The sequence below is a fragment of the Anabaena catenula FACHB-362 genome, from assembly GCF_014698735.1.
Classification (GTDB): domain Bacteria; phylum Cyanobacteriota; class Cyanobacteriia; order Cyanobacteriales; family Nostocaceae; genus Anabaena; species Anabaena variabilis_A.
Map to the genome: position 1 here is coordinate 1 of NZ_JACJTQ010000036.1, position 57,671 is coordinate 57,671.

The 57,671-nt window shown below is 40.0% G+C and carries 44 protein-coding genes, 1 tRNA gene and 2 pseudogenes (1 of these 47 running past the window's edge); 17 read left to right on the top strand and 30 right to left on the bottom strand.

What is annotated here, in order from left to right:
• From H6G68_RS27305 to H6G68_RS19780, 3 genes and pseudogenes are all read right to left on the bottom strand, one after another.
• Positions 1-211, bottom strand: a pseudogene (locus tag H6G68_RS27305) (hypothetical protein); the annotation flags it as partial.
• Between the two features lie 145 nt (positions 212-356).
• Positions 357-1,142 carry an FHA domain-containing protein gene (locus H6G68_RS19775; RefSeq protein ID WP_190908173.1) on the bottom strand — a complete coding sequence of 262 codons (786 nt, stop codon included), beginning with the start codon at positions 1,140-1,142 and terminating at the stop codon, positions 357-359.
• A gap of 95 nt (positions 1,143-1,237) precedes the next feature.
• Complete coding sequence (locus tag H6G68_RS19780) at positions 1,238-2,413, bottom strand: DNA double-strand break repair nuclease NurA (RefSeq protein ID WP_190908174.1); 1,176 nt, start codon at positions 2,411-2,413, stop codon at positions 1,238-1,240.
• A 515-nt stretch (positions 2,414-2,928) separates the two neighbouring features.
• On the opposite strand from H6G68_RS19780, the gene H6G68_RS19785 reads away from it, so the two are divergent.
• Positions 2,929-3,537, top strand: coding sequence for a tetratricopeptide repeat protein (locus tag H6G68_RS19785; RefSeq protein ID WP_190908175.1), 609 nt, complete (start codon positions 2,929-2,931; stop codon positions 3,535-3,537).
• A 611-nt stretch (positions 3,538-4,148) separates the two neighbouring features.
• Here H6G68_RS19785 and H6G68_RS19790 read toward each other — a convergent pair.
• The gene (locus H6G68_RS19790; RefSeq protein ID WP_190908176.1) at positions 4,149-4,934 is read right to left on the bottom strand and encodes an HAD family hydrolase; all 786 of its coding nucleotides are present in this window, start codon (positions 4,932-4,934) and stop codon (positions 4,149-4,151) included.
• 273 nt (positions 4,935-5,207) lie between these two features.
• Between H6G68_RS19790 and H6G68_RS19795 the strand changes: the two genes are divergently transcribed.
• Positions 5,208-5,510: a hypothetical protein gene (locus H6G68_RS19795; RefSeq protein WP_242045330.1), complete on the top strand. Its 303-nt coding sequence runs from the start codon at positions 5,208-5,210 to the stop codon at positions 5,508-5,510.
• A 109-nt stretch (positions 5,511-5,619) separates the two neighbouring features.
• On the opposite strand, the gene pruA is transcribed toward H6G68_RS19795, so the two are convergent.
• Entirely contained in the window at positions 5,620-8,598 is a 2,979-nt protein-coding gene (pruA, locus tag H6G68_RS19800; RefSeq protein WP_190908178.1) for an L-glutamate gamma-semialdehyde dehydrogenase, read from the bottom strand.
• A gap of 178 nt (positions 8,599-8,776) precedes the next feature.
• Between pruA and H6G68_RS19805 the strand changes: the two genes are divergently transcribed.
• The 3 genes from H6G68_RS19805 to H6G68_RS19815 all read left to right on the top strand — a co-directional run bounded on the left by H6G68_RS19805 (position 8,777) and on the right by H6G68_RS19815 (position 12,209).
• Entirely contained in the window at positions 8,777-9,799 is a 1,023-nt protein-coding gene (locus tag H6G68_RS19805) for a molybdopterin-dependent oxidoreductase (protein WP_190908205.1), read from the top strand.
• Entirely contained in the window at positions 9,796-11,274 is a 1,479-nt protein-coding gene (locus H6G68_RS19810; protein WP_190908179.1) for an adenylate/guanylate cyclase domain-containing protein, read from the top strand. The genes H6G68_RS19805 and H6G68_RS19810 overlap by 4 nt, the downstream gene beginning before the upstream one ends.
• Positions 11,275-11,540: 266 nt before the next feature.
• The gene (locus H6G68_RS19815) at positions 11,541-12,209 is read left to right on the top strand and encodes an HD domain-containing protein (RefSeq protein ID WP_190908180.1); all 669 of its coding nucleotides are present in this window, start codon (positions 11,541-11,543) and stop codon (positions 12,207-12,209) included.
• A gap of 87 nt (positions 12,210-12,296) precedes the next feature.
• Here H6G68_RS19815 and H6G68_RS19820 read toward each other — a convergent pair whose 3' ends face one another.
• The 10 genes from H6G68_RS19820 to H6G68_RS19865 all read right to left on the bottom strand — a co-directional run bounded on the left by H6G68_RS19820 (position 12,297) and on the right by H6G68_RS19865 (position 20,569).
• Positions 12,297-13,058 carry a phycobilisome rod-core linker polypeptide gene (locus H6G68_RS19820; protein ID WP_190908181.1) on the bottom strand — a complete coding sequence of 254 codons (762 nt, stop codon included), beginning with the start codon at positions 13,056-13,058 and terminating at the stop codon, positions 12,297-12,299.
• Positions 13,059-13,180: 122 nt separating this feature from the next.
• Complete coding sequence (locus H6G68_RS19825; protein ID WP_190908182.1) at positions 13,181-13,924, bottom strand: phycobilisome rod-core linker polypeptide; 744 nt, start codon at positions 13,922-13,924, stop codon at positions 13,181-13,183.
• A gap of 72 nt (positions 13,925-13,996) precedes the next feature.
• Positions 13,997-14,836, bottom strand: a complete 840-nt coding sequence (locus H6G68_RS19830) for a phycobilisome rod-core linker polypeptide (RefSeq protein WP_190908183.1) — start codon at positions 14,834-14,836, stop codon at positions 13,997-13,999.
• Positions 14,837-14,946: 110 nt separating this feature from the next.
• Positions 14,947-15,555 carry a HEAT repeat domain-containing protein gene (locus H6G68_RS19835; protein ID WP_190908184.1) on the bottom strand — a complete coding sequence of 203 codons (609 nt, stop codon included), beginning with the start codon at positions 15,553-15,555 and terminating at the stop codon, positions 14,947-14,949.
• A gap of 76 nt (positions 15,556-15,631) precedes the next feature.
• A complete protein-coding gene (locus tag H6G68_RS19840) occupies positions 15,632-16,462 on the bottom strand; it encodes a HEAT repeat domain-containing protein (protein ID WP_190908185.1) in 831 nt (276 codons plus the stop codon).
• Between the two features lie 10 nt (positions 16,463-16,472).
• Positions 16,473-16,718, bottom strand: a complete 246-nt coding sequence (locus H6G68_RS19845; RefSeq protein WP_127055132.1) for a phycobilisome linker polypeptide — start codon at positions 16,716-16,718, stop codon at positions 16,473-16,475.
• 168 nt (positions 16,719-16,886) lie between these two features.
• Positions 16,887-17,747 (bottom strand): phycobilisome linker polypeptide, encoded by an 861-nt coding sequence (locus H6G68_RS19850; RefSeq protein WP_190908186.1) that lies wholly within the window; start codon positions 17,745-17,747, stop codon positions 16,887-16,889.
• Between the two features lie 214 nt (positions 17,748-17,961).
• Complete coding sequence (gene cpcA / locus H6G68_RS19855; protein WP_127055130.1) at positions 17,962-18,450, bottom strand: phycocyanin subunit alpha; 489 nt, start codon at positions 18,448-18,450, stop codon at positions 17,962-17,964.
• Positions 18,451-18,534: 84 nt separating this feature from the next.
• Positions 18,535-19,056: a phycocyanin subunit beta gene (locus H6G68_RS19860; protein ID WP_127055129.1), complete on the bottom strand. Its 522-nt coding sequence runs from the start codon at positions 19,054-19,056 to the stop codon at positions 18,535-18,537.
• Between the two features lie 592 nt (positions 19,057-19,648).
• Positions 19,649-20,569 carry an RluA family pseudouridine synthase gene (locus tag H6G68_RS19865; RefSeq protein ID WP_190908187.1) on the bottom strand — a complete coding sequence of 307 codons (921 nt, stop codon included), beginning with the start codon at positions 20,567-20,569 and terminating at the stop codon, positions 19,649-19,651.
• Between the two features lie 1,566 nt (positions 20,570-22,135).
• Between H6G68_RS19865 and H6G68_RS19870 the strand changes: the two genes are divergently transcribed.
• Complete coding sequence (locus H6G68_RS19870; RefSeq protein ID WP_127055126.1) at positions 22,136-23,161, top strand: response regulator; 1,026 nt, start codon at positions 22,136-22,138, stop codon at positions 23,159-23,161.
• 11 nt (positions 23,162-23,172) lie between these two features.
• On the opposite strand, the gene cobA is transcribed toward H6G68_RS19870, so the two are convergent.
• The 3 genes from cobA to H6G68_RS19885 form a co-directional block, all read right to left on the bottom strand.
• Positions 23,173-23,925 (bottom strand): uroporphyrinogen-III C-methyltransferase, encoded by a 753-nt coding sequence (gene cobA, locus H6G68_RS19875; RefSeq protein ID WP_190908188.1) that lies wholly within the window; start codon positions 23,923-23,925, stop codon positions 23,173-23,175.
• Positions 23,918-24,649 carry a sirohydrochlorin chelatase gene (locus H6G68_RS19880; RefSeq protein ID WP_190908189.1) on the bottom strand — a complete coding sequence of 244 codons (732 nt, stop codon included), beginning with the start codon at positions 24,647-24,649 and terminating at the stop codon, positions 23,918-23,920. Before H6G68_RS19880 ends, cobA begins: the two co-directional genes overlap by 8 nt.
• 89 nt (positions 24,650-24,738) lie before the next feature.
• Entirely contained in the window at positions 24,739-25,350 is a 612-nt protein-coding gene (locus tag H6G68_RS19885; RefSeq protein WP_190908190.1) for a TetR/AcrR family transcriptional regulator, read from the bottom strand.
• A gap of 78 nt (positions 25,351-25,428) precedes the next feature.
• Here H6G68_RS19885 and H6G68_RS19890 point away from each other — a divergent pair, with 78 nt between their 5' ends.
• From H6G68_RS19890 to H6G68_RS19900, 3 genes are read left to right on the top strand one after another with little or no spacing between them, the layout of a single operon-like run.
• Positions 25,429-25,881, top strand: coding sequence for an acyl-CoA thioesterase (locus tag H6G68_RS19890; RefSeq protein ID WP_190908191.1), 453 nt, complete (start codon positions 25,429-25,431; stop codon positions 25,879-25,881).
• Between the two features lie 4 nt (positions 25,882-25,885).
• Complete coding sequence (locus tag H6G68_RS19895) at positions 25,886-26,314, top strand: DUF6010 family protein (protein ID WP_190908192.1); 429 nt, start codon at positions 25,886-25,888, stop codon at positions 26,312-26,314.
• Positions 26,304-26,735: a hypothetical protein gene (locus H6G68_RS19900; RefSeq protein WP_190908193.1), complete on the top strand. Its 432-nt coding sequence runs from the start codon at positions 26,304-26,306 to the stop codon at positions 26,733-26,735. The genes H6G68_RS19895 and H6G68_RS19900 overlap by 11 nt, the downstream gene beginning before the upstream one ends.
• Before the next feature lie 94 nt (positions 26,736-26,829).
• Here the strand turns inward: H6G68_RS19900 and H6G68_RS19905 are convergent.
• A pseudogene (locus tag H6G68_RS19905) lies at positions 26,830-26,994 on the bottom strand (4-Cys prefix domain-containing protein); the annotation flags it as partial.
• A gap of 192 nt (positions 26,995-27,186) precedes the next feature.
• Positions 27,187-27,567: a DUF4359 domain-containing protein gene (locus tag H6G68_RS19910; protein WP_127055119.1), complete on the bottom strand. Its 381-nt coding sequence runs from the start codon at positions 27,565-27,567 to the stop codon at positions 27,187-27,189.
• Between the two features lie 113 nt (positions 27,568-27,680).
• Here H6G68_RS19910 and H6G68_RS19915 point away from each other — a divergent pair.
• Positions 27,681-27,753: transfer RNA gene (locus H6G68_RS19915), tRNA-His, on the top strand.
• A 165-nt stretch (positions 27,754-27,918) separates the two neighbouring features.
• Here H6G68_RS19915 and H6G68_RS19920 read toward each other — a convergent pair.
• Both H6G68_RS19920 and cax read right to left on the bottom strand, forming a co-directional pair.
• Positions 27,919-28,476 carry a peptidoglycan-binding domain-containing protein gene (locus tag H6G68_RS19920; protein WP_190908194.1) on the bottom strand — a complete coding sequence of 186 codons (558 nt, stop codon included), beginning with the start codon at positions 28,474-28,476 and terminating at the stop codon, positions 27,919-27,921.
• 985 nt (positions 28,477-29,461) lie between these two features.
• Positions 29,462-30,550: a calcium/proton exchanger gene (gene cax, locus H6G68_RS19925; RefSeq protein ID WP_190908195.1), complete on the bottom strand. Its 1,089-nt coding sequence runs from the start codon at positions 30,548-30,550 to the stop codon at positions 29,462-29,464.
• Between the two features lie 607 nt (positions 30,551-31,157).
• Here cax and H6G68_RS19930 point away from each other — a divergent pair.
• Positions 31,158-33,857 (top strand): DUF3536 domain-containing protein, encoded by a 2,700-nt coding sequence (locus H6G68_RS19930; protein WP_190908196.1) that lies wholly within the window; start codon positions 31,158-31,160, stop codon positions 33,855-33,857.
• 197 nt (positions 33,858-34,054) lie between these two features.
• Here H6G68_RS19930 and H6G68_RS19935 read toward each other — a convergent pair whose 3' ends face one another.
• The 5 genes from H6G68_RS19935 to H6G68_RS19955 all read right to left on the bottom strand — a co-directional run bounded on the left by H6G68_RS19935 (position 34,055) and on the right by H6G68_RS19955 (position 38,962).
• Positions 34,055-34,297, bottom strand: coding sequence for a hypothetical protein (locus H6G68_RS19935; protein WP_190908197.1), 243 nt, complete (start codon positions 34,295-34,297; stop codon positions 34,055-34,057).
• 45 nt (positions 34,298-34,342) lie between these two features.
• Positions 34,343-34,480 (bottom strand): HNH endonuclease, encoded by a 138-nt coding sequence (locus H6G68_RS27685; protein WP_190908206.1) that lies wholly within the window; start codon positions 34,478-34,480, stop codon positions 34,343-34,345.
• A gap of 192 nt (positions 34,481-34,672) precedes the next feature.
• Entirely contained in the window at positions 34,673-35,860 is a 1,188-nt protein-coding gene (locus H6G68_RS19945) for a DUF2252 domain-containing protein (protein WP_190908198.1), read from the bottom strand.
• Between the two features lie 191 nt (positions 35,861-36,051).
• Entirely contained in the window at positions 36,052-36,450 is a 399-nt protein-coding gene (locus H6G68_RS19950) for a KGK domain-containing protein (RefSeq protein ID WP_242045331.1), read from the bottom strand.
• A gap of 91 nt (positions 36,451-36,541) precedes the next feature.
• Positions 36,542-38,962: a dynamin-like GTPase family protein gene (locus H6G68_RS19955; RefSeq protein ID WP_190908199.1), complete on the bottom strand. Its 2,421-nt coding sequence runs from the start codon at positions 38,960-38,962 to the stop codon at positions 36,542-36,544.
• A 426-nt stretch (positions 38,963-39,388) separates the two neighbouring features.
• Between H6G68_RS19955 and H6G68_RS19960 the strand changes: the two genes are divergently transcribed.
• The 3 genes from H6G68_RS19960 (at position 39,389) to pip (ending at position 46,370) form a co-directional block, all read left to right on the top strand.
• Positions 39,389-40,972 (top strand): diguanylate cyclase domain-containing protein, encoded by a 1,584-nt coding sequence (locus H6G68_RS19960; protein ID WP_190908200.1) that lies wholly within the window; start codon positions 39,389-39,391, stop codon positions 40,970-40,972.
• Between the two features lie 324 nt (positions 40,973-41,296).
• Entirely contained in the window at positions 41,297-45,163 is a 3,867-nt protein-coding gene (locus H6G68_RS19965) for a PAS domain S-box protein (protein WP_190908201.1), read from the top strand.
• 259 nt (positions 45,164-45,422) lie between these two features.
• A complete protein-coding gene (pip, locus tag H6G68_RS19970) occupies positions 45,423-46,370 on the top strand; it encodes a prolyl aminopeptidase (RefSeq protein ID WP_190908208.1) in 948 nt (315 codons plus the stop codon).
• Positions 46,371-46,665: 295 nt separating this feature from the next.
• Here pip and H6G68_RS19975 read toward each other — a convergent pair whose 3' ends face one another.
• Positions 46,666-47,619, bottom strand: a complete 954-nt coding sequence (locus H6G68_RS19975) for an RsmB/NOP family class I SAM-dependent RNA methyltransferase (RefSeq protein ID WP_190908202.1) — start codon at positions 47,617-47,619, stop codon at positions 46,666-46,668.
• A gap of 212 nt (positions 47,620-47,831) precedes the next feature.
• On the opposite strand from H6G68_RS19975, the gene H6G68_RS19980 reads away from it, so the two are divergent.
• Both H6G68_RS19980 and H6G68_RS19985 read left to right on the top strand, forming a co-directional pair.
• Positions 47,832-49,265, top strand: a complete 1,434-nt coding sequence (locus H6G68_RS19980) for a DUF2157 domain-containing protein (RefSeq protein WP_190908209.1) — start codon at positions 47,832-47,834, stop codon at positions 49,263-49,265.
• A gap of 221 nt (positions 49,266-49,486) precedes the next feature.
• Positions 49,487-50,218: a GDYXXLXY domain-containing protein gene (locus H6G68_RS19985; protein WP_190908203.1), complete on the top strand. Its 732-nt coding sequence runs from the start codon at positions 49,487-49,489 to the stop codon at positions 50,216-50,218.
• Between the two features lie 333 nt (positions 50,219-50,551).
• On the opposite strand, the gene sppA is transcribed toward H6G68_RS19985, so the two are convergent.
• Positions 50,552-52,387 carry a signal peptide peptidase SppA gene (gene sppA / locus H6G68_RS19990; RefSeq protein WP_190908204.1) on the bottom strand — a complete coding sequence of 612 codons (1,836 nt, stop codon included), beginning with the start codon at positions 52,385-52,387 and terminating at the stop codon, positions 50,552-50,554.
• 86 nt (positions 52,388-52,473) lie between these two features.
• A complete protein-coding gene (fni, locus tag H6G68_RS19995; protein WP_190908210.1) occupies positions 52,474-53,523 on the bottom strand; it encodes a type 2 isopentenyl-diphosphate Delta-isomerase in 1,050 nt (349 codons plus the stop codon).
• Positions 53,524-53,798: 275 nt separating this feature from the next.
• On the opposite strand from fni, the gene H6G68_RS20000 reads away from it, so the two are divergent.
• Positions 53,799-57,671 carry part of the coding region annotated (locus tag H6G68_RS20000) for a beta strand repeat-containing protein (RefSeq protein WP_277925545.1) on the top strand (this coding region is incomplete at its 3' end). Its footprint extends 147 nt past the window's final position, so 3,873 of the 4,020 annotated nt are shown.

Consider the following 57,671-nt stretch of genomic DNA (forward strand, 5'->3'; position numbering starts at 1 on the left):
TTTTCATGGCGACATCAAATGCCATTTTGTATACTTCTAGGTCTTCATGACTTTTGATTGGTTCTTTTTCCATTCCCCCTGCTCCCTGCTCCCTGCTCCCTGCTCCCCTGCTATCTTTGATGATGATCTCACAAAATCGCGTTGCTCCCCAGGAGGCAGGAGGCAGAGGGCAGGAGGCAGGAGGGAAAGCCTTATTATATCTAAGTTTCAAGGATTAATAATGTCCTAATTATCCTGGCTACAGCTATACTTAGATTTATTCAAGAATCAAATCGGATTCCTATATCTGACGCTCTGACGCGGAGAGATTTTTGATAAGCAATGATCCGGACTGCAATCTGCTGGATTATTCTGAGCTATTTCTTAATTAAATTCTGAATTGAGCGTAAATCGTAATCTAGGATTTTTCCAGTAGTTAAAAGTTGATATCCAGCGATAAATAAAGCAAATGAACCGATAACTACTAATAGGTTTACAGACGCGAATACATTACTAGTAAAAAATATCACACCAATTCCCAAGGCAAGTAACAGCCAGCCTAAAGAATGATTTATCCGCTTTTGAAAAAGAATATAAACTCCTGCCATACAAACTATAATCCCAGGAAGACGAACAAAAATACCAACATGGATATTAGCAGTTAGAATTACAATTCCTGCAACCATTAAAGCTATACCAATTAGCTTATTGGTTTTATCGGAGGTAGTTGGTATACTTCTGTGAGGAATTTGTGGCTGAACTGATGTGGGATTGGAGTTTGTAATCACACCTGATTGCTGATTTTGTTGATATTGGAATACAAATGTGATGGCGTTTCCTTGTCCAAGACTGATTTGATCTCCTATATTTAATTGATAGGGAGTTTTGGCTTCTAGCTTAGTATTATTTAAAAATGTACCGTTGGAACTTCCTAAATCTTCAAGAAAGTAAATACCACCTGTTACTTGGATTTGTGCATGAATGCGAGAAGCTATATCCCCATTTGGCAACTGAGAAACATCAATATCTGGTAAACTTTTTTCATTGGGCTTGCCAATAAGAATTACAGTTAGATTGGGTGGTAACTCAAAAGATGTGTTGGTTTGAAGATGAAATAGTTCTAAATTAAATCCTATATTGTTGACGATATTTATATTTTGCATGGCTGATTTTTTAGGATATTTATAAATGATTGAACATTGCTAAATATATCAAGCATTAGGTATGGAATTTAGCCAAATTATGAAACTGATTACTGTTAAGCGATACTTCCCCGTTTTCTAGCTTCTTTGTAGGAAATTCCCACATTTTTTATCCCGGCTTTAATCATTTGTTGTTCCAAAAGGGCAAAGAAACGGGCTTTATCACCACCTCTGACAACGGCTTGATTATGTGCCTCCGCAATTGCCACAGGATAACCGTATCCTTTTTGGACTTGTGCCAGCATTAATCCTAGGGCTTGGTCAAACATGATCGTATTTTCTGCTACCCAAGCCGGAATTTCAATGCGGGCAATTTCTGTACCTACATGAACGTAACAAAAGTAAATAGTTTGGTCTTCATATAATTCTAAAATTCGGTTATTACTGCGCCATAGGGGGCCACGTTGTCCAGGTAGGAGTTGGGTTGTCCATAGAGTTGTATCTCGCAAAGAATCAAAGATTTTACATGGTACATATTCTAATTGGTTGGGGCAATGGCTGACACAATCGGGTACTGGGTGGGGACAAGCCAACAACCGTAAAAAGTTCATGGCTTCGATATTGCGAGAGGCGCTCAGATAACCCATGATGGGAATTTGGGCAGCCCGCATCTGTTGCCAAGCCTCTAAAATGGGGGGTAAGATGCGATCGCGTGCATCCATCGGTAACTGTTCTAAAAACCAGTATATTAATGAACCATCCACCATTGCTAAGGCCGGGGCTTCTGTTTTCGCAGCGCAAGCCAGTTCTGCTAATACTGTAGTTTCCGAAGCTGTGCGACGATGACTCATCCATTCCTCAGTTCTAATTCCCCACTGACGCGACACATATAAATCTTCGGGGCGGTAAAATACCTCCGGTAAACTATCTAGTAAAGGGTGACGGTTTTGACCATAATGTAAAACGACTCTACCAATATTTAGCAAGTAACAATAAGCAATTTCATGATGGTTAGGTGCAATTTGCGAACCATCAGTAGCGATGACAGTATGAACTTTAGGCGGGACAGGGATAGTAATACAGGTTTCTAGGGGTTCAATTGGGGTAGCATTAGCAAAGAGAATGCGATCGCGCCATTTCTCTTGACGTGCAATTAACTCCTCTTGGCACTCAACAGCTTTTTGTAAATGTTGCTGTGCTAACTCCAAACGCTGACGACTCGCAGCCACTTCTGAAGTTAAATGTTGGCTAAAACCTTGCATTTGTCCCGATACTTTTGTTAAATCAAGCATAGTGGCTAAGTGTAATTGTGCTGACGGGGGGACAAAGTACGTTGAAACCAAGACTCTGTAACCCTTTCAATCTTATTAGACATAAAAAGATACAGATCAATTTCCACCCTTATTGATTCCATTGTCAATAATTTCGTTCGGAAAATCCTATTTAACGTTGGTGTTAATCCTAAAATTGGTTTGATATTTTGAATGGACTTCTCTTTCAAATCCTTGCAGGATAAGCTTTTCAGCCATGATTGTCCCCCGGTCAGGTAATTGTGTGAATAAATGTAATATCGTTTTCGGTTAAAGACTTATCATTAGGGAACCACGCGGGGACGGGTCGAGTTTTTTGATAAGTAGTTAAGGGACATGATATATAGCGTTTCCTAGTCTGATGAAGTACAAAATCATCTGCGTTTATCTGCGTTCATCTGCGTTTAATTATTACAGCTTGTACCTCATTTGAATGGTAATTGCTATATATGATATATAATTAATAACTGTATTCTAAAAATTGGCCAAATAGTGTCATGAAAAAATGGAAATTAACAATTACAACTCTCATCTTAGGAACTATATTATATAGCCCGAAAGTGAGTGCTAAAAATTTGCCAAATATTTCCGAATTTAGAATAAAATCATCATTCTTAGCACAAAATAATCTTAAAGAGGCAGTAGTCTATTTCCATCGCGGACTTAACCGACATACATCGGGAGATTTAAAAGGGGCAATTGAAGAATATACTCAAGCGTTACGGTTGCATCCTAATTTTGCTGAAGTCTATTATAAACGTGGTTTTACCCGCCATAAATTGGGAGATTTAAAAGGAGCAATTGCAGATTACAGCCAATGCATAAGCATTAATTCTAACTATTCAGGTGTTTACAATCATAGAGCATTAGCTCGCCATGATTTAGGAGACTTAAAAGGCGCTATTGAAGACTACAACCAAGCATTACTTCTTAATCCTAAATTTCCTGAAGCTCACAAAAATAGAGGAATTACGCGCCATCACTTGGGTGATCATAAAGGATCAATTACCGATTTAAAGATAGCAGCTAACTTATTTCAACAACAAAAAAGAATTACTAATTACCAAGAGGTTATTGAGCTAATTCAGAAGATAGATCGTAAGTAATGTAGATTTAACTTACACCTACGATCTATAATTTTCCTGAATCCCAATTAGAAACTGAAGTAATATATAGCGATTCTAAATGAGCCATGAACCTGACCGGGGGACAATCATGGCTGAAAAGCTTATCCTGCAAGGATTTGAAAGAGAAGTCCATTCAAAATATCAAACCAATTTTAGGATTAACACCAACGTTAAATAGGATTTTCCGAACGAAATTATTGACAATGGAATCAATAAGGGTGGAAATTGATCTGTATCTTTTTATGTCTAATAAGATTGAAAGGGTTACAGAGTCTTGGTTTCAACGTACTTTGTCCCCCCGTCAGGCCATGAACACCTATTTTATAGTAAGTAGAGTAACGTAAATAATTAAAGGTTTGTAGTGAGGTCTTTAGACCTGAAAGTAGGGCTGTAGCCCTAACTACGAGCCAATTTCAGAATTTTTTACCTTACTTAACATAGTTCTATTTATTTTCGCCTACCTACTTAGATGTTGGGTTACGACGCGGTTTGGTGATTTATCTGTAAGCGTTATAAGTTAATTACCGCATCTAACCCAACCTACAAGATGTTCACAACCTCTGCAAGGATTGCTATATCTCTCCAGTCAATTACAACCAAGTTGGAAAATCGTGAGCAAAATGAGAAAGTGATATTAGCTGAATTCGTGGATCATTTTTTCCTGCTTCCCGTTCTGGTTGAGTATTATAACCCCAATCTGCTAGGAAAAGTTTTACATGATCTAAGTCTGATTGCTGTTGGACTAATTGTAATGTTTTCAGCCTATCTTCAACAAACCATAAACTCACAGATTGGGTATTTGCTTTCTCAATTAATTCTCGCAAAGTTTCATATTTGGGGCGTTTTACTTCCTTGCCAAAAATTGCATCTGGTGGTAAATCAAGCCCTTCTTGTTGTAACAACTGCTGGACAAAACGGCCTTCTTTAGTAGTAACGATATATAACTGAACTGCACTCGCAAGAGTTATTTTTAATCTTTCGATCACACCAGGATAAAATCTATGTAGACTTAACCAACCATCTAAATCTGTCTTAATCCAATCATCTCGCAGATTATCTAACTTTGTAGAAACTTCTTTCGCTTCTAGGTTATCTGCTGCCAAAATTTGTGGAGTGATACTTGTCCATTCTTGGAGAATTTTATCATCAGAGAATCCAGCAATCAAGGCTTTAATTAAAACAGGCATTTCCCAACCCGTTTCAATTACCGGACGTAAGCGATAGAATCTTAAAGCTAAATCATCTGGTGGTGTGTCATTAACCGGCGACCAAATTTGACAGTAGGTACGCCATGCTACCTCAAAATATTCAATTAGTCCATCGCAAACCACTCCATCAAAGTCTAAAGCTAAAATCGTGGGACTATTCGCTGTCATTGTTTTGAGGATGTAAACTGCTATTGTCAGCTTACCGCACCTTTATATATGGTTATGTAACAATTACAGCAGCAGTCAGGAGTCAGAAGTCAGCAGTTATAGCAGGTGATAGTCTGAAAAGTCTTCTAAATAGGTTTTAACAGCAGCCAAAAGTAATATGACTAAAACTGTGAAGACAAGGGTATAAGACTCTGTGTAAACTTGATTCTTTATATCTAGACGCAAATACGCAATTACGTTATGCTTGGTGTTGAATCGCAAATTGGTGTATCTATGAAGACAACTCAGGTGATAAAAATAGCTCTAATTCCCATCTTAGCAATATCTACCCTTCTATCTATATCAAAGACAGCATTAGCCGACTACTTGAGAAGTGAAGGTTTTGGTGGTGAATACCGCTATGAATTATGGTCTAGTGATGACGGTAATAATTATTACTTAAAAATTTGGGATAAAGATGAAGATCCACAAAAAGATAGTTATGTGACAACGGGAAACTTTGAATCTAGTGGAGAAGCTTTAACTGAATTTGATTGTAACTACGCTAATAACAGCTTACCAGAGTGTCCAAAATAATAAACTTCAACACAAAAGATTAACCTCAGCGAACCTCAGCGCTAACCTCAGCGTACCTCTGCGTTTAAAAATCACCCCTCTCAGCAAAAGAGAGGGGTAAAAATTACTCTTACTCCGCACCCTCAATTGGTGCAAAACCTTGACGTTGGATGTTTTCTGTGATATGTCGCGGTTCTAGGAACTGCAAAAGATAATCAGGCCCCCCAGCTTTGGAACCCACACCAGAAAGTTTAAACCCACCAAACGGTTGACGGGAAACTATCGCCCCGGTAATATTCCGGTTAATGTATAAATTCCCAACTTCAAACTCAGCTTGCGCTTGTTCAATATGGGAAGGCGTGCGAGAATAAAGTCCACCCGTTAAAGCGTAATTCGTTCCGTTAGCTACTTCTAAAGCTTCCTGAAAATCTTGAACTCTAATTACTGCTAAGACAGGGCCAAATATTTCCTGCTGTGCGATTACCCCATTTGCAGGAACTTCCGAAAAAATCACGGGACCGATAAAATAACCTTGGGTTGGTGCGGGTAATTCCAAAGCCACTTTCGCTTCTCGTTTCCCTTTTTGAATATACTCCAAAATGCGATCGCGCGAATTAGCATCAATCACAGGGCCAACTTGGGTACTGGGTAATTCAGTTTCCCCGATATTTAAAGATTTTGTTGCTTCCACCAACCTTTCCACAAAAGCATCATAAATCGGTTCCAGCACAATTACCCGTGAACAAGCAGAACATTTTTGTCCACTATAACCAAAAGCAGATTGGACAACTCCGACAACAGCCTGGTCTAAATCAGCACTTTCATCAACAATAATGGCATTCTTGCCACCCATCTCCGCAATTACTTTTTTCATGTGCTTTTGACCAGGTTTAAGAATTGCGGCTTCTGCGTAAATTCTACATCCTACTTCCTGAGAACCAGTAAAAGCAATCACGTGAGTATCAGGATGATTAACCAAATAAGCACCGACTTGAGAACCCTTACCGGGGACGTATTGAAACACACCTTTGGGTATTCCGGCTTCTATCAGAATTTCTGTAAATTTAGCAGTAATCACAGAAGAAGTTTCCGCAGGTTTGAGTAAAGTACAATTCCCGGAAACCAAAGCCGCAACAGTCATTCCGCAAGCAATAGCCAAAGGGAAATTCCAGGGAGAAATCACAACAGCGATTCCTTTCGGCTGGTAAATATAACGATTGGTTTCTCCAACAACGTCATAAATTACACCTTTATCTAGCCGTTCCATTTCATCAGCGTAATAAAGACAAAAATCAATCGCTTCCGAAACTTCCGCGTCAGCTTCCTTAACAGGTTTCCCCACCTCCAAAACTATCCAAGCAGAAAGTTCAGCGCGTCTTTCCTCCATTAACTCCCCAGCTTGACGCAAAATATCAGCACGTTGTTTAACCGGAGTTTTCTTCCAAGCAGGAAAAGCAGCTTTAGCAAACTTCATTGCTTCCTCAGCTTGTTCAACACTCAGAAGTCCGATTTTTCCAACTACCTGACTAAACTTAGAAGGATTAAGAGAATCAACAAACGTGGTTGTATTTACATATTCCCCATTCAAAAAAGGTAAATAAGTTTTCCCCAACTCTTGACGCACACCCTCAAAAGCTAAATGCGACTTCTTCCTTCTTTCCGCTTCCGCAAAATCCGTATCCGCAACACCAACAAAACCTCTTTCCTCCTCTTTGCGCCTCTGCGTCTCTGCGTGAGCTACAATTGGAGGTGCTAACAACTCCTCAACCGGACGATTTTCTAAATTTTGACGTAAAAACGAACTATTTGCAGTATTTTCCAATAAACGCCGAATCAAATAAGCCATTCCGGGGAGAAGTTCACCGTAGGGACAATAAACCCGCACGCGATAACCTTTATCTACCAAAGCTTTAGCTATTTTATCACCCATGCCGTAAAGGACTTGCATTTCAAAACGACGACGGGGAACTTGGAGATTTTCAGCAATTGCGATCGCGCGAGATTGCGATCGCACATTATGACTTCCTATGGCAGAATAAACATACTGATGATTTTCCAACAATAGTTGCGTAATCGTTTCAAAATTCGCATCTGTGGCGACTTTATCATTATAAACTGGTTGCGGCCAATGCTTTTGGGCAGATTTGATAGTTTCTTGATCCCAATACGCACCTTTAACTAAACGAATGGTGAGAGGATAACCGCGTTGTTTTAACCAAGCAATGATATCCTTCGCATCTTGTTCACTATCACGCAGATATGCTTGGATAGTCATACCGATATCGGTACGTTGACGAAATTCCTCTTCCAGTAGAAGTTTCTTGAGAATATTGAAAGTGATATCTTTGTAGGCGTATTGTTCCATATCGAAATGGACGGCTGCACCTAATTCTTTAGCACGACGTAGTAAAATACGAATGCGATCGCTTACCCGTGCTTCACTACCTTCAGCATCCAAAGGATCAAACTGGGAATAAAACGCCGTTAATTTGACAGAAACTTGAACTTTCGGGATATTTTCACCGTCAGCTTCATCAATAGCCGGAATTTTCGCCCAATTTCTCGATGCTTCCACTAATTGCTGCATCAACTCCAAGTATCTTTCTAAATAAGATTGCGCTTCTGTTTCCGTAATCACCGCTTCACCAAGTAAATCAATGGTGAAAGCCATTTTTTCCTTTCGCAGTCTCTCAACGGTTTTAATGACTTGCTTAATATTTTCCCCAGAAATATACTTATGTGCCAGAGTTTGCACCGCAGTTCCCACAGTTGTCGCTGCTACCTGTGCTGGCATAGAATCAGGGTTAGCAAAGTTTAAAATTCCTTTTAATGCTGCGGGTAATTCTACCGACTCATCACCCAAATATTCTTGTAAATGGGACGCAATTTCTGATTTACTATGTAAAGCGGGTAAAGTATCTATAAATCGAAATAATTGTACCCGTAAACCGGGATTACTCATAGCCCAATCGAGTAATTTATCATCCCAGCGCATTTGATCCCGTAAAGCAGACAAAAATGAGCGATTTTCCCCAGTAGCAGCGAGAACCTGTTTAGCAATTTCTTGGGTTTTCGCTTCGTATGTACTATTTTCTACTTGTAATACCATAAAGTTTCCTAGTAGTTAGTTGTTAGTTGTAGAGGTTTAGCACTGCACTTTACCCCCACTGTCAGTTCCCAACCGACATTTTTCTGGAGTAATGTTGAATGATGGTGTAGAAATTGATTACGGTGTTATTTCTAACTTAGTTAGCGCCATTTTGTAAACTTCCCTAGTAGTTTTGAATGTGATTGTATTGAATATCTGGAAAAACTTGGCTTTAGTATCTTTGGGGATAGCTATAGTCTGCTTAGGAGGTTGTACAAAAAAGCCGACAGATGCACAATTGGAAGTATGGCGGAAAGAAGCAAGCGATCGCAATGCGGAAATTCTAGCAGATAAAGCTAAAAAGAACCCGCAGCGTCAGTGGAATTTAGTTATTCAAGGTGAGACAGCAAATGGTAAATCGGAAACCTTAAGTTGGCCGGAGTTGCTTAAATTAGCTACAAGCAATGTCAATACCATTGATGCCAATAACATTGTTAATCCAAATCAAGTCTTTAAATTTCAAGGAATACCCGTATCTACACTGTTAAAAAACTTTGGTATTCCACCGGGAGTGACAGAAATAACTTTTGTGTGCTACGACGCTTATCAGGTAACAGTAAAAATAGAAGACTTACTCACGTACCCAATTATTTTAGCACTTGCTAAAGATAATAAACCAATTCAGCGTGACCAAGGTGGTCCCATTTATTTAATCTTTCCCTATACTAAATATCCCCAAATCAGACAAAAGTATAATGAGGGATTTTGGGCGTTTTATGTAACTCATGTTATCTTTGGTACAGAGAAGCCCTTAGTGCGTGTAGGTGATAGTGAACTCAATTTAGCCGATCTTGATAAATTACCACAAGTTACCCTCAACCAAAATGTTGGTTATAGCGTCTGGTGGCCTGGTAGCAAAGTTAAATTACATGGTGTCAGGGTTGGGAATGTGCTTTCTTTTGCTGGTATAAAATCTCAAAATTCTGTAGTCGTAACAGGGAAACCAGAAATTTACCGTAGAAATTCTGATCCTATAGAATTAACATCTACAGAGATACGCAACTGTAATATCATTTTAGCAACTAGATGGGGTGAAGATAAACAGCCGATATTAGCAAAAATGGGTGGTCCTGTGACTCTGGCCTTTGGTGATGATTGTCAAAGCAAAACTAAAAATCAACGTTGGGTGACTTTTGTAGAAGAGTTAACTCCACAACCATGAAAATTTTTACTTTTCGTTCTATTCGTACCCAAATCATGGCTTCTACCACCTTGCTAATTTTGGGTTTGATTGGTGCAATAGTTGCGGTTTGGGTAAACAGTGAAAATACCATCTACCGTCAAGAAAAGTTGAATGATACTAAAAGTCTTTCTAACATTCTCAGTTATACATACTCTAACGAACTATCGGAAGAAAATTGGACTCAAATCCGCTTAAACATAGAATTAATCTTGCGGGAAAATGAAGATTTTGTCTATGTCTTTGTCTCTGATAATCGTCAAGACAATCAAATTGCTGCTGCTTCTCCTAGCGAATATAAAAATCAGTACATTCCCAATCTTGTCCCCTTAAGTGTCACCAATAATGCTTTAAAATCTTCTGAACACACTCGTGTGCTAGAAACATTTATCCTCAAAGATGTTTATTTTGCAGATAAATTGCGGATTAAACGGGGTGAACCAATAATTGAAGTAGCTTCAGATATTCGCACACTAGCTGGTAAAAAACTTGGCGTTTTACGAATTGGCTTATCTCTGCAAAAAGTAGATCGTGCCGTTACGAATGCAGTCAATCAGGCTTTGATAGTGGGTTCTGTGGGACTTGCTGTAGGTTGGGTATGTGCCTACATTCTAGCACGACAGTTAAGTGATCCTGTCCGGCGTTTACAATCCAGTGTAGCTCAAATTGCTGGGGGTGATTTACAACATCGTGCAGACATTCATAATCGTACAGATGAAATTGGCGCATTGGCAAATTCCTTTAATGAAATGTCTGCAATATTGCAAATCTCTTTTAGTAAATTGCAAAAGACATTAGAATCATTTGAGAAATTTGTACCAGATAAATTCGTTTCTGTCATTGCCCCCCAAGGAATAGAAAATATTCAAGTCGGTATGGCTTCAACCCGAAAGATGACAATTTTATTCTGTGATATTCGGGGTTATACTTCTATGTCTGAAGCAATGGCACCGATGGAAATATTTACCTTTTTGAATGACTATTTAGGTTGTATGGGACAAGCCATAGATGAAGCAGGAGGATTTATTGATAAATATATCGGTGATGCCATCATGGCACTATTTGATGATGATGCTACAGACTGCGCCCTCAAAGCAGCAATTTTAATGCAAAAGGCTTTAGATAAGTTTAATTATGAGCGAGCGAAAAAAAAATTACCAATTATTTCCGTTGGCATCGGCATTCATCGTGGTACTGTAGTCATGGGTACAGTAGGCTTTACGTCCCGCATTGATTCCACCGTCATTGGTGATGCTGTCAATGTTGCTTCTCGCATTGAAGGACTAACAAAGCAATATGAATGTGGAATTTTGTTAACTGAATCAGTAGTTAAAAGCTTATGCCATCCAGAATTATTTTGTCTCAGACTGGTAGATGAATCAGTGAAAGTTAAAGGCAAAGATGCAGCAATATCTATTTATGAACTACTAGTACCGCAGGACGGAATTAAAAATTAGAAATTAAAAATTAAAAAAGCTTTTTAGGAATTTTTAATGATATCTTTATTTCCGCCGTGCTGTAATTGACCACAATTAGAAATTAAAAATTAAATAACCCATAAATCAAGAGACTGTGTCGCGTGTAGTCCATCCCTACTCAGGTATCAAGGGGTTTTATATCAAGTCCTGCAATTGCTTATCAAAAAGCTCACCGCGCTGTTCCCTAATGATAAGTATTTAACCAGACAGGATCTTACTCTTACCTCCTGAATTCTCCTGTAATTATGCTTACAGAAAATCTCACCCTGATTTTATTTTCTCATTGGCAGCAAACAGTCCAACCCTTCGGTGTTAACTACTTAGCAGCAGATCAAGCCTTCAATCATCTAGTTACAGCTTATTCTAGCCCCAATCGTTACTACCACACACTGGAACACATTTATCACGTCCTTAACACTATTGATACTTTGCAAATTTACGCCCAAGATTTACCCTCTGTCCAACTTGCAGCCTGGTTCCATGATGTAGTGTATGACGCTCAAGCTCAAGATAACGAAGAAAAAAGCGCTGATTATGCGGAACAGATGCTGACGAATTTAGGGATTGTAGCTAGCAAGATTACTAAAGTCAAAAGTTTGATTTTAAACACCAAAAACCACAAAGCAGATAATTTAGATAGCCAGGTTCTCATTGATGCAGATTTAGGGATTTTGGCTGCTGAACCAGTCAATTATCAAAAATATGCCCAAGCTATTCGCCAAGAATACGCTTGGGTGTCAGAGGTAGACTACATCACAGGTCGGCAGCAGGTTTTAGAACGGTTTTTGCAGCGGCAACGTATCTACTTTACACCTTTGATGTTGGAAGTGGCTGAAGCATCGGCTCGTTTGAATATTCAGGTAAAAATTGATACTCTAATAAAAACTACTGGGTCTAGCTTTCAGTTAACATAACGCCTGGGTAACAGAGAACCTGCAAACCTGTCGTCACATCAACGCAAAAACCAGACCCAGTATGAAATTTTAGCAGAATATCAATTCTTAGCGTCTACCACGATAAGGAACTGCATTGAGGTAATCAATGTCAAATGCAGATAGCTTTTGTGCGTAATTACCCTTGCCAGAGAGTGATGCAGCCATATCCGCATATTTGCCTGGATCGCCTTCTGCCATGCGCTTTTCTTTAGCTTTGCGGGTGTAGTATTTTTCCAAAGTAAAGCGCCAGTCGGTTGTGACTGTACCTGCTGTTTCTTGGAAGTCTTCACCGTAGCGAGGTGTGACTAAGTTGTAGGGACGACCTTCTCCACGCTTGCGTTGGTAAGGTACAGTGTTGTCACCAAAGCTGCTGGTATACTCTTCGCTGTCTACTAAAGCATCAACAAAGCCGCTAAAACCTTTTGTACCAATGACAATTGACCAAGCAATTTCTTCAGCTTTGTTATAAGCAGAACGACCCAAAAGGCGCTTGAGGGTGATGTCTACTAGACGATAGTTGTTATTAACGGAGACAACTAAACGATAGAAAGCCTCAGATTTAGCTAAACCCCGGATGAAGTCCCGCACAGAGAGAGAGCCGTTTTTCAGCTGAGATTCTAGAGTTTTTTGACGGTTAAACTTGAGAATTTCATGTTCGCTGAAAACTTGGCGATAACCAGCCCAAATGATGCTTTGGATATCAGTGTAAGAACTAATATCTTCTACACGGTAGATATATGGAGTATCTTCATTTAGGTCAGAAGCACCGAAACTGCTAACGCGGTGATTTTGAGTGGTTGGTTTGTATTGAAGTAATGGCAGTGCCATGCTGCGTTATTCCTCTTATTAACAAATTAAACTTTGAAAACTGAAAGAGGCTTGATTACTCAGATTCCTCATTCACGCTTTATCTATTTTCCCGCATTAGGTTACACACCTATTTCCCAGATTTAGCGCACAGGAAAACTAGCGCTGGGACTGACGGAAACTGGAATACCTTGGGGCTTGGTTTCCCTGCTGGTATCGGGAATTTTAATGTTCGCAGTACTAACTGGTGTGTGGGTGACAGTTCTAATGCTGACGGAATTAGCCATTTTGAAGAAGTCTTGGATACTTCCTGGCTTGTAGCGTGCATCTTCTAGCTTGTCGCGCCAGTAGTTCGCATAGCGGGGTGTGACCAAATTGAAAGGTCTATCTTTATAGCGTCGCCGTTGGTAGGGAATAATATTCTCACCAAAGCTGCTTTGATATTCTTCAGAATCTAGTAAAGCATCAACAAAGCCGCCCCAACCAACGGTAGCAATTTTGATTGACCAAGCAATTTCTTCATCTTTGTTGTAAGGCGCACGTCCTAACAACCGCTTGAGGCCAATTTCAACCAAGCGATAGTTAGAGTTGCTCTGAATTACCAAACTTTGGAAGGCTTCAGACTTAGCCAAACCCCGGATAAAGTCCCGCACGGTAATGGCTTTATTCTTTACCTGAGATTCTAAATTAATCTGACGGTAGAATTTCAGGATAACGTGTTCGCTGAACAACTGCCGATAAGCCGCCCAAATTAATTCTTCAACTTCGCCACCCGCAGCATAGTCTTCTATGCGGTAAATTCTGGGGGTGTCATCGTTGGGAACTTCGTAACCAGCAACACGCTGGTTTTGTGAACTGGGTTTATATTCTAGTAAAGGTATTGCCATATTTCAGGGGTGTTGTGATTTGTGAGTTGTCACTCGTCAATTATTCTTAGTTAATGACTAACGACCAATGACCTAATTCATCTGGGTTCCAGGTATGTAACGATAGGGTAGGGCAACTGCTACAGCTTTGATAGTTGGTTGCTCTGTACCTATTTCGCGGGTAGTTTCGGGAATTTCCAGGGTTGTGATTTGGGAAGTAACCGAAGCAATTGTGCGCTGATAGTTACGTTCAGTGGGGATAATTGTTCCTGCCATTGCAAAGAAGTTAGCAGGAATTGCCTTCCGAATATCTTCTGTGGTTAAAGATCCTGAAGTACGAGCGCTGTAGAAAGAACGACCAGACAATCCTAGGATGTTTTGGGTATCGCGCCAGTAGGCATTATAGCGGGGATTGACTAGGTTAAAAGGTCTTGAACCGTAGCGGCGACGTTGAAAAGGTACAATGTCATTACCAAAGTTTTCTAGGTACTCGTCCGAGTCTAACAAGGCATCAATGAAGCCATGTAAGCCTTTTGTCGCAATCACAATTGACCAAGCAATTTCTTCGTCTTTGTTGTAGGCAGCCCTTCCTAAAAACCGCTTTAAGATGATATCCACTAAGCGGTAGTTAGAGTTGAGGTCTGCTACTTGAGTACGGAATACTTCTGACTTACCTAAGCCGCGAATAAAATCCCGAACGTTAATTGCCCGATTTCGCATTTGCGATTCTAAAAAGCTTTGGCGATTGCTCTTTAAAATTAGGTGTTCGCTGAAAATCTGCCGATATGCTGCCCAGATGATGCTGTCAATATCTGCATCTGAGGTGGCAGTATCCAAGCGGTAAATAGTTGGAGTGTCTTCGTTGGGAACTTCGTAGCCATCTACCCGCTGGTTTTGCGAGGAGGGTGAATATTCTAGCAGTGGTATTGACATCTTTACTTTTACCTTTTTTTATGCTAAATAAAGCAGTTTATTGATGGTAATACCAAGTTGGTATAGTTAGTATTTTTTGAGATTCTGGAAAAAGCCTATTAATCCCAAATCTAAAATCCACAATTGGTATAAGCCAACTGAACGCGGGCGCGGACTGCCTTTTCGTTATCATTAGCCAACATTTCTTGGAGTTTAGTCAAAATAGACTGTCTCACATCGGCTATTTTCGCTAAAGCTTGTAAACCGACAACGGCAGCATAACGAATTGACCAGTCTGTGTCTTGGGAGATTAACAGCAGTGTATCTAAGGCTCTATTGATGGCTGTTTGACTTTTGGGAAAATCTAACCTATGCCAGTTTAAGTTACCTAGTCCTTTAGCCGCTGCGCGGCGGACACTAGGGGCAAAGTCAGTAGCAGCAACTGTGATTAATACGTCTATTGCACGGGGATCAGCGATCGCTGCTAAAGTGCGAATCGAATAAGCCCGTGCGCCATAGTTATAATCATCTATTTGCTCTAGCAATTGTGGTACTGCTATTTCTCCTAACTCAGTCAATCCAGCTACTGCCACTGCCGCTGCCCCTGGGTTGTTATAACCAAAGACAGCAATTAAGGTGGGAATTGCTGCGGCATCTTTGGCGGCTGCTAGGTTCTGCACGGCTGTCAGCATTTGGGCTGGTGTTTCCGCTAAGGTGACAGCACGAATTAGTTCATCCATTTGTCAGTTGTCATTTGTCACTTGTTAGTAGTAAAAAACAACTTTGTGGGCGGGGAAACCCCGCCCCTACCACTGACTACAACAGTGAATCCATCAGGTTCATTACGCTGATGGCCTCATCAGAAACACCAATATCATCGAACTTATCTGGAAGTTGATGCTCTAGCAATCCTTTGAGGGCGATAAGTTTGAAGCTATTTTCTGCTTTAGATTGTGCGATCGCATCTGCGGCTGCTAGATACCCGATTGCCCCCAAGTCCCCTAAAACAACACGGCGCAATTTCAAATCACCTGCTTCCAACATTTTCACCAACAGATCACCATAGCTGGTATCTTGTGTCAGTTGGTACATGGCTCTTGCTGCGGAGCATTGTACTCGTGGAACCGGATGCTTGAGAAAAGGCTGAATCAGGTAAATAGCCTCAGTTGCACCAATAGCTCCCAAGGCTTCTAAAACTGCTTCATAAGGCTGGGCTAGATGAGGGCGACCAGGTACTTGCACTGCTTGGGAAACACCGCCATCAAGCAGTTTAATCAGTGCGGGTATTGCTGTTGGAGCGCGGAGCATTTCCAGCGATTGGACTGCTGCTTCACGGACATAAAAATCAGAGCATTCTAAGCACTTAATCAATGCTGGTACAGCTTTGGTATTTCCCAATTTGCCCAAGCTTCGGGCTGCATTGCGTCGTAACGGATAACCACCGAGTTCTGTTTTGTCGGCTTCATCTTCTAAGGCGGCAATGAGTGCATCTACAACTTCTGGCTGACTGATCCGAAACTTACCCAACCACCAAGCAGCATAATAGCGGAGACTTAAATCTGGTGATTGCAGATTAGCAATTGCTATCTCTGGTGTTAACTGTGTCCCGTTTTCGACCGAGTATTCTTCTGCACTGGGTTCTATCATTGCCAGGGCGTTAGTTTTCCTCTGCTGAAGTCAATGGTTCAATCTTGACGATTCTGCCACCTAGACGGGTAATCCGCTGCATTTCTTCGTTCATCCGGCTATAGGGTACGGTGATGAACACGCTACCACTACGACGAATATTGAATTGATTTTTGTCGGTTTCTTGATTTTGGCGCAAGCCTACTACTTCGTAACGAAATACTCGGCTTGCAGATGAAGAAACGCTACCAGAACCAAGTGTGGTTTGACCGAACATTGCTTCTAATCTCCTCTTGATGAATTTTGCCGACAAAAAGCTAATTTTAGATTTCAGAAAAGCCGAAATTTTAGATTTTTTGCTACTGAATCAATCTAAAATTTACTAGCCCACGAATTCGTCCGTGGGTACAATCCAAAACTTAAAATCTAAAATCTAAAATTCACCTTACGTTGATGTGATGCTGACGATTTTCCCGCCTTGCTTGTGAATTTGCTGAATCTTGTCAGACAGTCGCTCGTAAGGTACTATAAATGCTGTACTACTCCGCCGTACACTTGGGTAACCTGGACTGCGAATCCCTGTTACTTCTACTCGGTAAACACGATCCGATTGCCCTACAGAATTGCCTAAATTTTGCTTAGGAGCGTTATCCCCAGATGCACGGAAACTCCAGTTATCGTTGCTGCCTGAAGGTCCAACAATTGAAGAAGACTTATTACTTGCCAACTCCTGTGCTAACCGAGATCTAGTTCCTTCAAGTTGAGAGGTATCGCTATTGGCGTAACCCCGGTATAAACGAAACATCCGGGTAAACCCAGCGATGCTTTGCCCTGGTTGAGTGGCAAAACCACGATAGTAAGGAACAACATTGTCACCAAAGCTGTTTTGGTACTCCTGAGAATCCATATAGGAGTCAATTTCAGCATCGTAACCCTTGTTAATGTACAAGTCTAAGTGGTATGTCACTTCAGACTCATCATAGGGAGCGCGACCCAACAAATGTTTATAGTTGAGTTCTATCAACCGAGTTTGGAAACTGTTATAAAAGAATTTGGCTTTGTAGAGTTCTGATTTAGCAACGCTCCGCACGAACTCCCGCACTGTTAGGTTGCCATCGCGCAACAGTGATTCTGCGCTGACCAGGCGATCTGATGCCAAAATATAGTCGTTTCCTAAGACTTGCCGATATACGGCTTGGATCACCAATTCGACTTCTTCTCGGCTGGCGTTGGGGCGCAGTTCAACTCGACGTGCCTCACTATAAGGCTCTGTTCCCAGCCTCGATGCTGCTGTTGTAATTGCCATTTTTTTTCCCCTATTTTATTTGCCCTACGGTTTTTGTAACCGAGTGCTGGCTGAATAAAGCTTGTTATTTATGCCTACATAAAACTATGCCCGGAGCCAGATCCAACTGCTAGGTGATCCAGCGCGGTCTTGGGAACTTGCCCATGAGCCACTGGCTAACCCCGAAGGGTTGATTTCATCCAGCACTTGTATCCCTCTCCGGGCATGACGCTATCTAGCTGAGAGCGTTGATTGCGTAGTCAAGGTAGGTGTTAGCTTCGTTAGCAGCTTGACCACTCAAGCCATGATTGCTCTTGATGTACTTCAGAGCTTCTACGTACCAGCTGGGAGACAAATCAAACGCACTGTTGATTTCAGCCAAACCAGCAATCAAGAATTCATCCAAAGGACCTGTACCACCAGCAACTAAGCTATAGGTAACGATGCGTAGGTAGTGACCAACGTCACGAGCGCACTTGGACTTACCACGGCTATCAGATGCAAATTGAGCGCCTGGTGTAGAGGTGGTGTAAGGGAATTTTTGGTATACAGCACTGGTTGCGCCATCAATCAATTTTTGAGCGTTAGCTGTTAAACCGCGAGCAGCTTCCATGCTTGCAGCTGCACGTACAAAACGGCCATTAACTGCTTGCAGTTCGGTGTTGCTTAGGAAACGTCCTTGGGTATCAGCAGCTGCGATTGCTTCGGTAATTGGTGTTTTCATGTTTTCTTATCTCCTTGATTGTTTCTTAGCTTTTTTTACTTGGAGAAAATCTCCAACTCTCAGCCTCTAGGCTATTTGAAGTTATTAACCAACAGCCGCAGCAGCGCGATCAAAATAGCTAGCTAATTCAGAAACTAACGATGCACAATCACCTTTGGTGATACCGTTGGGATCGTTAACAATAGAAATTGCCGCTTCTTTCATTTTGCCAATACCAACTGCTACAGAAGCACCAGGAGTACCCAAAGATTGGTAGGTTTCGCGTAAGCCGTTCAAGCAACGATCATCTAAAACACTAGAGTCACCAGCCAATGCAGCGTAGGTAACATAGCGTAAGATGATTTCCATGTCGCGCAGACAAGCTGCCATGCGACGGTTGGTGTAAGCGTTACCACCATTAGCGATCAACTGGGGTTGTTCTTCAAACAAAGCACGAGCCGCGTTGGTAACAATAACTTTAGCGTTGCTGGTGATGCGGTTAACGGTATCTAAACGCTTGCTGCCTGAAGCTACAACTGCTGCTAGTGCATCTAGTTGCTCGGTGCTGAGGAATTCGCCTCTAGCGTCAGCTTGGGAAACTACCTTGGAAAATACATCTAATGTCATGGACTCTATTCTCCTAATTACTTAGTTGAGAGATGTTTTGATTAAAACTGTGGATGTTTTATCAATTTGGAATTGGCTGACAGCAAACTATAATTAAACGGCCTATTTACTTAGTTTCCCAACTCTTCGGCATGATGTGCCAGAAATTATGAGAATCAAAGGTAATTTTATGAGAAACAACTAAATCTGGTGAATTAGCGGCATCGTTTAACTTTTATTTGTTGTTTAACCCCTTCAGATTAGTTTATACAATGCTATAGATCCTTTATTTATTACAAATTATGAATAAATAAGATGTGGCAATAAGAAATGCCTCAAATCCTTTACATACAAGGACTTTGGCTGAGAAAAGATGGATATTTTTGTTACAAAACTTTACAATAGATGAGGATCAGCAGGAATTTTAGGGCTTTAATCTTAATTTAAGATTTGCCATAACCCTTATCAGGGCTTTGTTTGACAGCTTTTGATGAGATTTACAGTTTCACCAGGTTTTGTTACACAATGTAAATGTTACATTTCTAAATTTTTTTTACGAGCCTTTGTCATAGTCCTCCCTGGAGAGATGGGGAGGAAGTTCACAAATCCCCAATCATCGGCGACGAAGAATGTCTAGCAAGGTGATCAAGGATTGGGGAAGGGTTGCGGTAGCTTCGATCCAATCTCCAGATACTGGATGCTGTAACCTGAGTCGCCAAGCATGCAGTGCTTGACCAGGCAAATTTACCCCCACCGAACGACCAGAACTATAAATAGGGTCGCCGACAATAGGATGACCGATTTTGGCGCTGTGGACACGAATCTGATGAGTGCGTCCTGTTTCTAATTGAAAGTGGATTAACGTGTAGTTACCCAGGCGTTCTCGAATTTGCCAATGAGTGATTGCTGATCTTCCCCCTTGTTCTATGGGGACAATTGCCATTTTTTTACGGTCTTGGGGATGACGACCAATGGGTAAGTCAATGATGCCGTTGTCAGTCTTTGGCGCACCGTAAACCACCCCTAAATATTCTCTTCTGGCGGTTTTTGCTTTTAGTTGTGCTTGGAGGTGTTGATAAGCGATATCTGTTTTAGCGATCGCGATCGCTCCAGTAGTATCCTTATCCAATCGGTGAACAATTCCCGGACGTTGAACGCCACCGATTCCCGGTAAATTAGGACAGTGAGCTAATAACGCATTCACCAAAGTACCATCTGGATGTCCGGGTGCAGGATGAACTACCAAGCCTGCGGGTTTGTTGAGAATAAGTAACTGGTCGTCTTCATAGAGAATATCTAACGGTATAGCTTCTGCTACCAATTCCAAAGGTTGTACCGCTGGAATTTCCAGGATTATGCGATCGCCTGCTTTGAGATGAATTTTTTTAGATGTGCAAACTTTGTCATTGAGTTGGATATAACCCTGTTCAATTAACTGTTGAATACGAGACCGGGATAAGTCTGGTAATTCTTCGGACAGGTAACGATCAAGGCGTTCAGTTTTTTCTTCGACTTGGAGATTAATGGCGGTCACAATTGCTTAACTTTAAACTGCTAGATTCGTGAGGACTGCACTGATTTTAACAACATCAGCAATTCTCGATCACACCGGATACTGATTTAAAAAAAGAGAATTATCAATACTCATCCTGGGGCTGTTTCATGTTGGGTAACACTCCACAATCCATAAACATCCTGATGGTGAATTCTCGAAGCCGAAAAGAATAAAACAACTACCGTATTAGCTGTAAATCTTATTTCTACCAAATAGAACCAGTCGGATCTTTTTAAATTTACATTTTCAGACAACAGAGGAGCGATCCTAGAAGCAGCAGAGGAAAAAAGGTTTTAGCCTTTACCAAAAATAAACCTGATGTAGCTCATAAGTATAACAGCTTCTTACCAAATAATACTTATTTATCCCAGAAACTAATTATAGCAATCCGAGTTGATTTCTGTATCCCTTACGGGAGGCGTAGCCATATTTACTGGCGTGGGTAAGAAAGAAAAGAGGTAGATGAGTTGGTCGTTTTTTACCAAAAAATATAAGTCCTATATATTCCCAGACAGTTCAGTTAAGCATTTGTTTCTTCTCTCTGTGTCGCACCAGTTGCTACAAGTCGGCAGAATCGTCCAACTCACTGGTTCCTCTGTGGTTAGTTTAAAAAATCACTTTGACAAAAAATTATGCTTAACAAAAACCCATTGCTATATAGTGCAGTAAAAATTGATAATTGAGGTACTCTATCCATAATCTTGTGTCATTTAATTACTACTTTTTTGAACCACGTAAAATTTCCTCATAGAAGAAATTACGGTTAAAATAGAGTCGTCCACAAATTTTGATTTTTCCTATTAACTTCAATTTTTCATAATAGGTTTAAAATACTTTTTTATTTCTCTGATAAATCTAGAGTAACCTGAAATTTAGTAAGTAATAACTGAGCATCTACCATTTAACTAAAAATGGCTGTTTTTTTAGGTATTTACTATACAGATGAGAGTCAACTGCCACAAAAGACTAAACCAGAGTCATAGAACCGTAAAGACTTGATTGTTCTCTTTTACTGATAAAGGAGTCCTATTTGATTTTTGGAAACAACGACCAACACATCTATTTACCTGCGTTTCCTGGTGCCTATTACTTGTTACTCCCTTCCCAATGTAAGATTACTTATCTTCTTCCTTCTTTCTTTGCGTCCTACCCGGCGAGAAGCCACTCCGCGTCTACATTTAATCGCTATTCTTCGGGTAGAAAGGGAAATAAGAGCCTCTACTTTCTCTTATAGATGCTACCTCTAGCAGAGAGTAAGTTACGGCAGTTGCAAAGTAGGTACAGTCTAGCCAAAAATACAGAAAGGAAATCTGATTTTTGGAATACTGTTTTCTAGCAACAATTTCAGACTTTTGGCTTGGCAAGTTTGGTGTGGGGTGTGGGGTGTTGGGTATTGTGTGATCTGGATCAGGACTTGCTATACTCACCCCAATATAAACCGTTATCTTGATCTGGCAGTACGTCCACTTTAGACCGGTGTGAATCCCCAACGGGTGATTCACAAATTGTAGTTGAAAATTTTTATTTGAGCTTAGAGCCGTGCTAATGAAAACGCTTCCTATTAGTAGATACAGATTTTTCCAAAAGCTACAACCCCTATCTCTGTTGAAAAAAATCACCAGTAAGTCTGTGACTGGTTGTCTACAAGTATTTAGCACTTCAGGGGCTTGGTCTATATATGTACAAGAGGGTAAGCTCATTTATGCTTGCTACTCAGAACAAATGTTTGAGCCGCTATATAGAAATTTGCAGCGATTAAGTCAACAAGATTCTACTCTGCCAAGAGAGATTAATGAGCAGTTGCAGACAATATTTGAAAGAGGTGTGGAAAATCAATCTATACCGAATCCAGATTATTTGGCTATTTGCTGGCTAGTTAACGAGAAATATCTGAGTCCCTTACAAGCCGCAATGCTAATTGAGCAATTGTCTCTAGAATTTCTAGATTCGTTTCTGAAAATAGAAGAAGGGAGTTATGAATTTATCCCTGAGAGTTTTCTGGATGATCTACCCAAGTTTTGTCATTTGAACTTGCGCTTATTAGTCGAAAAGTGTGAAGCCGGTGTAAAAATTTCGCGGGAGCAGTTTTGGCAGCAGAATCAGTCCAAGACACGCACCGCAACAGAAGTACAATTACCCCCAATTAGTAATAGGCAAGTCACTGCTGACAGAAATAAGCAAAATTACTCACGACCTACTGACAAGAGAAATTACACCATTTTTTGTGTAGATGATAGTCCGATGGTTTTAAATGCCATTAGAGGTTTTCTAGACGAGCAAATATTTTCTGTAATTGGTGTTACCGATTCTTTAAAAGCTTTAATGGAAATTTTCCGCGTCAAACCAGACATGATTTTGCTAGATGTGACAATGCCTAATTTAGATGGGTATGAAGTATGTGCTTTATTACGGAAACAGGCATCTTTTAAAAATACACCCGTGATTATGGTGACAGAAAAACCCAGCTTAATAGATAGAGCCAAAGCCAAGCTAGTCAGAGCTTCTGGTTGCATGACTAAGCCGGTTAATCAAGGTGACTTACTAAAAATCATCTTTCAGCACATGGTTTAAGATCCTCACAGTCAAGATGACACTGGACGACATCCAGCTAAAATGCTGTGCATCTTCACAACCGCTCCAATTACTGCGATCGCCGGGGCGCTAAAACCAGTCTCTTCTACTTGCTCAACAATTGTCCCTAATTCACCAATTAATTCTTCTTGTTCTGGACGAGTACCCCATCGTACCAAACCAATCGCCGTCTCTACACTTAATCCAGCCAATGTTAATTGCTCCACGATATAAGGTAGATTGTGGATACCCATATAAATCACAATTGTTTCTGAACCTTGAGCGATCGCTTGCCAGTTAACTGCCGGTCGATATTTACCCGCCGACTCGTGACCCGTTACAAATGTCACTGATGAACTATACAGACGATGAGTCAAGGGAATACCAGCATAAGCTGCGGCCGCAATTCCGGCTGTGATCCCTGGCACAACTTCCACGGCAATTCCTGCTGCTACCAATTCTGCCATTTCCTCCCCACCGCGCCCAAATATAAAGGGATCTCCACCTTTCAAGCGCACGACAATTGCATGATCCAGAGCTTTTTCAATAAGCAGTTGACTGGTTTCTTCCTGCAACAGTGAATGTCTCCCCATCCGCTTACCGGCGTTAATTTGCTCTGCTTGGGGATTGATCATCTCCAGAATTGCCGGACTTACCAAAGCATCATAGATAACGACATCTGCACATTGCAACAAGCCTTTCCCTTTCAGAGTCATGAGTCCGGGATCACCGGGGCCTGCACCGACTAAATAAACCTTACCCAAAAACTTTTTCCTCTTCTTTTGATAAATCGCAAATTAAATCAGCTAGTTCTGCACTTGCTCCCAGAGGCGGCACTAATTTAAATGTCACCCCTGGAAATTGCAATTTTAGCGCTTCTACTGATTTAGCGATCGCATCAGTTATGCCACCAGTAAATAAAAAGTATGGCAGAATCGCAATTTGTCTATAACCACGAGCGACTAACTCTTTCACTCTTGATTCTAAATTCGGAAGTACAGACCAATAAGCAGCTATTGCTCCCAAACTCGCAGCCATATTTTCTACAGGCTGTTGGGAACCAGAACGACGGCTACCATGAGATAACAGAATTGATGCCTCTACTTTTATGTTAGCCATTGCCGGCATCAGCAATTTCTCTAAATCGGGATGACTGCCTAAATATGGTTTTAGGTCAATGATCATATCTTGACCCAGTGCCTTTTCTGCCAGTGCTATTTCTGCGGGAATATCGGTCATCACATGAACACCCGGCAAAAGAAATAACGGTACAATCTTCAGGCAGTTATACCCATAGGTCAAAGCACTTTCAGCAAAATCTTGAATCTGCTGGTGTAAAGGTTGCTCATTTACTTCTAATGTCGCTGTCCCTACTAAATTTTCACCACTTGGTAGCTTCTGACTCACAAGCTGGGCAAGTTCCTGCATAGCAATATCTGGTCGTGGATCACGACTTCCGTGAGATACCAAAAGATAGGCAGAAGGCATAGGCAAAGGTACAAATTGAGTACTGAATATTACGTAAATTTTAACCTGGTTAAATGAGCAGCCATGAAAAAAGTTGCGAGCCACAACATTTAGCTATCATTTTCCACAATTGCCCCAAGTAGAGATGCGATCGCTCTTTCAATCCGTTGCCATCCGCTGGGTGAACTGAAATCAATTCCTAAAAATGTTTCGTTGACTTTGGTGCGGAGAACTAGATAAACAATTCCCGCAATCAAAACCGCACTGATAGCAGGGATATCTTGATCTGGGGGGAAGGAATACTTTTGCTGAAGAAATTCTAAACTCTCAGTCGCTACCTGATCTCGCACTGTTGCTAACTCCTGGGTTAACTCATTACCTTCGAGTAATTCCCAGCGGACAATTTCTTGGGTGATGGGTCGTTCTTGCAAGTCGTTCAGGAAGCGCGTCAGCAACAACACCATCGAATTAGCCAGCGATTTATCATCAAAGACTGTTTCATCTGCAATTAATTCTGCAACTGTGATCCAGTAGTTGCCTTCCTTGCCAAAGGTGCGTAGCAACGACGGGAGATTTTCAAAATAGCGATAAATCAAAACCTTATCAACACCTGCTTCACGTGCGATCGCATTCACCCCCAGTTGCTTAAAGCCTGATTCTGCCAAAAGTTTACCAACTGCCGACAGAATTCGCGCTTTTGTCTCTTCTTTGTCTCGCGCCATAAATCATTCTCATCTACTTGTCACCAACTGGTGACTATGATACTATGTCACTGAGCGGTGACTTATAAGGGCTGAAAAATGCAAAAAATTACCTTTGAGTTAGAAGTGTACTCTTTCCACATTGATTTTATTGGTCATGTCAATAACATTGTTTATATTCAGTGGCTGGAAATTGGTCGGACAAAACTACTGGAAGCCGTTGAGATGCCAACACATAAAATCTTTCAGCAAGGGTTTGCTCCGGTTTTAGTTCAAACCAACATCACCTACAAATCGCCACTCTATTTGGGCGAACGTGTACAAGCAGAAATGTGGATATCTGAACTCAAAAATGCCTCTGCTATTATGCAGTTTTGTTTCTATAACGAACAGAAAATATTAGCAGCAGAAGGATGGCAAAAAGGATTGTTTGTGGATAGACAAACAATGCGTCCCAGGCGGTTAAGTCCAGAGGAACGTTCTTTATTCTTACCTTATGTACATTCCCAGGTAGATGTTCAAGGCGCTAATTTACTGATTGGTGCGTCATAAAAAGATGATCATTCTTGTTTGGATATTGTTTGGTTTAGTAGGTGCAATTTCATTTATTACCCTCACTCGAATTCAGCCAAAACAAGAATCACAAATCCTTGCAATTGGGCTTGTTGTTGCTGCACTTATTTATATTGGCTTTGCGATTGGGGGCGGTGCTAACCAATTATGGATAGTAATCGAAGTTGCTGGTGTGGGAGTTTATGGACTACTTGCCGTATTAGGACTGCGTTATTCAAACTGGTGGCTGATGTTAGGTTGGATGGCTCATCCACTCTGGGACATCGGGCTACATCTAGTGAATCAAGGTGCAGTATTTACTCCAGCTTGGTATGTGGTTGTTTGTGTCAGCTTCGATTTACTTGTAGCAAGTTACATTACTGGTGTGCAGTTAAATCTATTCAATTTAAGAAAACCTGATTATGAATCTTGAACTCAAACGTCAGAGATTATTGAAAATTCTGCTAATTGCCAGCATCATTTCTACAGGTATTCACTTCACTGATAATTATCTGTTCATTAAGCAATATCCACAACCAGCCTGGATTACGGCTCCTTCAATTTATCAATCATGGCTCATTCTCACAGCCATAGGAATTACTGGCTATTGGTTGTATGAAAATCGAAAGTATTGGCTCTCTTATGCCTGTCTGTTGGTTTACTCATTTACAGGTTTAGCAAGCCCAGGACATTATCTTTATGGAACTATGTCGCAATTCTCAGCCAAGATGCATCTGTTTATTTGGACTGATGGGTTAACTGGTTTAGCAATATTAGGATTTATTTTCTGGTCAGCACTCATCTTCAAACAGTGGCGGCAAGAACCTAGCCCAACTGACAATATCCAATCTTAAATAAATACTCTTAAAAATTACGAATTACTTAACAGCTTTGTAGTTAAAACATTCATGTGTCGCCATAATTGAGTTCCACCAGCCCAAGAGTGAGAGGAATGTGTTCATCCACAGCCAAAAAAGTTCTGCCAAAACCACCCTGTCCAATAGGATAAAGCGGGCGATAACGCTCTTTAAGCAATAAAGGCTTACCACATTTAAGACAAAATTTAGCAGAATCTGGATTTTGTGGGTACAGACAAGCAGTACAGAAACTCATTACAAAGTGGAGATTTTCTAGGGATCTTTATACAAGTATTCCCAACTATTGCCACCTTTGTTGCCCAAAACAGAAGTTTACTGAATTTGAGATTTTAAATTTAAACAGGTTTATCAGCGCAGCGTCACGTAAACAAACCCCCCAATTTCAACCGATAACACATCTAAAATCCAAAATCTGAACTTGTTTGACTCATTGCTGTTCAGCTTTGTAAGTATAAAAGTTATCAAATGCACCTACACTCTCAAATTTGTAGTTAGGTAATAAATTATCAATTTTTATTTCAGTTCGATAGACACTAAAAATCACATAATTCTGTCTGGCTGTAGTCGCAGCAATAATGTCTCGGATTTGGGGATTAGCCGAATCAACCAATTTATTGCAATTAAATTGGATGAGATTTTGCAAGAAATTCGGTGTTTTTTGGCAAACATCTGTTTTTAAGTACGTCGTCAAGCGTTGTACTGCATACTCTTCATATTCAGCCTGTTCAGGATTTGTATTCGCCATTGCCACTCCCAAAACGGCGATTCCTGCGGCTCCTACAGATGCAATCATAGTCCAGGCTTTCATATAGTTTCAATCTGATGTGATCCTTATATTGTCAAGACTACAAGTAAATTGAAAAAGTTCTGGAAAAATATTGATCATTTTGCCAAACTCGTGCTATATTCAGATAGTGAATGGCGAGCGTAGCCAAGTGGTTAAGGCAGTGGTTTGTGGTACCACCATTCGTGGGTTCAAGTCCCATCGTTCGCCCTTTGATTTTAACAATTTCCATAGGTTTCATTGACCCCGCGATGATCAAGAAGTAAATTTTGTGGCTGCGTCTAAATTCCTGTGGCAAAACTTAATTACGTTGGCGTAGCCTGCGGTCGGCATTATTACGAATTAACCAGGACAGGTGCTACACCTGTCCTAGTATTAAATTGTTAATTCCCACCAAGTTTTTTGACCAACTACACCATCTACCAATAAATTGCGTTGATTTTGAAAGGCTTTAATCGCTGTCTCTGTCAGGGGTCCAAAAATCCCATCGATGCGGATACCATAACCGTTGGAAACTAACAGCCGTTGTAAGATTCTCACGGACATACCGGAACTACCAAAATACAAAATCGGCATGGCTTGCCGATTATAGGCTTGGTATCGTGATAACTTTACACTGTCCTTACCTATTGTGGAAATATCCTGGAACTCAGCTACCTTTAAGGAATCTAGGGATAGGTGCTTTTGTCTAATTTGCTTTAGTATCTTTTCCCGTTTGAGTGCGAGTGTTGAGATTTTAGGTTTCTCCCTTTCATTTGTCTCGATGAATTCAGGTGGCGTGATTTGAGGAGTGGGAACTAACTGAGATAACTGACTATTTGCTGATTTGTGAACGCCATTTTCCAGATGAAATGGTCGCTGCTGCGGCAAAGGAGGTAAGGTTGGTTGTGTGGTGTTTAACACGCCTGTCATCAGCAGGCCAATTTCAGTCATTGTAGTTCATCTCATATCTTGCACCTATAAGGATAAACCAGGAGTAGACAAACAAAGAGAGTGAAAGTATGACTCTAGATAAAGAGCCATAATTTACGCAGTAACAAGTTGCTTAAATCACAAAAATATAAATCATAAACCTTATGAAATATGGAGTCTCCGTTGATAATGACAAGCAGGTATTTGGTGAATGAGATATGTATTAGGTTTTATAGCAGTCAAATTTCTTAGCTACATGGAAATACCTGTGTGTTCTACCTTAATAGATTTTAAATGGATAAATAGTGCTTGATTGAGTCATCATTCAGACATTTATTTTGTCAGGGAAAATAACATGGAGATTTTTCTAAACCTATATTTATTTTTGACCAACAAAGTTGCACTATAGGAATCCGATTTGATTTAGGAAATACAAGCCTAAATAATACTAGTTTAGATTTGGGATGGTAAAAGACTGACTGCAAAGCTAATGCAGTTTTCCATCTATCGCCATCATTTTTCTTTCTTGGTAATACCATTTCCCGAAAAGCCCGAGCCAAATCATTGGTGTTTAATTTTTTCCTCCTGCCCTCGGCTGCCTATTTGTCTCAACCTTAGAGGATGTTTGTAAAGTCAAAATATATACTTAAAACCTCTCTCCAAACCTCTCTCCTTGTAGGAGAGAGGCTTTAAAACCCCCATTCCAGCTAACAAAAGTTGTTCCGCTTCCCTCCCCTACACCTGTCAGCACGGACGGGGGGTTAGGTTCTGAGGCTTTTGGTGTTTCATTCAATACTTTTAAAACATCCTCTTAAGGTAAAACGCACAAATGTTGAACATTTAACTGGGAGCATTATGGCGGGCAAGATGCCCGCACCACAAGAGTTTTTGATAATTGAGATCTGGTTTCAATCAAAAAACCTAGAGCCGAAATAGGATTATGCCCTCTAACTTCAGCTTTGGGTAATTAATGAATGAGTACAGGCGTAGCGGCTCGACCACTAACCTAAACTGGATGGAAATAGAAGGCGAAACCCAAAACCGTATAAGTGGCTAAAAGTAAAGTTCCTTCCAACCAATTAGACTTACCATCGGAACTAATGCTATTGGCAATTAACACCGATACGACCACTGCCACTAATTCAAAGGGATTGAAATCCAAATCCATCGGCTGACCCATGAAACGCCCAGCAATCACTAAAACAGGGGCGACAAATAGGGCAATCTGCATACTTGAGCCTACAGCTACAGATACGGAAAGATCCATTTTATTTTTCATCGCCACTGTCACGGCTGTAGCGTGTTCAGCAGCGTTACCGACGATGGGAAGCAAAATTACCCCTGTAAATAATGCTGTCAAACCTAACTTAGACGTGGCTACTTCTAAAGTGTCAACTAGCAATTCTGACTCTAAAGCTACTAGCAGGGTACATACTAGCAGTATGGCAGTCCAAAGCCAAAGATTTGGTTTTTCATGGGTAACTTCTGGTTCTGCTTGTTCTTCTTCTGTCTCTGCTACACCCACATCATATAAATAGGCGTGGGTTTTCATAGAAAATAGCAGGGTTAAGGCGTAAACCAGAATTAACACCACAGCAACGGCAAGGGAAAGATTTTGCACTGTTATTTCATTAATTCCCACTGATGTGTAATTCATTGCCGTTGGTAATAGAATAGCAATTACCGCCAAGTTCATCGATGAAGCATTTACCCGCGCTACAACTGATTGGAATGTTTGTTCTTTATAACGCAGTCCACCCAAAAGCATGGAAAAACCCATGACTAGGAGTAAGTTACTGATAATTGATCCCGTGATACTGGCTTTAACTACATCTATTAGCCCCGCATTCAGGGCAACTAATGCAATAATCAGTTCTGTAGCGTTGCCAAAGGTGGCGTTCAACAAACCCCCCAACGAAGGACCGACGACTACGGCAATTTCTTCTGTAGCTGTACCCATCCAAGCAGCTAGGGGAAGAATTGCTAGTCCAGCGGTGATAAAAACTATCAAGTCTCCCCATTCTAGAAAGTGAGCAGTTAAGGAAATAGGGATAAAAACTAACAAGCCGAGAAAAATGATGTTTTTAGCTGACATTTGGCATCTCGAATTTTGAGTATCAGTTACAAATGCCTGTGAGGAATTGAAACAGCAATCTGTAACCAGACTCTAGAATACTCTCAACTGTCGGTGAAGCTATTCCCAAATTTTACTATTTTGATCATAATCAACTGATAGAGTTTGCTAGTCAGGTGAGGTACAAATTTATCCAGGTGCATCTGCGGTTAATTCTTTCTAGCTGTACCACAGAGGATGAGAGCATCGCCGATATATAAAATAAGATTGCGATTTAATTAGTTATTGCAATTTTTTGTTGCAAAAGTATGGATTCAAGCCTGGGTTTTATCGCAAAAATGAGTTTTAATAGGTTAAAATACCATTAATTTTATTGGCTGATTCAGGTTGCCAGTGATAAAATTCCTACTATGAGACTTTATTCCATAGTTGATGACTATTTGTCTGCGGGAAATGGCTGCGCGATAATGCAGATTTATCCGAAAATTTCAACTATTTTGGCAAAAATAACTATCTAGCCTGATTTCATAGCTGTTGTTCATACCGGATTTTGTGAAAAAACCACCGTAAAAAGCATACATAATAAGATTTTCGCCACATTTACCATTTTTTTTTGGATAAAAATATCATGACTTCTGCTGCTGAACTGCCAGTTAGCTCTGGCTCAACATCGACATTACACCAAGATTCCCAACAGATTGCTGATAATGATCCCCTGAAAAAGTCCCAGGGTGTGTATGTAACTGTTCATGGTCATTTTTACCAGCCACCACGAGAAAACCCTTATTTAGATGCAATTGAACGCCAACCGAGTGCTACCCCTTTCCATGATTGGAATGAACGCATTCATTGGGAATGCTATCGCCCCAACGCCTTTGCCAGAGTGCTAAATGACAGAAACGAGTTGGTGGGGATCGTCAATAATTATGAGTACATGAGCTTTAATATTGGTCCAACGCTGATGTCGTGGTTAGAACGCTACGATGTGGAAGTTTATCAGCGGATTTTGGAGGCTGATGTTAAGAGTAGTCAACGTCTGCATGGTCACGGCAATGCGATCGCGCAAGTATATAATCACATCATCATGCCTTTGGCTAATGAACGGGATAAACATACCCAAATTCGCTGGGGTAAAGAAGACTTCAAATCCAGATTTGGTCGTGATCCCGAAGGAATATGGTTGGCGGAAACGGCTGTAGATTATGCCACCTTAGAAGCTTTAGTTGCCGAAGGAATTCGCTTTATTGTCTTAGCACCATCTCAAGCACAGCGTTGTCGTCCTCTGGCTAATGAAAATGATCCCCAGCATGAATGGTGCGAAGTCGGTGGTAGTCAGATTGATCCCACCCGTCCCTATCGTTGTTATTTAAAGCCTAGCCTCAGCATTGCATCTTCTCCGTTGAGTACAACTAAAGCAACTACCTCAGAACCTATAGAAGGCTTACCGTACATTGATATTTTCTTCTACGATGGACCGATTTCACGGGATATGGGTTTTAGTGATGTGGTTTATAATTCCCATCACTTCGCAGGTAGGGTTGGTGCAGCAGTGCGCGGGGATCATCGTCAATCCCAATTAATTTCTGTAGCCACAGATGGGGAAACCTTTGGACATCATAAAAAGGGAACTGAGAAAACTTTAGCCTATGCTTTTATTGGCGAGTTTCCCCGTCATGGTTGGACGGTAACAAACTTTGCTCATTATCTGAGTTTAAATCCTCCGACTTGGGAAGTGGAATTAAAGTCAATCACCGCCTGGAGTTGCGCCCACGGTGTCGATAGATGGCAGGATGATTGTGGATGTGGTGGGGAAGGTGGTGTATGGCATCAAAAATGGCGACGGCCGTTGCGAGATGCCTTAAATTGGCTACGAGATCAGTTAATTGAGGTGTTTGAAGAATATGGCGGGCAGTTATTTCGTGATCCCTGGTTAGCTAGGGATGAATATATTGAAGTGCTGCGCGATCGCTCTCCTGCCAATATTAGCCGTTTTCTTTCTCGTCATCAAACCCGGAAACTACAAGCAGCAGAACAAGTAGATGCTTTGCGTTTATTGGAAATGCAGCGTCATGCTTTGCTGATGTTTACTAGTTGCGGTTGGTTTTTTGAAGAAATTTCTCGCCCGGAAGGAACACAGATTCTCCGTTATGCTGCCCGTGCTTTAGAATTAGCCGGAGATGTGGCAGGTGTGCAGTTAGAAAAAGGCTTCCTCAAACGTTTGGGTTTAGCCCCCAGCAATGTGGAACACTTTAAGCATGGTGGAGAAATTTATCGTCAATTGGTGCTAACAGCCCAAATCGGTTTTAAGCAAGTTGCTGCCCATTACGCAATTACTTCCCTATTTAACAATCACAAAAATTCGTCGTTTCCACAAGATCCAGATCAACATCCTCATACTCACCAAAAGCGTGTTTATTGTTATGCCGCTAATGAATTAGATTACCAAATGCAACGCATGGGATCGTTGACTATGGCGGTAGGACATTTGAAATTGGTGTCAGAAATTACTTGGGAGAGTGAAAATTTAGTGTTTGCTGTTCTCCATTTGGGAGGCTGGGATTTTCATTGCTGTATTCAACAATTTACGGGCAGGCGTGACTACGGCCAATTGAAAGATAAGCTATTAGCATCACTAAAACAAGCGAGTGCGGCACACGCTATCTTGGTAATGACGCAGCTATTTGGGGATGAAGCCTTTAGTTTGCAAAATTTATTTGCCGAAGAACGGCATAGAATTATGCGGCTATTAAGCCAGGAAACACTGACAAGATTAGACCAGCTATATACCCAAGCATACCGAGAAAATTACGGTGTGATTATGGCATTTCACCGAGATGAGTTAGCAGTTCCCCAAGAATTGCAAGTTGCAGCGGAGATTGCTTTAGGTTATCGCTGTATGATGACATTGCGATCGCTAGAACAAGACATTAGCGAAGCGCAATTAAGCTGGAATCATATTGGAGAATTAGAAGCAATTGCTACTGAAGCTAAACATCTGCGTTGTCACCTGAATACTCCTGAAGGTAAGCAAATAATAGAACAGTTAATTGTGCGATCGCTGTGGCAAGTCTTACACGATGCTAATGGCGCATTTGAGACAGATATCCAACGTCTTGAAAAGTTGATAGATGTGGGGCATCAGCTAAATCTTGGCATTTCCTTAGAAAAATCCCAAGAACTCTACTTTAGCTGTTTACATAGTCAAATAATTCCCATGTGTCTCAGCAACTTTAACAATCAAGCAGAAACAGATCACTGTCGTCAACTACTGAAATTAGGGCAAAAATTAGCCGTTGATGTCAGCATGATTGAGAAAAAATTAGCCTAGATTTATTGGGTAGACTATTTCATTCTTTCAAAGTTTAGGCATTTAGTCCGCGCAGGAGGACTTTGTGTGTGTAGCCAAGCCACTGCGTTGGGCGGCTTTGCCGACTTAAAGCAAGTGGCGCGCGACTTCTAGTCGCCAGGGCTGGGAGAATAAAATAACTTTTGTCAGGTGGGCATTGCCCACCATTTTACTGCGATTTAACTTTTAGAACGGTCACAATGATAGGGATACAACCACTCACACCTAAACAATCCGTTAGTATGTTTCTCAAAAAATGTTCCAGCGTGATATTTAGGTGAGATATCAATCCCCGCTTTAGTTTTTATCTCGTACAACCAAGGAAACGCTGCCACTAAAACAGCCATAACAGCGAAGATGTAAAAAGTTAAAGTGACAGCTTTAGGGAATTCACGGGACTTAGTTTTGAGTTTTTTAGGCATAGAAATGATTAACTCAAAGTCCATCCTAGCTTAAAGTTGAAAATGTTATTGAAATAGGTGATCAATTCTGTCAGTTTTGTGATGCTGACAACTTAAACATAGGGTTTGTAGATTACAAATATCATTTTTTCCACCACTGTCTAAAGAGATAATATAGTAAATCGAGAGGTTAGATTTACAGATGTAGCCAGGATAATTAGGACATTATTAATCCTTGAAACTTAGATATAATAAGGCTTTCCCTCCTGCCTCCTGCCCTCTGCCTCCTGCCTCCTGCTATACCAGTAGTTTTACCGCAAATTTCACATTCATATTTATCCTGTGGAAACACATAACCCCTTATCTTTAGTGAGATAGAAATACGTGGAGTGTTACTTATGATGTTTGACAAAATTCCCGAAAATCTTTTTCTACTTGATCAGAATAGTTAAGTGCATATTCTAAAATAGATTCACGCCATTTAGAAGAGTTAGCAAAATCAATTAAATCATCCGCAATAGCAGAACCTTGTCTACCACCGCTACGTAATTGATCCCAAGCTGTCACCTCAGCCATTGTTTGAATTAACTTTTCTAAACGTCCGAATTTACCATTCCACCCCTTTAAATTCACCTTATCTTGTGTTGGTTGCAATTCCCGCAAAACATAGGATTTATCACCATCACCAATCGCTTCCAACAATGCAGGTGGAGTTCCCTGTACCCGGTTTTGAATAGCTACAACTCGTGCGGCTGGACTTTCCCATTGTGGCTGAGGTATTTTTAAATAAGGTTGTAATGAACTAGTTTTTGTTTCCTTAAAATCTAACAAATAATTGTGATCTGGAGAACCTTCACCCTCTACCAAAATTATATAGCGTTCTAAACCCAAACTACCAGTCCCAGCTATCCTGATTTGCACATCTAATATTTGATAAAAATCTTGATCTTGCTTGGTTAATTTATGCCAATATGTAATTAATGTTTTTACCTTTTCTTGCTGTTCTTCTGTCGCTTCAGCAATACGTTGATTATCGATAATTAAGCGCCGTTTACCTTTTTTTACTTTCGTACGCTGATCTAAAAATTCAGAACGTTTTCGGGATTTTAAGCTTTCCGATAAATCCTTAACTAAACCCTGAGCGGTTTCTTTTTCTACACTTCTTATCTGTCCTTTAGAGAGAGTTTCGCTGTAAGCATCTAGATAATGATTACTTAAATGCAATGCTTCTGTAGCATTTACTCCCAAAGCGTGACAACCAACTATTATACTAACTACAAATCTTACTATATCCCAGGTGCAAGGAGCAAGAACAGCTTCATCAAAATCATTCATATCGAAATAGACTAATCGGTTATGTCCTTTATAGCTACCAAAGTTTTCTAAATGTAAATCACCACAAATCCATACTGCTGGGGCTGCATTAAGTAATGAATCTTGAGGAAAATCTTCATAAAATAAATGACAAGTTCCACGATAAAATGTGAACACATCAGAACGCATATTCTGGTATTTTAATTTCAAAAATTCAGGGTTGCGTCCATTGTTGAATTTGTAGATTCTTTCAGTGATATTGTTTAACATTGATTTAGATGTTGCTGGATTAGTATTTAAATTTAAAATATCACTATTTGAGATTAGAAGAGTGTGAATTTTTATTTTTGCTTATCCAGCAAATATCCCCATAAATGAATATTAAATACAATTAATAAACATACCTGACGATTATAAATTGCGGTGATATAAACTTAGTCTGCTTGGTAGAACTAATTGATTTATGAGGTACTATCATTAATCATGCGACGAAGATCATCAAGAGGCGAATCTGGTTCTGTCATTATTGACGTATCATTGTTAGAGTTAACTGTATGATCATCTTCAACATAAAATTCAACGCTAAGTTGAAATCGCAATTTACCTTTTTTCCAGTTTTGAGAACCTAGGTTTAAAATTTCGCAATCTATACCTTCATCACACAAAGTTTGATAAGATTTATTAATATAAACTCCCCGTTCTTCTAAGGATTGATGCAACTGCTGTGCTAAATCAGAATCAGAATTAGATAGTTTATATAATGCTTGTCTAAGTTGAGTAACTCTATACATATATTCTTCAAACTCAACAACATCATTATCCTGACAAGTTATTAACTTGAACTTATCTTCCATATCCATTTTTTCCTTTGCGTTATTTGCGATTTGGCACGAAACAAAAATAATAGAATCACAGATAAGTCCTCACATTTACCTGTGATAAATATTAAAATTAAACTTCTAATACTTCCTCAGAAACAATCACATTATTAAAAGATATCACATCAATTATAGGCAAAAGATGTTCATATAACTGCATCGCTTGCAAACAATTGTTAATACCAGAAACAGCCGCATTATAATCCTCAATCTTTTGTTCTACAACACCCAATAACCGCTGATTATTGGCAATTTTTTCCGCAGATTCCTGTTCCAAAGTAGCTTCCAAATAAGCCCGCGCATAGGGATACTGCTGCAAAATATGATCTGCTTGTTTTTCAGCCATTGGTAACAACTGAGTTTTGAGAGTTTGGTTAATAGTTTGACGGAAAGATTTGCGAATAGTATGAGAAACTTTAGGCTCAAAATCTAACTTTAATAATTGTCTAATTGCTGGTTCAGCTTCTATAACGCTTTCTGCATCATAACCTTGGGACGTTTGCTGTAACGTTTGACGAAATTGATAGATAGAAAAAGTACCTTCATCGTAAAATCTAGGACTTTCTCTGACAAATCTATCGCACTCTATACTAGCAGCACTAATCAAAACTTGAGCGACTTGTTTTTCTATCACCTTTACTTCTTGTTCAATTCCACCATCATTACCTAACAAACGGTACAATTGGCGATAATGTTCCGACTTTTGAAGCTTCTCAATTAATCGTTGGAATAGATTAGCAATTAATTGTTCACAAGACTCAATTAAAATATCTTCCAACTGATTAGCTAAGTAATAAAATGCTTCTACTAAAATAGCTAATAAAGGTGCAGTTGCGTTACGAGGATGACTGACAGTTGCACGTCGATAAGCATTAGCAACTGAGAAGGTATCTAGCAACTCATCCAAACGACGAATCATCCGGGTTTGCAGTTGGCGAAAATCAGATTCAAACTCTTCACAGGAATTATTAATTAATCTATTAACTTCATCTGTGATATGCTGACTAAAGTCTCTACCAACTTGCTGAAGTTGCTGATTTAGGCGTTGTAATTCTTGTGCCTTCATCGTTTCTATTTCTCGCGGTTGACTATCTAAATCTCGCTGAGAACTTTGATAATGTTTTTTCAGATTAATACAAATATCTTCTAAATCATCTGCAAGATTTTTAAATAATTGAGGACGCTTTTCTTCAGTTAAATAGCGAGTGATCGCTGTGCGAAAGTCTTCAATACCACTATCGTGAATTAGTTGGTTAATTAGCAGTATTCCTTGTTCATCTAAAATTCGGACATAGTTTTCATTGGGAGTTTCAAAGCCATTAAGAGAAATTCGGAATTGACTAGGAGAAAGTTTTCCCGAACTAACGCAATAGTTATTAAAAGCATAGACAAATTGAGGTATTTCTTCCCTCCCATCTAAACCTTTAATAGTTTCTGCAAAAACCGAATCCAACCCAAATCGATCTAATCTGTTTGTCTGTTTAATTTGACTTCCGTAAAATCCTAATAAGCCACTGGTTTTATAAACTCTTGTGCTATCACGAAATTGTCCATTAATTAAATCTTCTAATCGTTGTCTAAGTTGAGTGTTGTACCAAGTTTCATCAATGCGGTTGAAAATATAAAAAACGCGATCGCGTATTCCTGCATTTCCCCGCATCATTTCTAAAAGTTCCGTTTCTTCCTTCGTCAGATCACCCGCAGCAGCAGGTTTGAGTACACACACTACCGCTGACGTATCCGCGTCTTGAATTTTGCTGTAAGTTAATTGTGCATCTTTTTCTACTGGTGCATCGATTCCTGGGGTGTCAATAATGACATTTCCATCTTGTAAAAGAGGATGATAGCAATAATATTCAATTCGCTTCAAAACCGCGCTGTTACTACCTCTGCGTGCATATCCAGCAGCTTCTTTGAGATTAGTAAAGTTAAATTGTTCCATTGAATATGTAGCATTATTAACTGTCTTGATGCGATCGCGGTTAGTTATATATCCTTCTAACAACAAAATTAATGCTTTTGCTTGTTTAGCGCGTTCTGATTTACTTTCCCCACCCTCTTGCTGAATAATTACTTCACAACCTTGTCGGAGTAAATCAATCACATCAGATTGATTAATATTCGCAACTGTATTAAACCCCAACTGCTGACACAAAGAAATAGCTTGTTCTCGAATTTCTACTTCACTCAAAAAAGTTAAAACTACTCTTTCTGCATCTGCTGGTGCATACTCAATCTTACATTCTGTCCCTGTAGCGTGTCCCTCTGCACTGTACAACAATTCTCTCTCTAATAGTGCATTAATTAACATCGACTTTCCCGCACTAAATGCACCAGCAAAGACAATTTCAAACTTGGGAGAAATCGCTTTATCCAAAGAAAGCTTTACCGGCGTAATATCTTGAGAACGCAAACTTGGTTCTTGCTGTAGAAGTTGTAAGATAGATTCAACTTGTACTGATAAATTTTTACACTGATGCGGTAAGTTTGACATATTGAATAATAGAATTATGAATAAATATTTTAATATTACTTAAGCAAATTTTTGTATAGTAAATTCACTGAGGTATATATTTTTATTGATCATAAAAACAATAAACATATTTACGGCTACGCCTTTTCCACCAGAAGAATACTGATGGCTAAAGCCATTAGTCGGCTTTCATCCCCGGCTTAAAAGACATACCTTATTGAAATCTTTTTGGGATTTCAATAAGGCATTCCGGGGTTTTCATCCTATTTACTTATAAAATGGCGTAAAAACTTAGATTGTGTTACTATCGTCATTTACCTATATATGAAGCATCGTAACGGAGAACACCATCTTAGCAACTCGATACCAAACCTCTACCATACACTAAGGACAATTGATCAGATTCTACGAAAAAATATACTTAAAATTGCCAAACTTTCGTAAGAAATGTCCTACCAAATCCAAGCTAAAGAGGGTTACAGTAGCGGACAAGTTACCTCCATTTCGCTAATAGAAACAAAACCATCTGTGTATAACGCTAATTTACTGGTGGTTGATGATCATCCAGACAACCTGCGTACACTATCTGCGATTTTGAGCCAGCAAGGGTACAAAGTCAGAAAAGCTATCAGTGGGGAAGTAGCTTTGGATACTGTAAAAGTTGAAGCACCTGATCTAATTCTGTTAGACATCAAAATGCCTACAATCGATGGCTACAGGGTTTGCTCAATGCTGAAACAAAATCATGAAACCCGTCATATCCCTGTCATTTTCTTAAGTTCCCTAGATGCTGTTACTGATAAAGTCAAAGGATTTGAGGTTGGTGGTGTTGACTATATTACTAAACCTTTTCAAGCTGAAGAAGTATTAATCAGAGTTCAGCATCAACTAACCATTGTCAGACAAAGCCAGGAACTTTATCAACATAATCAGGCATTAAGCAAGGAAATAGAAGAGCGAAAGCAAACTGAAGCAAAACTGCAACTATTAATAAAAACCATGACTTTAGTAAATCAAGCCCTGAATTTAAATCATGCGTTGGATGCTGTTTTGTGCGAAGTTTGTCAGGTGATAGGTTGGGACTATGGAGAGGCTTGGATCACCAACTTAGATGGTACAGGATTAGAACTAGGACAAGTTGCCTATGATCCTATTGATCAACAGTTAAAAGACTTTCACCTAGCAAGTTTAGAATACATTTTTTCCTATGGAGTAAGACTAATCGGTCAAGTCGGTGCAACCCAGCAACCGCAATGGATTGAGGATGTTTCACAGGTGCAGCAAGATATGTTTATCAGGGTTGAATCGGCGAATAAGGCCGGATTGAAGACTGTATTTGCAGTGCCAATTAGCCTAGAAGGAGAAACACTTGTAGTTATGTGCTTCTTCAAGCGATCGCTCTTACCCCATAATCCCCAACTTGTAGAGTTGGTGAATGCAGTGGCTATGGAGTTGAGTGCATTTATTGGGCGCAAGCAAGCAGAGGAGGCACTAAAACAAGCTAATAAAGAATTACTGCGGTTAGCAAATTTAGACGGCTTAACACAGATTGCCAATCGCAGGTGTTTTGATCAATCACTCTCTCATGAGTGGCAAAGACTGCGAAGGGAAAAAGCACCCTTGTCATTACTTCTGGGGGATATTGATTATTTTAAATCCTACAACGACTACTACGGGCATCTAGCTGGTGATGAATGCCTGAGAAAAGTGGCAGAAGCGATCGCACGTACCTGCCATCGTCCTGCGGATTTAGTAGCTCGCTATGGTGGTGAAGAATTTGTGATTCTACTCCCCAATACGGATGTAGACGGAGCAATTCATATTACTAAACAGATTCAAGCAGAAATAGCCAGACTAGCCATACCCCATCAATTTTCTTCCAGTAATCAATTAACTTTGAGTATAGGCATTGCTAGTATAATTCCTCAAGGTCAAACTCCACCAAAAGAGCTTATTGCTGCCGCAGATGAGGCACTTTATCAGGCAAAAGCCCAAGGACGTAATACCTACTGTATATCTTCTGCCATTTAATTTATATTTTTGTATTTTGCATCATCGCCTGATTACTCGATCTCAATCGATTTTGGATTTTGCGAAAAGTTCTCAGGAAGGTTTCCCTCCGTAACAAACTTTTCAAGACAGATTTTAGATTGTGGATTGATTCCACGGATAAATCCGCTTTCTCTCTACCATCAAGGAATTATTTTTGAAGAAGACACGGGGACACGGGGACACGGAGACGCGGAGATGGGGAGACGCGGGGACGCGAAGAAAATTAAGAATTCCCTGTTCCCTGTTCCCTCTCTCAACGAGTGAATTTAATTTTGTCCGACTACTTGTATTCTGCGAATATCTATGCTTTACAATCGTTTTCCCGCACTTCCCCTTCGCACAGTTCTAACTCTACCGTTGATCTTGCTATTGGTGATTACAGTAGGACTGACTAACTTTTTTTGTTTACATAAAAGTAACCAGGTTGTAGAGGAAGTAACACAGCAATTAATGGTTGAAGTTGGAAATCGTATCTATCTTTATCTAGACAATTATCTATCATTACCACATCTGATTAATCAGATCAATATTAACGAAGTTAAAGATGGTGATCTTGATATTACTAATATTGAGGCTGTAGAACGTCATTTAATTGAGCAAATCTACAGTTTTGATAATCTTGAAAATATTGTCTATGCTAACGAAGAAGGTAGCTTTAGAATTGCTGTCTCCACAGATGGAAAACGCCAAATTACTGTAACGGATAGTCCGAGGATTAGGAAATTTCAACGGTATGAAGTTAACTCCAAAGGTGAGCGTGTTAAATTATTAAAAGTGGGAGAATATCCACCTGATTGGGATATTAGACAAAACTATTGGTATAAGTTAGCCAAACAGAGAAAAAAAGCAAATTGGAGTCCTGTTTATACATCTGCTAATAGCAGGAATCTGAAAATTAATGCAAGTTTGCCAATTTATGACCCCGTGACTAAAAAACTTACGGGAGTCTTTGGCGTTAATTTATTATTAAAAAACATCAATACGTTTCTCAATAATTTAAAATTAGGGCATTCGGGGATTGTATTTCTGACCGAAATGGATGGTTCCTTAATTGCTAGTTCAACAGATGAATTACCTTTTATTAAAACTAGTGATGGTAAAATAGAGCGAATTATTGCTAACCAAAGCCGACATCCATTAATTAAATCTGCCAGCCAATTTATAAAATCAAAAGTTGACGATTGGAGTCAGATAAACAAACTCCAAAATTGGCAATTTATCGAAAATGAACAACCTTATTTATCTCAGATTCAACCTTATAAAAATGATTATGGTTTGAATTGGTTGATTGTGACAGTTATACCCAAATCTGATTTTGTAGGTCGCATTCATGACACAAACAAAACTACGATAAATTTGGTAATATTTGCGGTAATCATAGCGATCGCACTCACTTCTCTGATTACCCGTTGGCTGGCCAGTCCCATCCTGAATATTAGCCAGATTTCATCCTTAATGGCTCAAGGCGATTTGCAGCAGCGAATTCCCCAAAATCAGCCTATACGAGAATTGGCTCATATGGCACAATCTTTTAACCAGATGGCGCAGCAGTTAAGAGACAACTTTGAACAAATTCAAGTAAATCTGTCAGAGTTAGAAGGCAGATATGCCACCATATTTCGTACCAGCCCTGATGCTATTTCCATTACTCTCTTAGAGGATGGACGCTGGATTGATGTTAACAATGCTTTTTTGCAACTTGCTGGATATACCTATGATGAACTTATCGGTCGTACAGCAATAGAAATTAATCTTTTGGTAAATCCTCAAGAAGTAGAAGCGATATCCCAACAACTCAAACAAACAGGATTTGTCCGCAACCAAGAATTTCATTGGCGGACAAAAACACAAGAAATTAAAGTATCTCTTCTTTCTTGCGATATCATCGAACTGGATGGTAAACCCTGCGTTCTCTCCATCAGTAAAGAAATTACTGAACTGAAAAAAACACAAGCTGCTTTACACGCCAGTAGAGATCGCTATCGTGCCATTGTTCAAGATCAAACTGAACTAATTATCCGCTATCAACCAGATGGCACTACAACCTTTGTCAACCAAGCATTTTGCCGATACTTTGGGCGATCGCCAGAAGAGTTGTTGGCACATAATTTTTACCCTGTCATTTTTGAGGAAGACAGAGAATATGTCGCCCAACTTATCAACTCAATGAGCCGGGAAAATCCCACGGTAGTGATTGAAAATCGCGTCATTATTGGTAAAGAAATCCGCTGGACTCAGTGGATTAACCTGATGATATTTGATGAGCAAGAAGAGTTTGTAGAATTTCAAGCAGTTGGTAGGGATATTAACGATCGCAAACAAGCTGAACTAGCTTTACAAGAAAAAGAAGCATTTTTACGAATCATTTACGATGGTGTTGAGCAATCCATTTTTGTGATTGATGTTTTGGCTGATGGTGAGTTTTGCTATGTAGGGCTAAACCCAGCCCATGAAAGGTTAACGGGAATTCAAACAGCAGATATCTTCGGTAAGACTCCTGAACAGATACTTCCTCCAGATTTTGCGGCTGCGGTACGACAAAACTATCAAAAATGTATTGACGCAGGTAAGACCATCACCTATGAAGAATATCTTCCTTTCCAGGGGCAATATTACTGGTGGTTCACGAGTCTAACACCGATACGTAATCAATCGTCGCAGATTTATCGCCTGGTGGGTAGTAGCATCAATATTAGCGATCGCATACTCTTTGAAAAAGCCCTCCGCAAAAGTGAGCAACGGTTAAGCTATCTGCTCACCTCCAGTCCAGCCATGATCTATAGCTATAATCCAGATGACTACAGTCTCACCTTCATGAGTGAAAACGTCCAGAATTTGCTGGGGTATACAGCCCAAGCAGTCTTAGAGGAGGAAAACTTTTGGGCAAATCACATCCATCCAGAAGACAAGGAACAAGTGTTCGCCAATCTGCCAAAGTTGCTGGAAAGGAATATTTACGCTCATAATTACCGTTTCCTCGATGCAGATGGTAATTATCGCTGGATACAGTCAGAATTAAGATTAATCAGAGATGAAGCAGGGAACCCCAAAGAAGTAGTTGGCTATTCCATAGATATCACAGACCGCAAACAAGCCGAAATACAACTTCGACAAGCCAAAGAAGCAGCAGTAGCCGCAAATCAGGCAAAAAGCATTTTCTTAGCAAACATGAGCCATGAATTGCGAACACCACTTAACATCATCCTGGGCTTCACTCAAGTCATGAAACGTGACAGTTCTCTCAGTTTAGAGCAACAAGAAAATCTCCAAATCATTCATCGCAGTGGCCATAACCTACTTAACTTCATCAACGAAATTTTAGATTTATCCAAAATTGAAGCCGGACGCATGGTATTGAATGAAACCAGCTTTGACCTGATAGCGCTGTTAGAGTCCCTGCAAGAAATGTTCCGCTTGAAAGCCGCAGCTAAAAACTTACAACTTAATCTAGAACTAGCTTCAGACTTACCTCAGTACATCACCACCGATGCCAATAAACTCCGCCAAGTACTGATTAACCTGCTGAATAACGCCCTTAAGTTTACAGACCAAGGTAGTGTCACTCTACGTGCAGAAGTCAAAAATCACCATAATGCCCAAATTGACCCACTCACCCTCCATTTTCAAGTCGAAGATACTGGTATTGGTATTGCCCCGGAGGAACTGACCACAATTTTTGATGCTTTTGTCCAATCTGCGCGATCGCATAGCATCTCCAACACAGCTGCAACATCCATAGAAGGAACTGGATTAGGACTCTCCATTAGCCACAAGTTTGTTAACTTAATGAATGGCAATCTCCGCGTTACCAGTCATCTCAATCAGGGTAGTACTTTCTATTTTGATATTCCAGTCCAATTAGCCACAGCAGAAGGGATTTCTCCTAGTTCAGATGTTGAAGAAAATCCTCAATTACCTATTAAGAGTAATATTCAAGACGAACAATCTAAAATTGTAATATCTGAAAGTCTATCTGTCATGCCCTCAAGTTGGCTGAACGAATTACACCAAGCTGCATTATGTTGTGATGAAGAGGAAGTACTAAATCTGATTGATCAAATTCCCGAAGTACAGACTGGCTTAATTGCTGGCTTGAAAAGTTTAGTCCGCAACTATCAGTTCCAGGTCATCTTGCAAATTTTGACATTATCCAGCAGCTTAAACAAGTAAATTAGTGGTAATGGTAGCAAATTCTTGATAAGAAAATATGCTGAGTATTAAGCTTAAAAATAAACATTTTAGCAACATCATAAAAAATACCCCCGGTTATAGACCGAGGGATTCTGCAAGTCGGAATTATCGCACAAAGACATTCGCGGATCTAGAATAGCAATACAACAATCAGAAAATCTGCCAAATTGCCAAAAATTAATTGATTTAAAAAGTGTGAGTAAATAATAACAGTATTATTTTTGTGTCAATCAACAAAATGCGAGAACTTTATCCACTTATCCAACCTTACCGCGAAGATTACTTACAGGTTTCTGACTTACACTCAATTCATTTTGAAGAATCAGGTAATCCCCAAGGAAAACCAATAGTGTTACTACATGGGGGACCTGGTGGCGGCTGTCCACCCTTTTATCGGCAATATTTTCACCCAGAGAAATGGCGTTTAGTAATGTTTGATCAACGTGGTTGTGGTCAAAGTCAGCCTCATGCTGAACTGCGAGAAAATACCACTTGGGATTTAGTCAGCGATATTGAAAAATTACGCGAGCATTTAGGAATAGAAAAGTGGGTTGTATTTGGTGGAAGTTGGGGAAGCACGTTGTCATTAGCTTATAGTCAAAGTCATCCTTCTCGCTGCACAGGATTAATTTTGCGTGGCATTTTTATGTTAAGAGAAAAGGAATTATCCTGGTTTTATCAAGAAGGTGCTAGTTATATTTTTCCTGATGCGTGGGAAGAATATATTAAACCCATTCCCGTCGCTGAACGAGAAGATATGATTACAGCTTATTACAAACGTTTGACTAGTCCAAATTTGCAAATTCAACTAGAAGCAGCCCGTGCTTGGTCAATTTGGGAAGGTAGTACAAGTAAACTTTTTGTAGATCCAGAACTTAAGCAAAAGTTTGGTGATGATGAATTTGCAGCGGCTTTTGCACGGATTGAATGCCATTATTTTATTAACAAGGGATTTTTTGAACAGGAAAATCAATTACTTTTAAATGTTGACCGCATCCGCCACATTCCCGCTATAATTGTCCAAGGACGCTATGACGTAGTTTGTCCGATGATATCCGCTTGGGAATTACATCAAGCGTGGACAGAAGCAGAATTTATCGTTATTCCTGATGCGGGACATTCCATGAGTGAACCAGGAATTAGCAACGCTTTAATTGCAGCTACAGATAAATTTGCAGACTTTTAGATAACGCATATTTAATTTTGTCACTGTCTCATTTAAGATTGGGTTCAGCGGCACACAACCCAATCTTATATAGCAGGTGACAGGGGACAGTCTGAAGAGTCTTTTGGGGTCTAGGTTTTATAATCACTAAACTCGATTAATGGTGCGTCACGGCTTTGCCTAACGCACACTACAAATACTTGTATAGGAATTATAAATGATAGCTGATAGCTTGCGTGGCGTAGCCATAAAATTTTAAGTTTCGTAGGGTGGGCATTGCCCACCAAACCTAGATTTCAAAAATCAAATATTATTCCTATATAGTTAAATATTTACACATCGGCGATATCGTCTCTATATCAATCTTCTTCCCTTCACCCTCAGTTGTATTTTTAAACAGCACCGTAAATGCACCAGCCCCCAAACCATATTGAGGAAACATTCGATAACAAGGAATGTCAGTTAAATATGATTGATAAGCTGATAAATGACTAACTTCTACAGCTTGAAAATGGGGAAATCTTTCTAAAAACCATTCACATACTTGCTCATTTTCTTCTGGAGAATAAGTACAAGTCATATAAGCTAAGTAACCTTGTGGAGCTACAACTTGTGCTGAATTAGCGATAATGCGTTTTTGACGATTTGCACTTTTATTAATTGAAGTAGGATGAAAACATCCAGGTGCTTTTTCACCTTTAGCTAATAAAGATTGCCCTGTACAAGGAGCATCTACTATAACTAAATTACTTGATTCTGGAAACATTTCGGCAAAAATACTAGAATCTCGATGTACTACTCCAGCAGGTTTAATCTGACAGCGCTTCAAATTAGAAATTAGCATTCCTAACCGCTTACCAATCACCTCATTACTAATCAGCAAATGAGGTTTTAATACTTTCCAAGCAAAAACACTCTTACCTCCTGGTGCAGCACACATATCAAACACCAAAGGTACTGATTGATTAATAGTTAACAAAGTAGAAGCAGAAAACACAGAAGAAAAATCTAAACAATAAAAATATCCTTGTTGATGTAAGGGATGTTGACCTGGTTTTTCTCCCAGATGCAACCGATCTACAAATTTTGGTTGCCAACTCAGAGGTGTTTCTACCGAAAAAGGAGAGATTTCCGGCTGATCTTGACACCAAAGAATACAAGGTAAAAAAGGTTGAGGATTAACTAAAGCATCGATGAACTTTGCTTGTTCTTCTGGATCTTTAAATAAACGGCGTGAAACTTTAAGTAATAAATTTGAAGGCTTTTCCATATTCAAAATTTGAGTAATTTTAGCTAATTAGAACAGTATTGAAACTGTTACAGCAGAACAATGCAATTAAGGTATTTGGCTGCATACTGAAAATATAATGACCACCATTTAGATTGCGTTTGCGAAGCGCGTCCGGCGCGGCTTCTGGCCTTTGGCTAGAAGCTAACCGTGTTTTGACACTTGCTAAACTAACCCATTGCACCGGAGAGGTCATGATCTTAGATAATTTTCAGCGAAAACTACGCCAAGAAGCACAACTTTGGCGAGATGAAGGACTTATTAGTTCTTCCCAACACCAGCAATTAGCAGACCGCTATCAATTTAATAAGATAGAAGCGGATGCACGGGAAAGTTCTGGGTTAGTAGCCATTGCTTTCGGTGGCTTACTTTTAGCCTTAGGTGTAATTATCTTTGTAGCCACAAATTGGCAAACATGGTCAAGAGAAGTCAAGTTTATCTTGTTAATGAGTTTGTTTTTGTCTACTGCTATCACTGGTTTTTTCACATGGAGACAACCTGCACTTGCTTTAGCTGAAGGTAAAAAGCCACAACGCAGCAAACGCTTACTAGGAGAAGCTTTGCTAATTCTCAGCAGCCTGATTTTAGGGGCAACTTTATGGCTGATGGCGCAAATATTCAATATTAGCGGTTCAGCTTCTGAGTTGTTTTTGGCTTGGGGGTTTGGTGTTTTAGTTATGGCTTATAGTCTATCTTTGAACTCCTTGGGAATTTTGTCCATTATCTTGGTGCAAATCGGCTATTGGATAGGATTGGGAGAGTTTTTCTCTTCTCCAAATGAGTTGAATTGGGCGCGGTTAGCAGTACGGCATATGCCTCTGTTATCATGGCTGCTGTTTGTTCCTTTAGCCTATGTTTGCCGTTCACGGTGGATTTTTGGACTAGCAGTAGTAGCCTTTACTTTTTCCTTGCAATATAACCTGAACCCACTACCCCTGTTAACTTTTTCTGATGTAGTTCCTTGGGTAGCATCTTTTGCTTTAGCGCTCCCACCTGCATTACTCTGGAGTTATGATGATTTGCTATTCCCAATCATCAATTACAGGTTGTTTCAACCCCTAGCCCGTAATTTAGGGTTGATATGTTTTGGCGTAGTCTTTTATCTGTTGTCTTTCCGTTGGCAGTGGCAATCACCAATTGATGGTAATTCCTTCTTGAATGGATTCCAATCTCTGCCCATAATTGATTTGGGGATTCTCAGCGGTTTGGCTGTATTGCAATGGTTGTTTCTGTTGCGTCATAGAAATAGCCCACCCCGGAGAGAAGTATTTTTTACGTTCATTGTCATTAGCATCTTTCTGGGTTTCATTGTCATAGTCCCTTTTTGGCATCAAGCGATTGGCCGGATTACTGAACTGGGCATTTTTATCTTCAATGTCCTTTTGGCAACATTAGCTTGGGGGTTAATTCAAGAAGGATTGAAGTTAAGTAAAAGGCGCTCTTTTTGGTGTGGGATATTACTGTTTATCTTGCAAATTATCAGCCGGGTGTTGGAGTACGACACGGATGTACTTTTTAGGTCACTTGTCTTTATCTCCTGTGGCTATTCTCTCATAGCTGCTGGCCAGTGGTTTGAACGTCGCTTATCTCCTGCATCTAATTCTGCAAGTAAGAAGCAAGGCAATTGACGTAACACAATATTTATTCCTAAATCTCTGCGTTTAAATTCCTATTAGTCATGAGTCATTGGGTATTAACAACTGAATATAGCAGGAGTCAGGAGTCAGGAGTCAGGAGTCAGGAGTAAAACCCTCTTGTAGTGAGAGTTTCATTATCAATTGATGTCCTAACCACCCTGTCCACGGCTATAAATGACAAATGACAAGTAAACAATTATCAATTAGTTTTCATGAAAAGTAACTCATCTGAACCAAATAAAACCTTAACTCCAGAAATGGAATTTTCCGAAAAGTTGACTTTCCGGGATTATCTAATTGCCACTGAACAGAAAGCGAATAAGCCTCTACCTATTTGGCGATTAGTAGCGCCGTTGATGGTGCAAATCGGCTTAATTTTGGCAGTTCCCACCCAAGCGATGTACACAGACATGACTGGGAAGTCAGTAATTTTGCAAACTGTACCTGTGAATACTAATAATATGATGCAGGGATCTTCTTTGACCCTTGATTATAATATTTCTCGGAGCGAAACTCTAAGAAGACTACCGGGTTGGAGAGATTGGGTTAGGAGAAATTCCGTGAGAAACGGACAAATAGCTCAGGGAAGTACTTTATACTTGATTTTGCAAGAACAACAATCTTCTGAACGTGGTGTTCCCAGGGCTTGGAGACCAATGCGAGTGAGTAGTAGTCTGCCTATGTACCTCCCCAATAATCAGGTAGCTTTAAAGGGTAATTATCAAAATGGGTTGATTAACTATGGCTTGGAAAACTATTATCTGCAAGATGAACAACGGCAGCAAATTAACAATGATATCTTGCAAGCACAGGAAAATACAGACGGACAGAGACCAGCAATAGCGGTACAAGTGAAAGTAGATCCTCAAGGTAATGCTGTACCGACAAGTATGTGGATTGGTGATCCTTCTAGTCAGCGCAGCTACCGCAATTATCGCTTTTAACAGCTATCAGAATCACGACATAGATCTCCTATTTCTCCAAGAAGTAGGGGATCTGAGACTTGCTATTATTTTAGTATAATTTATTAGCTAAACTCGAAGGTATATCATATATGGTTAGTACAGTCACTAAACCAAGCAATATTCCCTATTTGTTAGAATCAGGATGTCCAAGATTAAAGGATGTACAGGATCAAAAAATAAATAATTTGTCAGAATCAGGATGTCCAAGATTAAAGGATGTACAGGATGAAAAAATACATAATTAATCATTAAATCCTGCCAATCTTCAAATCCTGTAAATCCTGATTCTGACTACTTGATATCCCCATCAGATTAGTCAATCTTCAAGGTAAAAGGTAAGCGGGCATAAATTCCTTGGGGGTCGTTCATTTTGTTCAAAATTGAAATTTCCTGTTGCAATTTCTCAAATTCTGCAAGGAGGGGATTAACAGGTTTAATTTGAGTTTTATCCATCCCTAATTTTGCTTGTGCTTCTTCTAGTTTTCGCCCCAATAAGCGTTCTTCAAAAGTAGTAACTTGTGGATACTCTTGCAATTCCCAATCATTGCCTAATTTGGCTTGTTTGGCAGCATATGCAATTGCTACATTTAGTCCGCCAATTTCATCGACTAGCCCGATTTGTTTGGCTGCTGCACCTGACCAAACTCGCCCTTGGGCAATTTCTGCTACTTTTTGTTGGGGTAGTTTTCGACCTTGAGCAACTTTACTTAAAAACATATTGTAAATACGGTTAACGCTGCGTTGGTAAAGCGCCAATTCTTGGTCGGATTTGGGACGAGCAACGGTTTGGTTATCGGCATATTGGGCTGTTTTTACTGTATCCCAAGTAATACCGTTGTTATTTCCTAACTTTTGACCATTGAACAGCACGCCAAACACGCCTATAGAGCCTGTGATGGTGTTTGGTTCCGCAAAAATGCGGTTTGAGTCGCTGGCAATCCAATAACCACCAGAGGCGGCGACATCACCCATTGAGACAATCACTGGTTTGACTTGTCGAGTTAATTTGATTTCTCGTTGGATGACTTCAGCGGCGGAGGCGCTACCACCAGGGCTATTAATTCGTAAAACGACAGATTTCACATCTTGATCTTGGCGAATTTTGTTGAAGATTTTGGCAAAGCGATCGCCTCCTACTTCTCCATCTTCTCCTTTACCATCGACGATTTCGCCTTCAGCATAGACAATGGCAATTTTGTTGTCTGATTGGCGTTCTGCACCGATTGATTTATCGCTAACTTGGGCGTAATCACTAATGTTAATTTGGCGGAAGCTTTTATCGTTTTTATCGCTGGTAGTTAACTTTTTCAAGTCAGTTACCACTTCATCTATGTAAGCCACCTGATCTACCAAACCACTGGCTTTAGCGGATGAGGCTTCTAGGATAGCTTGATTATCTGCGATCGCTTGCAACTTCTCTGGTTTAATTTTCCGGCTTGTCCCGACAGATGTCCGCCATTCTCCCCACACGTCATCTAATAATTTCTGGGTTTGTTGCCGATTTTCTGGACTCAGTTTATCTAATATAAACGGTTCTACTGCTCCTTTAAATTTCCCTACTCGCACGACCTGAACACCAACACCGTATTTCTGCAATGCTCCCGTCAAAAACATCGGTTGTGAACTCAAACCGTTGATTTCCATTAGTCCTACAGGATTGAGGACGATATTATTAGCTACCGAACTGAGATAATATTCCCGTTCGCTCCAGTCTGAGCCATAGGCGACAATTTTTTTACCAGAACCACGAAACTTATCTAGTGCTTGACGGATTTCTTTGAGGGAAGCATAGCCGAGTCCACTAGCTGCGGGTGACTTGGTAGCGTCTATATAGATACCCACAATCCGTGGATCACGCTGTGCTTTTTCTAGGGTTTCTATAACTTTGCGGAGTGTAATGCTATCTTCATTTGTACCTGTTAGGGTTCTTTGTAGAAATCTACTGGAATTAGGTTCGCTATCTGTGATTTTCATGGATAAGTCAAAAACCAGCACGGACTTATCTTTGACTTGTGGCCCCGTATCTTTGGAAGTAGTAGCAAGGATAATCAGGAACAATAAGCCTAGAGTACTGATACCAGAGAAAATAGTCAGTCCTAGTAAGCTACCAATTAAACTAGCAAAAGTTTGTTTGAGGAAATTATTCATTTAGTTATTAGTTATTAGTCATTAGTTATTGGTCATTAGTCATTAGTAAAAAAAACCAATGACTAAGAAAAAACAAGTTGTTTTCTTTATTGTATGCTGTGTAAACTGTCCGATTGCTTTAAGTGATACAAAGTTCTGTTACCAGTACAGAATAATACGGTGGTGATTTCGGCAATTAATACCTCTGCTAACTCTTGCAGTGCAGTTTCTGATACATCTGCTGCTTGCAGGAAGGGCATTGCTAAACCAGCCATATCTGCTCCTAATGCGATCGCTTTGGCGACATCTAAGCCATGACGTAATCCCCCAGAAGCAATTAAGGGGATTTGGGGAAACTGAGCGCGAATGCTGGTAATACACTCTGCTGTTGGTAAACCCCAATCAGCAAAAGTTTTGCCTAAGCGACGCTGTAAGGAGGTTTCTGCCCGTTCGCTTTCCACCAAAGCCCAAGATGTACCACCTGCACCAGCGACATCAATTGCTTGTACTCCCACAGATATCAGTTTTTCTGCCATCACAGCGGAAATGCCATTACCTACTTCTTTAGCAATTACAGGTACTGGTAACTTACTGCACAAGTTAGATATTTTGTCAAATAAGCCCCGAAAATTTGTATCACCTCTGGGTTGAATGAATTCTTGCAAAGGGTTGATGTGTAAAATCAAAGCATCAGCTTCTAAAATATCAATAATTTGCAGACATTCATCAACGCCATACTGATAATTAAGCTGAACTGCGCCCAAGTTAGCAAATAAAAGCACATCAGGAGCATATTTGCGAATAGCGAAGGTGTCAGCAACTTGGGGTTTTTCCACCGCTACACGCTGGGAACCCACACCCATTGCTAGTTTATATTGTTGGGCTATTTCTGCCAAACGACGGTTAATCATTCCGGCTCGTTGGGTTCCCCCAGTCATGGAGGAGATTAACAACGGTGCATTCAGGCTTTTTCCTAAAAAATTGGTGCTGATATCAATGTCATTGCGATCGCATTCCGGTAAGCAACAATGGGTAAAGCGATAGCGTTCTAGTCCTGTGGTGACTTGCTGACATTGAACATCTTCTTCTAGACAGATGCGGATGTGATCTGCTTTGCGATTTTGGGTTTCTGCTGGGGTGTTGGTAGGAGAGTTCACAGGTAATGATTCCAAGCTTTTACCTTCATTATTGTGACAGTCCCTAGAAAATTTGCACGCTCGGATTAGGATTGCTAAGTCAGGTTGCTTTCCGTTTTAGCCCATATTAAATTTTACTACCATTTTTTAGTTAAATACTCCTAAACTGAATCATCATCATTAATACAATATACTTCATTAAAACTTCATGATTAGGTATTTTAGTATACTCTAGACTTACATTATAAAGAATTTCAAAAAATACACTCCTCAGTAAATACAGGGTATAAATTGCAATGGATGAGCTAAGACCACACGGCAGTCAGGATCTCCCCTATCCTCTTCTTGGACTGGAAAAAACCGGTTTTTCCGACAGTACTGTAAAAGTTGTCAATCCCTTTGAGACATCTCCTCATCTTAGTCTTCATCCGTTGTCATTACCCACAATTGCACCAACACAAAACTGGTCTAATATTGTACCGGAGACGCTCTCATGGAATCATCTTTTTGGCTGGCAAACTTCTATTAATGACATCCTCCAACAAGATATCTACCCAACTCTACAGCAATTTGCACAGTCTCCTGACTTTCAGTCACAGATGCACTCGATTTTTGGAGATAATCTCAATGCTGGGAATTTAAATGAAATTACTTCTCAATGGTTGGTGGGTAATTTTCAGATATTGCCACAGATAGAAGTATTAGAGGCATCTATATTTCCCACAGAAACATTAGGAGTGTTTGCTGGAGAAACCAATAAAATCTATCTTTCCGAAAATTTACTGAGTAGTGGAAATATTGAAACCATTAAAGATACAGTTATAGAAGAAATTGGACATTACCTAGACAAACAAATAAATGTAGCAGACACACCCGGCGATGAGGGAAAATTGTTTGCAGCAGTTGTTACAGATAAGCACCTTAACGCCAATCAAATTGCAGAGATTCGTGCTGAAGATGATTCAACTACGATTTTTGTTGATGGTCAAATATTAACAGTTGAGCAAGCTACTCTATCTACAATTACCATTAGTGCTAGTGATGCAAATGCGGCTGAAACTATAGCAGGACAAACTGCAAATCCTGGTCTATTTACCCTCACGCGCGCTGGGGATATCGCTTCATCCTTAGCAGTCAATTACACAATTTCCGGTACAGCAACGAATGGGACAGATTACCAAACTTTAACTAATAGTATTACTTTTGCAGCGGGTTTATCAACGGCAATAATTAATGTCACGCCTAGTGATGATACTGTGTTTGAAGGTAATGAAACAATTATCCTCAATTTGGCTAGTAGTGCAAATTACATTTTAGGAACTACAAAAACAGCCACAGTTAACTTAGTTGATAACGACAAACCGACAATTACCATCAGTGCCACAGATACAAGTGCAGGAGAAACATTAACAGGACAAATTGCAAATCCTGGTAAATTTACTCTAACTCGTACAGGAAGTACAGCTTCATCTCTAACGGTTAATTACACAGTTGCAGGTACGGCAACTAATGGCACGGATTACCAAACATTAACGAAGATTGTGACTTTTGCAGCTGGTTCAGCTACGGCAATAATTGATGTCACTCCCATTGATGATGCTGTATTTGAGGGAAATGAAACAGCAATCGTTACGTTAGCCAGCGCTACAAGTTACGTTCTCGGAACTACAAAAACAGCCACAGTTAACTTAGTTGATAACGACAAACCAACAATTACTATTAGTGCCACAGATACAAGTGCAGGAGAAATATTAACAGGACAAACTGCAAATCCTGGTAAATTTACTCTAACTCGTACAGGAAGTACAGCTTCATCTTTGATAGTTAATTACACAGTTGCAGGTACGGCTACTAATGGCACAGATTATAATACTTTAACTGGTATAGCTACTTTTGCGGCTGGTTCAGCTACGGCGATAATTGATGTCAATGTCAAAGATGATGCTGTATTTGAGGGAAATGAAACAGCAATCGTTACGTTAGCCAGCGCTACAAGTTACGTTCTCGGAACTACAAAAACAGCCACAGTTAACTTAGTTGATAACGACAAACCAACAATTACTATTAGTGCGACAGACGCAAGTGCAGGAGAAATATTAACAGGACAAACTGCAAATCCTGGTAAATTTACTCTAACTCGTACAGGAAGTACAACTTCATCTTTGATAGTTAATTACACAGTTGCAGGTACGGCTACTAATGGCACAGATTATAATACTTTAACTGGTATAGCTACTTTTGCGGCTGGTTCAGCTACGGCGATAATTGATGTCAATGTCAAAGATGATGCTGTATTTGAGGGGAATGAGACAGCAATCGTTACATTAGCCAGCGCTACAAGTTACGTTCTAGGAACTACCAAGACTGCCACAGTTAACTTAGTTGATAACGATACTGCAACCAACAATCCACCGACAATTACCATCAGTGCGACAGATGCAAGTGCAAGGGAAACTGTAACTGGACAAACTGCAAATCCTGGTCAATTTACTCTGACTCGCACAGGAAATACCACCACTGCCTTAACGGTGAACTATACTCTCTCAGGAACAGCGACCAAAGGCACTGACTATAGCGATTTAAGTGGAAGTGTAACCTTTGCGGCGGGTTCAGCTACGGCCATAGTGAATGTCACACCGATTAATGACACCGTAGCAGAAACGAATGAAACAGTTATTCTGACTCTTGCGACAGGAACAGGTTACAACTTAGGGACAGCCAAGTCAAGTACCGTTACACTCATCAGTAATGATGAGCCAACTTTTTACTTAAATATTGCTGGCAGTGATTATGAATATTTAATTAAAGAGGTAAGAGAAGATTGGGTTGTTGGGCAGCAAATAACGGTTCAAGGTCATACTTATACAGCCAAAAAAGTATTTAATGATACAACTACAGGATTTTATGCAGTAGGTTTTACTAGCAACAGCAATACTCGTCCTCCTTTATTGGTTGTTCGGGGGACACAACCTGAAACCCGTTTAGATGTCTTAGAGGATGCTAATCCTCAAGGTATCGGGTTTGGACAGTTTTCTGCCAATAATAATCAAATCAAACAGTGGTTAAATCAATTTGCTGTCAACTCTATTTCTGGCTATTATCCGATCATCGTAGGAGAAAGTTTAGGGGGGGCTGTGGCTCAATCTCTAGCAGCCGCCTATACTAACCAAGGTGGTAAATTAAGTCAGGTTTTCACTTTGAACTCACCTGGTATTGACGATGCTTTGGCAAGTTCCTTTAAACCAGAAAATGTAGGAAAAGTCATTCATGGAGTAGTTTTCGGTGATCTTGTAAGTTTAGCTGGAGAAGAATATATTTCAGGTGAATACTGGTTATTTGATTGGAATACTGAAAACTCCAAGATTTATGGTTCGCCTTTGATAGATTATATTCTTGATAAGCATAATCAAGAAGAAGATAATCTCTTTGATAATCCTAGTATTTCCATTATCAAGGGATTAGGATCTAGCGACCTAAGTAGCCCGTTATTTTCATACTGGAATCGTAGTGAAATATCTAATGAAGCAAGAAAAGATTGGGCTTCATTTAATGGAACAATAACAGTCCTTGGTGTTGTTACAGGAGTTGTTGGTACTATCTTGCCTCCACTTGGTGCATTAGGTGTTGCACTAACTGCTGTTCCAGCAGCATTGATTAGTAGAAGTAGTGAAGAACTCACTCGATTAGCTGGAGGAACTGCCATTACAGCTATTGATGATTTGATCAATACTCTCCAAAATCCAAGCATAGAAAAGTTAGTCAAATTAGTGACTAAGGGATTGGTCTTAACCGGTGGAATTGCTTCTGAGACGCTTGAAGCAGCTAACGATCTCTCCAGTGAAATTGTGGGTGGACTCTTTGATATTTTTGTTGATGTTGCTAAAGTTTTGAAGAATGAACTCAGTGTTGGATTAGGAGATATTGCCGAATTTTTGATGAATGAACTCGGTGCTGGATTAGGAGATATTGCCAAGATCCTTTGGAACAATAACCTTGTCGCCAATGCTCGTGAACTAGCTAATGTTTTATGGAATAATACTTCAGCCACTATTAGTGACATTGCTAATTCTCTTAAATCTCAACTGGATTTTGCGACAAGCACTATTGCTGATGCACTTAGCTATGGTGCAAATCTCTCCATAGATCAAATTACTAACGCTCTTTGGAAT

Coding starts and splice junctions, on each gene's coding strand:
- H6G68_RS19870 (WP_127055126.1), top strand. CDS start 22,136: ATGAAAACGCTTCCTATTAGTAGATACAGATTTTTCCAAAAGCTACAA.
- H6G68_RS19900 (WP_190908193.1), top strand. CDS start 26,304: ATGAATCTTGAACTCAAACGTCAGAGATTATTGAAAATTCTGCTAATT.
- H6G68_RS19910 (WP_127055119.1), bottom strand. CDS start 27,567: ATGAAAGCCTGGACTATGATTGCATCTGTAGGAGCCGCAGGAATCGCC.
- H6G68_RS19885 (WP_190908190.1), bottom strand. CDS start 25,350: ATGGCGCGAGACAAAGAAGAGACAAAAGCGCGAATTCTGTCGGCAGTT.
- H6G68_RS19860 (WP_127055129.1), bottom strand. CDS start 19,056: ATGACATTAGATGTATTTTCCAAGGTAGTTTCCCAAGCTGACGCTAGA.
- H6G68_RS19950 (WP_242045331.1), bottom strand. CDS start 36,450: ATGGATATGGAAGATAAGTTCAAGTTAATAACTTGTCAGGATAATGAT.
- H6G68_RS19820 (WP_190908181.1), bottom strand. CDS start 13,058: ATGGCACTGCCATTACTTCAATACAAACCAACCACTCAAAATCACCGC.
- H6G68_RS19790 (WP_190908176.1), bottom strand. CDS start 4,934: ATGACAGCGAATAGTCCCACGATTTTAGCTTTAGACTTTGATGGAGTG.
- H6G68_RS19780 (WP_190908174.1), bottom strand. CDS start 2,413: ATGCTTGATTTAACAAAAGTATCGGGACAAATGCAAGGTTTTAGCCAA.
- H6G68_RS19965 (WP_190908201.1), top strand. CDS start 41,297: ATGCTTTACAATCGTTTTCCCGCACTTCCCCTTCGCACAGTTCTAACT.
- H6G68_RS19930 (WP_190908196.1), top strand. CDS start 31,158: ATGACTTCTGCTGCTGAACTGCCAGTTAGCTCTGGCTCAACATCGACA.
- H6G68_RS19880 (WP_190908189.1), bottom strand. CDS start 24,649: ATGCCTTCTGCCTATCTTTTGGTATCTCACGGAAGTCGTGATCCACGA.
- H6G68_RS19830 (WP_190908183.1), bottom strand. CDS start 14,836: ATGTCAATACCACTGCTAGAATATTCACCCTCCTCGCAAAACCAGCGG.
- H6G68_RS19945 (WP_190908198.1), bottom strand. CDS start 35,860: ATGTTAAACAATATCACTGAAAGAATCTACAAATTCAACAATGGACGC.
- H6G68_RS19840 (WP_190908185.1), bottom strand. CDS start 16,462: ATGATAGAACCCAGTGCAGAAGAATACTCGGTCGAAAACGGGACACAG.
- H6G68_RS19980 (WP_190908209.1), top strand. CDS start 47,832: ATGATCTTAGATAATTTTCAGCGAAAACTACGCCAAGAAGCACAACTT.
- H6G68_RS19960 (WP_190908200.1), top strand. CDS start 39,389: ATGTCCTACCAAATCCAAGCTAAAGAGGGTTACAGTAGCGGACAAGTT.
- H6G68_RS19810 (WP_190908179.1), top strand. CDS start 9,796: ATGAAAATTTTTACTTTTCGTTCTATTCGTACCCAAATCATGGCTTCT.
- H6G68_RS19775 (WP_190908173.1), bottom strand. CDS start 1,142: ATGCAAAATATAAATATCGTCAACAATATAGGATTTAATTTAGAACTA.
- H6G68_RS19845 (WP_127055132.1), bottom strand. CDS start 16,718: ATGTTCGGTCAAACCACACTTGGTTCTGGTAGCGTTTCTTCATCTGCA.
- H6G68_RS19920 (WP_190908194.1), bottom strand. CDS start 28,476: ATGACTGAAATTGGCCTGCTGATGACAGGCGTGTTAAACACCACACAA.
- H6G68_RS19795 (WP_242045330.1), top strand. CDS start 5,208: ATGAAGACAACTCAGGTGATAAAAATAGCTCTAATTCCCATCTTAGCA.
- H6G68_RS19890 (WP_190908191.1), top strand. CDS start 25,429: ATGCAAAAAATTACCTTTGAGTTAGAAGTGTACTCTTTCCACATTGAT.
- H6G68_RS19895 (WP_190908192.1), top strand. CDS start 25,886: ATGATCATTCTTGTTTGGATATTGTTTGGTTTAGTAGGTGCAATTTCA.
- H6G68_RS19935 (WP_190908197.1), bottom strand. CDS start 34,297: ATGCCTAAAAAACTCAAAACTAAGTCCCGTGAATTCCCTAAAGCTGTC.
- H6G68_RS19985 (WP_190908203.1), top strand. CDS start 49,487: ATGAAAAGTAACTCATCTGAACCAAATAAAACCTTAACTCCAGAAATG.
- H6G68_RS19850 (WP_190908186.1), bottom strand. CDS start 17,747: ATGGCAATTACAACAGCAGCATCGAGGCTGGGAACAGAGCCTTATAGT.
- pip (WP_190908208.1), top strand. CDS start 45,423: ATGCGAGAACTTTATCCACTTATCCAACCTTACCGCGAAGATTACTTA.
- H6G68_RS19955 (WP_190908199.1), bottom strand. CDS start 38,962: ATGTCAAACTTACCGCATCAGTGTAAAAATTTATCAGTACAAGTTGAA.
- H6G68_RS19835 (WP_190908184.1), bottom strand. CDS start 15,555: ATGGATGAACTAATTCGTGCTGTCACCTTAGCGGAAACACCAGCCCAA.
- cpcA (WP_127055130.1), bottom strand. CDS start 18,450: ATGAAAACACCAATTACCGAAGCAATCGCAGCTGCTGATACCCAAGGA.
- H6G68_RS19815 (WP_190908180.1), top strand. CDS start 11,541: ATGCTTACAGAAAATCTCACCCTGATTTTATTTTCTCATTGGCAGCAA.
- H6G68_RS19975 (WP_190908202.1), bottom strand. CDS start 47,619: ATGGAAAAGCCTTCAAATTTATTACTTAAAGTTTCACGCCGTTTATTT.
- H6G68_RS19825 (WP_190908182.1), bottom strand. CDS start 13,924: ATGGCAATACCTTTACTAGAATATAAACCCAGTTCACAAAACCAGCGT.
- H6G68_RS19785 (WP_190908175.1), top strand. CDS start 2,929: ATGAAAAAATGGAAATTAACAATTACAACTCTCATCTTAGGAACTATA.
- sppA (WP_190908204.1), bottom strand. CDS start 52,387: ATGAATAATTTCCTCAAACAAACTTTTGCTAGTTTAATTGGTAGCTTA.
- cax (WP_190908195.1), bottom strand. CDS start 30,550: ATGTCAGCTAAAAACATCATTTTTCTCGGCTTGTTAGTTTTTATCCCT.
- pruA (WP_190908178.1), bottom strand. CDS start 8,598: ATGGTATTACAAGTAGAAAATAGTACATACGAAGCGAAAACCCAAGAA.